Here is a 56270-nt window from a genome sequence, read left to right as displayed (position 1 = left end):
CGAAGGGCGGCTCGAAGGCATCATCAGCCGCCACGACGTGCTCAAGGTCTTCGTCCGGACTGACGACGACATCGCCCGCGAGGTGCGCGACGACATCGTCGAAGGTGCCCTGTGGGCGGACACCTCAGGCGTCCATGTCCGTGCGGCCCGCGGTGTCGTAACGCTGAGCGGCCAGCTGGCCCGCCGCAGCGACGTGCGGATTCTCGTACGGATGACCGAACGGGTCAACGGGGTGATCGAAGTCGTCGACAGGCTGGCGTGGAAGGAGGACGACACTCCCACCTGGGCGACAACGTGATTGAGTCCCCGCCGGCCCTCGCCCTACGGGGACCGCATCAGGGCTTTCCACGAACTCGGAGCGGTTCATGATGCTGCTTGGTCCGGCCCAGCTGTGTTTGCAGGCGCATGACGACATAGCTGAGGGCGGCCATCGCGGATGCGATCGCCAGGCAGCTTGGCGGCAGGGGTTGGGTGCCCAACAGGGCCTGCAACGGCGGCAGGTATACGCCGGCGATTTGCAGCAGCACTGCCGCCCCCACGGCCGCCAGGAGAAACGGGTTGGCAAGGCTGCCCGGGCGTGCCCGGGACCCCAGCGCGACGCCGAACTGTGTCGCTCCGAGGACCAGGAAGACCAGGGACTGCCAGGGGTGGCCGGTGTCGCGCGCCCATACCCCGGCCACCAGGGTGATCAGCGCGATGAATGATCCCATGAAGACGATCCGCCGCCACAAGCCTGCGCCCAGCACCTTCTCCCCCGGCGGCCGTGGGGGACAACGCATCGCGTTGGGTTCGCCGGGCTCGGCGCCGAGCGCCACGCCGGGCACGCCGTGGGTGAGCAGGTTGATCCACAGGATCTGCGAGGGAAGCAAGGGCAGTGGCATTCCCAGGAAGGGCCCGAGAAGCATGACAAGGATCTCCGCGGTGCCCCCGGCAAGACCATAGAGCAGGAACCGGCGAATGTTGGCGTAGATGCGGCGACCCTCGTCGACTGCGGCGACGAGGGTGGCAAGGTCGTCGTCGGCCAAAACCATGTCGGCGGCCTGGCGGGCGACTTCTGTGCCGCGGCGGCCCATGGCGACGCCGATGTCGGCGCGGCGGAGAGCCGGGCCGTCGTTGACGCCGTCCCCCGTCATCGCCACCACGTGTCCGGCCTGGCGCCAAGCCTCGATGATGTCCACTTTCTGCTCGGGAGTGGTCCGGGCGCAGATGCGTATATCGGTCAGCGGCCCAGCGGTGCCCTGCCGGATCCGGTCGCCGGTGGTGACCTGCTGATCGGTGGTGGTGATGCCGAGCCGTTCGGCTATCGCCTGGGCGGTAAGCGGGTGATCCCCGGTGATGACCACGGGCGTGATACCGGCGGCCCGGATGGCCGTGATGGTCGCGTGGGCCTGGCTGCGTGGTGGGTCGAGGATGGCCACCAGGCCGAGGAGCGACAGGCCTTTTTCCCAGTCGTCCGGACAATGAGGCTGTGTCGGCCGGTCGGTCGCGGCGATAGCCAGAACTCGATACCCCGCACCCGCCGATTTCTCGGCCCAGGCCACGGCCCGGGCGAGCACCTGCGCGTCCTCGTCCAGAATGGGAGGTCGGAGCACCAACTCGGGGGCTCCTTTACACACCACGCGCACCCCTCCACCGGGCAAGCGGTGCACGGTCGTCATGCGCTTGCGGCTGCTGTCGAACGGGATCTCCGCGACCCGCGGCAGTTCGCGCTCCAGGGCCGGCCGGTCCAAGCCGAGCTTGGCGCCCGCCGTGAGCAGGGCGGCCTCGGTGGGATCGCCCATCGCCTGCCAAGATGTGCCATCTCCCACCGGCGGTCGCAGCGTCGCGTCGTTGCAAAGCACGCCGGCGCGCAGCAGGGCGGCCAGGTCGGGGGCGTCCCCGGCGGTGATCGGGCTGCCGGCGCGGACGATGTGGCCCTGCGGCGCGTAGCCGATGCCGGTGATCGTCGCTTCACCGTGTGGTGTCCACAGTTTCTCGGCGACCATCCGGCCCTCGGTCAGGGTTCCGGTCTTGTCCGTGGCGATCACCGTGACCGAGCCCAATGTCTCCACCGCGGGCAGGCGCCGGATGACGGCTTGCCGGCCGGCCATTCGCCGGGCTCCCAGCGCCAGTCCCAAAGTCACCACTGCGGGTAGTGATTCGGGCACGGCCGCGACGGCCAAGCTGATCGCGGCCACGATCATCAGTTCCGGCGATTGCCCGCGCAGCAGGCCGAGGGTGAGGACCACCGCGCACAGAGCGACCGTGACGGCGGCCAGGACCCGGCCGAGACCGGCCAGGCGGCACTGCAGCGGGGTCAGGCCGAACCCGGTGTCCATCAGGGACGCGAGACGGCCGATCGTGCTCGCCGTCCCGGTAGCGGTGACCATGACGCGTCCGCGACCGCGCACCACGACAGTGCCCGAGGCCACCGCGCCGTGCTCCGGGCTGTCGCCGGGGGCCTTGTCCACCGGCACGGACTCCCCGGTCAGCGCGGACTCGTCCACCAACAGCCCCGCGGCCTCCACCACGTCCCCGTCCGCCGGCACGACGTCGCCCTCGCCCAGCAACACCAGATCACCCGGCACCACCTCCGCCGACGCGACCTGGCGCTCCTGGCCATCTCGTATCACACGGGCAACCGGAGCGCTCAGGTCCGCGAGGGCGGCGATAGTCTGTTCCGCCCGTACTTCCTGCACCAGGCCGATGGCCGTATTCGCGGTGATCACCAGCAGGATGGCGACGGCGTCGGGGTGATCCCCGGTCACAAGTGTCAGCACGGCGGCTGCCAGGAGGACCAGGATCAGCGGGTCCCGCATCTGGTCCAGCACTCGACGCCATAGGGGTGGCCGAGGCCGCTTCCCGATCGTGTTGGGGCCGTACTCAGCCAGCCGCCGCGCGGCTTCTTCGCGGGGCAAGCCTGCCGCCGTGACCTGCGCCGTCCTATGCCGGTCAGCAGGCATGGCCCCTTCCCCGGTCTGGACCATCAGTCCGGCTGCCGTTCAGAGCCGCGCGGCGGGAGGCGGACGACCGCCGCACGGCCGCGGGTGAGGTGATGGACAGCCGGGCCGCCTGAACCCTGCCGCAAGCCGGTGACACCGCCACGACGGCGCACCCCCATATCGAGGTGTCTCACGGGTCGCGCACCACGCGGACCACCCCGGGCGCTGACCCGGCGATCACCTCGGCGATTCGTGCCGACCTCTCGTCCACCTGGCCGTACAGTCGGACGACTCCGTCGCGTACGGCGACCTGCCAGAGCGCCGCCTCCGGCGATGTCTCCGGGGAATCGCGCAACGCCACCAGCACGTCATCGCGAATCCTCTCGTCCGCGTAGGCCAGCATCCCCATCAGGTCACGCCGGCTGACGACTCCCACCAGGTCGTCGCCGCGCATGACGGGAACGCTCTTGACGCCTGTCGTGATCATCAGGTCCACGAGATCGAGGACGTCCGCGGTCTCCGGGATGGTTTTGACATTCGGTGTCATGACGTCTTGCACGCCCACGGGTGGCCGCGAGCCGGGCAGGGCCGCAGGTCCGAGGTAAGCCTGGGGGTCGGCTTCGAACTCGCCGCGAAGCAGGTCCATCTCGCTGACGATCCCCACCATCCGGCCTTTCTCGTCAACCACCGGCGCGGCCGTGATGTCCTGTTCGTAAAGCAGGTGGACGGCCTGCTTGACCGTCCATGAGCGCGATACGGTCAGTGCCGGCGCAGTCATCACTTCCCGGACGAGCATCACATCACCCCCGTTGCTCCATCTCATACCCCTGACCAGCTCGTCACCCAGAGTCGAAGGTCCCGCACCCGTCAGCGCTCATTTGAGCCGCGCCCGCCCGGCGTACGCCGGGACGTTTCGTCCAGCCTCCGGCGGACCAAGTCCCCTACCCGCCCGGCTACCCGCGGCGAAAGATGATCCGCATCATCCCGCACGACATCACCGGCCGCCGCATCAGCGGTTTCTAGCACTCCGGGAGGGCGTCGGATTTGGACCTGGGACCCATGAGGCGGGGGCTTAGGTCCCTAGCCGCCACGGGGTCTAGGACGCAGCGTGAAAGAAAACCTGGGGAGGTCGTCATGCCGAATCTTGGTGTCGCCATCGTGCGACAGTACCAGCGGGGCGTGGTGTTCCGGCTGGGTAAGGTCCGCGATGTCCGCGAACCATCGCGGAAGGCCGGCGCACGATTCCGGATGCCTTTACACCGCCAATTCAGCACGAGCCACTTGAAGCTACTCGGCACGGATCCGTGGAGTTACCCGTGAAACAGAACCGGAACGGCATGGTAAAGATCTCCTGGCACGGCGGTGACCGCTTCGACGTGCTGATCCGCCATCACATGGTTCGTGTCGACCAGCCCAAAGATTTCGGCGGAAGCGACACCGGCCCCACGCCCGTGGAGTTGTTCATCGGCAGCCTCGCGGCCGGCATCGCCCATTGCGCCGAGCGATACCTCCACCGCTGCCAACTGCCCGCCGGTGTCTCCGTAACCGCCCATTACGGCCTGGGCCTTCACCCGGCGCATGTCAGTCATGTCGACCTGGTCGTCGAGGCTCCCGGCGTCCCCGAAGGATTGCGGGAATCCTTCGCGAACATCGTGGAGCACGGCACCGTGCACAACTCACTGCGGGTGCCGCCGGAAATCACTTTTCAGATCCGCATCGCGGAAGCCGACCCCGCGCTGAAACACGCCCCGCAGTACCCATGAGGCAAACATCACGGAGTTTCGAGCAATGCCTCACTCCGACTCGAATGCGAGGGGGTTCTGCGCGAGTGCCCTACCGAGCTGGCCCGCGTGTGCGCGCTGACTCCGCATTCGCGCGCCGAGCAGGAGTCGGCCTACGGCGATCTGTCCGATCACGAACTCGAGCGCGCCCGCCCCCGTCTGGGTACGGCTGACGCAGGGCCGGACCGGCACCTTGCGCAGGACGGTTGGCGGTTCCACGTCGGCGACGCCGCGCACACCTCGATGCCCCGTCAGGCTCGCTGGCTACTTGGAGCGGATGTACGGCGTCGCCGAGCGCCTGGTCCGCGTGTCGCTGGAGTGCTGCGACGCCCTGGAGGTCATCGCCGCCTACGGCCGCCACCGCAAGAGCCTCTTGTACGTTGACCCGCGCCGACCCTGGGCAGCACCCGCGAGCGGAACTACCGCCACGAGGGGCACCGAGGCCTCGCCGAAGCTCTGCACGCCTGCCGCGCCACCGTCGTCATCTCCGGATACGGCAACCCGCTGCACGACGAGGGCTGTCCCGCGGCCAGCATGATCGGGCACCCGTTACTGAAACGGGCACCGAGCCGGCCGACGTAGCGCCACATCAGTCCAGCCGGTCGCCCCGCGGGCTCACTGCAGAGGCACGCTCCACGTCAGCCGGGTGCCGCCGGACTGGGGGCGTTCCAGGGCGAACGAGCCGCCGAGACCGGCAGCCCGTTCCTCCAGGTTGAGCAGCCCACTCCGGCGGGCGTCCTGCGGGATCCCGACCCCGTTGTCCTCCACCACCAGCGTCAGCAGGCCGTTCGCCGTACGGATCGTCACGGACGCCTGGGACGCCCCGGCATGCCGTACCAGGTTCGAAAGGGCCTCGCGGAGGACGGCGAGCAGTCGTCGGGAGATGTCGGCGGACACCTCGTTGTCCAGATGGCCTTCCAGCATGAGGGCCGGCATAAAGCCGAGATGCCTTCTCGTCCCCTCAACCAGCTTCACGATCTCGGCCCGTAGACCGGTCTCGCCGGGCGCCTGTAACCCGAAGATAGTGGAGCGAATCTGCTTGATCGTGCTGTCCAGCTCATCGATGGCGTTCTGCAGGCGAGAGGACGCCTCCGGCCGCTCGATCAGCCGTACCGCGCCTATCAGCGTCAACGCCACGGCGAACAACCGCTGGATTACGACGTCGTGCAGGTCCTTGGCGATCCGGTCACGATCCTCCAGCAGGCGGAGCCGTTCGGCATCCTTGCGCGTCTCAGCCAACTCCAGCGCGATGGCCGCATGCCCGGCGAACGCGTGCAGCATGCGGAGCTCTGCCTGGTTGAACGGGAAGCGGCCCGAACGCTTACCCAGCGACAGCACGCCGTGTACGGCTCCGGCCGTGCCGAGCGGAACAGCTCCTACCGAGCCCATGGGCAGGCAATCGCGGAAGATCGTGATGAGGTCCGAGTCCTCCATGTCGGTGAGCATGAAGGGCTTGCCGGTCAAGAAGGCTTGCCCGGCGAGGGAGCCTGCCACGGTGACCGCTCTGCCGACAACGGCTTCGGCGCCCTGACCGTCCGCGATCACCACCTGCAGAAGTTCCCCGCTCTCGTCGGGAAGAAGAATGACCACGATGTCGGCTGCGGCCATCTCCCGCGCCTGCCCGGCGATCAGGGAGAGCACCTCTTGCGGTTCGGCACCCGACAGCAGGCTGGCGGTGATCTTCGAGGATGCCTCCAGCCAGGTCTCCCGCCTCCGGGTCTCCTCATACAGCCGGGCGTTCTCGATCGCCACGCCCGCCGCCGTGGCCAGCGCGACGACGATCGCCTGATCGTCCGCGTCGAACTCGCCGCCCCCGCGCTTCTCGGTCAAGTAGAGGTTGCCGAACACCTCCTCACGCAGCCGCACCGGCACCCCCAGAAAGCTGCGCATGGGAGGATGGCCAGGCGGGAAGCCGTATGACTCGGGGTGCAGGGAGATGTCGGCCAGCCGCAACGGCGCCGGCTCCTTGATGAGCAGCCCCAGCAGGCCGAGCCCGTGCGGCCAGTGCTCGATCCTGGCGATCTCCTCCTCGCTGAGTCCCACCGGGACGAACTGGACGAGCGTGTCGTCGTGACCGACCACGCCCAGCGCGCCATAAGTGGCCTCGACCAAAGTCGCGGCAGCTTCCACGATCCGGCGCAGCACCGTCTCCAGATCGAGTTCGCTGCCGACCGAGACCACCGACTCCAGCAGGGCGTGCACGCGGTCGCGCGTGGCCAGCACCGCATCCAGCCTGGCGCGCAGCTCGGCCAGCAACTCATCCAGACGCGTGTGGGGGATCACGGTCCGTCCCCATCTCCGCTACACCTGAAAGCGTCCCACCGGTGACACCGGCCAGGCACTTTCGGCGCATAGAACAGTGTCCGCATGGCATCGGCCATGTGGCGGACCGCGGCTCGGACCGGCGGTGTCATCGGCGCTCCGATCGTGAAATCGTCCCCCTCGATGCCAAGAACGACCAGTTCTCCGGGCAGGCGGCCGAGCGCGCGGCCGAGGTCGATCGCGTCGGCCAGGCCGAAGGAGTGGGAGCTGCCATGCCACGACGCGACCCCAGCGACCCCAGCGACCCCGGCGATATCGGTGTGCCGGTGCACGGTGCCCGGCGCCGCCCCTGAGGAGACCGCGTCGATCACGATGGCCAGGTCGGTGCCGGTCCAGCTGTCGATCAGCTCGGCGGGATCGCCGGCGTTCTCCACGACGGCGACGGACGGCGGAAGCGTATCCCGTAGCAGCCGGACGACTTCGAGGCCCGCGGCGTCGTCGCCCCGGGCGTCGCCGCCGAGGCCGATGACGACTGTTCTACCGGGTGTCTTACCAGGCGTTCTACTGGGCGTCGACATGGAGGTCGAGGAAGTGCGCCGAGCAGGAGATGCACGGGTCGTAGTTACGGATCGCGCGTTCGCAGAGCGCGGTCAGCTCCTCCTTCGGCAGGTGCAGCCGGGGTTCGATGAGATGCAGCAGATCCGTCTCGATCCGGGCCTGGTTCTGCGAGGTGGGCGGCACGATGTCGGCTTCGGCGATCAGGCCGTCGGCGTCGATGCGGTACCGGTGGTAGAGGGTGCCGCGCGGCGCTTCCGAGGCGCCGTGGCCGGTGGCCGCCCGGGGTTCGACCGGGACGGCGGGCGTGTCGGGTTCGGTGTAGTTCTCGATGATCCGCAGCGCCTCGTCGCAGGCGTGGACGATTTCCACTGCCCGCACGACGATGCCGCGGAAGGGGTTGCGGCAGTATTGGCCGAGGCTGACCTCGGCGGCGGCCTGTCTGGCCAGTGCGGACAGCTGCGCCGAGTTGAGGCTGTAGCGGGCCATCGGCCCCACAAGGTAGCCGGCGGCTCCGTCGAGCCGGGCGTGCAGGGCGGTGGAATGGGGCACCTGCTCCTCGGTCACATGCGCGGGCCACTCATGCACGTCGAATCCCTCGCCGTCGCTGGTGGCCACGGAGCCCGACAGGATGGCGTACTCGCCCGGATGGGAGAGCGCGAGGAACCGGTAGTCGTGCTCGATGTCGGGGAAGTCGAACCCGGCCACCCAGGAGACGGTGGCGACGGCGACTTCGCGGGCGCGGCGGAGCCGCTCGGCGGCCGGGGCGAGCTCCCGGCGGGTGGGAACCCGGTAGAAGCCGCCGACTTTCACGTTGACGGGGTGGATCGGCCTGCCTCCGATGGCCGCGACCAGCGCGTTGCCGGCCTTCTTCAGCGACAGCCCGCGTTCGACGAGGTCCCGGTGGTCGGCCGCCATCGCGATACCGCTCTCGTATCCCAGGAAGTCGGGCGCGTGCAGGAGGTAGACGTGCAGCGCGTGCGACTCGATCCACTCGCCGTAATACAGCAGCAGCCTCAGGTCCCGCAGCGGGCCGGACACACGGGCGCCGCATGCCGACTCGATGGCCTGGCAGGCGCTCATCTGGTAGGCCACCGGGCAGATGCCGCAGATGCGGGCGGTGATGTCCGGCGGCTCGGTGTGGGAGCGGCCGCGCAGCAACGCCTCGAAGAAGCGTGGCGGCTCGTAGATCCGCAGCTCCAGTCCGGTGACGCGGCCGTCGCGGGCGCGCACCGTCAGCGCTCCTTCGCCCTCCACCCGCGACAGCCCGCCCACTCGGATCGTCTTGTGCGTCACTCCCGGCCTCCTGCCTCCTCGGCACGCTCGGACGCCTGGCGGAAGGGCTCCTCTGTGGCGTTGAACGTCCGGTAGACGCGCACGAGCTCGGGCGTGCTCATGCCGAGCTCCCGCAGTTGCCTGTTCAGGGCCCCCACGTTCGGCCTTTCCATGGGGCCGAAGCAGCCGTAACAGCCGCGGTTGAACGCCGGGCAGAGGGCTCCGCAGCCGGCCTGGGTGACCGGCCCGAGACAGGGCGTGCCGTGCGCGACCATGACGCAGACGTTGCCCCGGGCCTTACACTCCACGCAGACGCTGTGCGGCGGCACGACGGGGCGGCGCCCGGCCAGGAAGGCCGAGATGACCTCGAGCAACTGCCTCTTGTCGATCGGGCAGCCGCGCAGCTCGAAGTCGACCGGCACGTGGGCGGAGATCGGTGTCGAATGCTCCAGCGTGGCGACGTAGTCGGGCCGGGCGTAGACGACCGAGGCGAACTCTTTCACGTCAGCGAAGTTACGCAGCGCCTGGATCCCGCCCGCGGTGGCGCACGCGCCGATCGTCACCAGGTGCTTCGACACCCGCCGCACGTGCTGGATTCGCTCCAGATCCTCGGGGGTGGTGATCGACCCCTCCACCAGCGACAGGTCGTACGGCCCGCGCCCCACCGCGCTGGACGCCTCCAGGAAGTAGGCGATCTCCACCTTGACCGCCAGCGACAGCAGCTCGTCCTCGCAGTCCAGCAGCGTGAGCTGGCAGCCGTCACATGAGGCGAACTTCCACACGGCCAGCCGCGGGACTCGCCGGGTGTCCTTCGAAGTGCTCATCACAGCTCCCTGACCGCGAGCAGCGGGGCCGCCCGGTCGTAGGTCACCACCGGCCCGTCCACGCAGACGAACAACGGCCCGAGCTGGCAATGGCCGCACCGGCCGACGCCGCACTTCATGTTGCGCTCCAGCAGCACCGCCAGACGCCCGGGCCGCACGCCGCGCCGCACCAGCTCCGCGGCCGTGGCCTTGATCATGGCGTCCGGCCCGCATATGAAGGCGAAGGCGTGGCGGGGGTCGAAGACGATTCGATCGATCAGTCGCGTGACCAGCCCCACCGGCCCCTTCCACGCCCGGTCGGGGTGGTCCACGGTCACCTGGACGTCGATGCCATGATCGTCACGCCAGCGGGCCAGCTCCCGGGGATAGATGACGGTCGCGGGCGTCCGGGCGCCGACGATCACGCTGACGCGCCCGTACCGGGACGCGTGCCTGGCCAGGTCCCGCACGACCGGCCGTAGCGGGGCCAGACCGAGCCCCCCGGCCGCGACGACAACGTCCAGCCCGGCCGCGGCCGACATGTCCCACCCCGTGCCGTACGGCCCGCGGAGCCCCACGATCTCTCCCCGCCGTTTACGGCACAGCGCGCCGCTGACCGCACCGACCGCGCGAATCGTCTGCACGTACCCGCCCGACCGCGCCCGGCCGCTGATCGAGATCGGGATCTCCCCGACTCCCGGGGCGTAGAGCATCGTGAACTGGCCCGGCACGAAAGGAGGGCACACCCCCTGGACCGGCTCCAGCGTCAAGGTAACCGTGTCGGCCCGGTCGGGCCGGCGGGAGCGCACGCGGTACGGCTCGGGCGTCATCGGATGCGGCTCCGGCCTCATCTCCGGCCTCATCGCAGATTCGCCAGCTCCTCGGTCACATCGATGCCGACCGGGCACCACGTGATGCACCGTCCGCAGCCCACGCAGCCGGACGTGCCGAACTGGTCGAACCATGTCGCGAACTTGTGCGTCAGCCACTGCCGGTAACGTCCGGCCCCCGAACCGCGCACGGGAGAGCCGTTGAGCTCGGAGAACTCCAATGTGAAGCAGGAGTCCCAGCGCTCGATCCGCTCCGCCGTACCGCTGCCGAGGTCGGTGGTGTCCTCCATGGTGGTGCAGAAGCACGTGGGACACACCATGGTGCAGTTGGTGCAGGCGAGACAGCGCGACGCGACCTCGTTCCAGCGGGGCGAGTCGTGCGCCTCCGGCAGCCACTCCTGGATGCCTTCCGTCTCCACCTGACGGCCCATATGCTCGGCCGCCGTACGGGACACCGCCTCGGCGGCCACCAGATCGTGCTGCACGGCCGGGACATGTGGCAGAGCCTCGATGACCTCCGCGCCTCGCTCGCTTCCCGCCTCGATCAAGAACCGGTGCGGGGCGGCGAGCTCGGTGAGAGCAAGATCGAACCCGGTGCTCGCCCTCGGCCCGGTGCCCATCGAGACGCAGAAACAGGTGCCACCGGGCACCGCGCAGTTCACCGTCACCAGGAACAACGCCTCGCGCCGCCTGCGATAGGCGGGATCGGGATGCCTCCCCCCGAGGAACACCCGGTCCTGTACGGCCAGCGCGGCCAGGTCGCACGGACGCACCCCCAGCAGGGCGACGAGAGGCGCCTCCGGCTCAACCTCCTCAACCGTCTCCTCCCGCATGCGCACGAGGGTCTGCCGGGGCGGCTGGGTGTAACGCTTGGCGGAGTCGGGGCTGGCGGCGAAGTCGAAGATCATATCGTCGTCTCGCTCGGTCAGCCGATAGCGCCCGGGCTCCTGCTGATCTCCCTTTCCCCGCGGCAACTCGGCCGCCGAGGAGACCTCGTCCATCCGGATCGCGCCGTTACGCGCCACCGGCCCGACGACAGTGAACCCACGCGACCGCAGCTCCGTGACCAGCGGTTCCAGTGAATCCATCACGACAGCGTCCATGGGATACCCCCTCCCGCCGCTGCACCTGCGCGACGGAAATCCCCTTCGTTCACACACTACGGCGCGTCCAGCCGGCGAGGAGAGGTGAGGCGCGCCGGCGTCGGCGAGACGCTCGGTGTAGCGGATCGACAGGTTGAATCCGCCCTGACACCCCCGGTCGGAGTGGTGTACCAGGCCGTTCACTGTTCCGCCGCGTCGCCAGATCGCCATCTCCAACGCGTCCAAGGGCAGATCAGTGCGCAGGTGGCCGGCCAACCGCCATCCAACGATCATCCGCGAGTACACGTCGATGACGAACGCAGCGTAGACGAACCCCGACCAGGTGTGGATGTAGGTCAGGTCGGCAACCCATAGCTGGTTGGGCGCCGAGGCGGGGAAGTCGCGCTCGACCAGATCGCCAGGCCGCGGCATCTGCGGCTCGACGGGATCGCGCGGGTCGCCGAGTGCTGCCGGATCTCAAACACCATCCGCACCGCGCGCTCGCGAAGCTCCCTCCAGGCCCGCGAGAACACAGGATGAGTGAGTCATCCCACAGGTCATGTGGTCTTGCGCAGGAGGAGTGTGCCGCCGGGGAAGCGCTGGCCCGGGTTGGGCTGGCGAATCAGCCTGGCCAACTCGGTGAAGCCTGCCTGCCGGCTGAGTTCGGCGAGCAGGTCGATCGGCCAGCGGTATGCGAGGACGACCTTGTGGTCGAAGGGTTCAAGCTCGGGCCCTTCGAAGAAACCGAGGAGCAGGTGCCCACCGGGGGCGAGGATCCGGTGCATCTCCGCGAGGATTCCCGGAAGCTGCTGGGGCAGGGTGTGGATGATCGAATACCAGCTCAGCACTCCGCTGACGGAGGCGTCGGCGAGATCGAGGACTGCCATGTCGCCGACCTTGAAGCGCATCCGGGGGTGGGCCTGCCGGGCGATCTCGATCAGGCGCGGGGACAGGTCGATGCCGAACGCGTCGACGCCGAGGCTGTGGAGGTGGGCGGCCATGCGGCCGGGGCCGCAGCCGAGCTCGACGACCGGGCCCTGCACGAGCTCGGCGAACAGGCCGAGGAGCGCGCGATCGAGCGGGTCCTCCTCAAGCTTGCCGCGGACGAAGTCGGTGTAGACGCTGGCGAAGGCGTCATAGGCATCGCGGACCTGGGAGGGCATGGCTGGGGATGATAGCCCACGGCGGCGATCGTCCCAACCCGTACGGCGCAAGACATCGCGGCCGCCGCGAGCACATGAGTGACACCGTTCGGGCCATCGCCGGCCTGCTCTCCCATCAGCAGACCGCAGACCTGATCCCAGCCCGGCAGATGTGACACCAGTCCCGCCGAAGCGCGGCCACGTCACCTGGCGCCCCGTACGACCCCCGCCGCGTCCCGCGGCTTCTTCGCGGCACGCGGTCGCGCTGAAGTCCGCGGCCGAGGTGTGGGTGCAGCCCGTGGGCAGCCGAAGGGCCAAGTCGCTGGCCCAGCTTTGACCAGCCGCCGGCGGCTCCCCCTGCCGGCGGCGAGAAAGCGAACCAGCACCACGAACACCCCCGACACCTGAGGGGGTAGCTCACCAGGAGCACCAGCAGGCATCTCCTCCTACACGGCTATGGCCCTGGTCGGCGGCGGCAGCTCTCCCGAGCCGCGGACGACGAGCTCGACCGGCACGGTCACGCGCTGCCTCGGACGCGCCGGATCCCGCATTCGGGCGAGCAGGAGTTCCACCGCCGCGCTGCCGAGGCGCCCGATGTCGTAGCGCACCACCGTGACGCCGGGTCCACGGCGACCCCGGCGGCACGCAGCGCCGTACGGTGCCCCTCGGCCCTGGCGTGCACCGAGCTCAACGGGTCGCTGTCCGAGATGAGCGCGATACGCCGGTGGCCGTACGCGACCAGGTGCTCGGTGGCGATCCGGCCGCCCGAGTCGGCGTCGAGCAGCACGGGTTCGTAGGCGTAGACGACGGCTTGGCCAGGCCGAGTTTGGTGAGCGCGCGGCTGACGTGGGTTTTGGCAGTGCCCTCGGACAGGAAGAGGAAGTCGGCGATCTCGGCCATCTTCCTATCCGCCGATCCCACCCAGCGACCAGAGCTGTGGCCCGAGATTCACGCGCTGGAACTACGCCGGGACTCCCCCGCCCTCACAACGCAAGCCGCCCGCCAACGACAAGAATCACAACGATGGCTCGAATGGCTCTCCACCCGCCCTGCCGTCGCCGATGCCGCTTTGGACCTGCCCGACCGAGGAGATACGACCTCTGCCCAGGCCGCTACACGCTCTACATCGGCCGTTTATGAGCAACGAACTCCAAGCCCGCAAGCCCTGATAACCCGCTGTGCGGCTATAGACCCACTCGACCGGAGTGCGTGAGTGTGGCCTGCAACACATCGGCGACGTCTTCGCTGGACACCATTCCGGCGGCGATCGCCTCATGCGCCGAGAGAGCGACGATGAGTGTGACCGCATCCACCTGCGTACCGACGCCACCGATGACCTTCGATACCGCCCGGTCCCTAATAACGCGGCGTATAGCCTGATCGGCGATCACCAGACCGCACAGCAATAGACTGCCGATCGACACCACGACACCCGCGTGGCCGCCGGTGAACAGCGCGGTACATGCGCCGGACGCGGTCGGCAGAGCGGCCAGGGCCCACGCCCGCGTCGCCGCACCCTGCCAAGCCCGCTGCCCTGTACGACGCCGACTCATGCAATCACCCACTTCGATTCCGCCGACGGACCTTCGACCATCACCCAGAACTTGTAACTTGGGCGCATATTGTCCGCTGGGTACGTCCGGATCCCTCCAGCTCAGCCGCGTTGAACCGCGGACGATCACGGACGATCCACCCTCAAGTGACTGCTGTGAAGGGGCCGAAGCCGTGCCAGCCAAACCGGGCAACCGCTGGGCGCCGTTGCGTGGCGAACATCGTGAACCCCGCGCATTGGCAGAGCTGCTGCGCAGCATCCTCGATAGCCGAGACGTCCGGATACGTCGGCTGGAAGAGGTCATGCCGTACGGGAGGACCGCGATCTCACTGAACCTCAACGGCTCGCGGCGTCCTGAGTGGTCGTTCGTGGTCCGCCTGATCGAGGCCTGTGCGAAGCGAGACGACCGTGCCAAGCAGGCTCTGCTGGGGAGAGTCCGGCCGGTGTGGGAGGCGGCGGATCCGTCGGGCCCGCTGACGCCGGTCGCGAAGCCGCCGCAGCACGATCATGCCGCTGTGTCACGGGAAGTGCAGCGCCTCCTGTCGGCGGTCGACACGGTGACCCGCCGGCAGGATCTCGTAGCCCGTGCCCAGCTGTCCGTGGAGCGAAACCGTGGCCGCATCGAGGAGATGCTCACCCTGCTCGGACGGCTCGGAGAGGCCGTGCGGCGCCTGACAGAGGAACGCGATTGCCTTCGTGCCGACCTCCGGCTCGCGATGGCATCTGATGCCGAAGCCGCGCGCGAGCAGGTTCTCCTTACCGCTCTGCGCGACGCCCAGCAGCGGCTGGGGGAAGCCGAACGGATCCACCAGCAGATGGCGGAACGGTTGGCTGAAGCGGTGCGTCAGCGTGACCATGCCGAACAGCTGAAGCAGCACGCTGTCGAACAACTCCGCCTGTTGGATGAGCGACTTGCGTCGCTTGTAGCCGACCCGGCAACCCCGGATGATCGCATCAGGTGGGAGGCAGCGGCAGCGCACAAGCTCCGCTCTCCGGTAACCAGTGTGAAGGGCTTCACGGCGACTCTGCTCGCGAAGTGGGACCGGTTCAGCGACGAGCAGAAGCGGATCATGCTGAAGGTCGTGGACGCGGATGCCGACAAGCTCACTCAGCTGATCAGCGATATTTTCCAATTTCCCCCGGCAGCGCAGCCACCTGGGGAGATCGCGCTACTGGCCGCCGACCTTCCGTCCAGTGATCTGATGGGAGAGGCAGACCAGGCAGCGGCTGCCACCATCCTGGACGCGGTTGACGCGGCGCTCGCCCAGGAGACCGCGTATCTTGGGCAGCTCTGCACCGATCTGACGCTGTCGGCTCCCTCCGAGTTGTCCGCGGACAAAGTGCCGCCCCCGTTCCTGGCCAGGACCTTCACTCCCAAGACGTCACCCTATGACGGACCAATGAGCCCAGAGCCGTGAAGGCACCTAACGGTGTTGCCCGCCGTTGGTCGTGAGCATGGAACCTCACTACCAGTGAACATGCACGCTGCGATATGTCCCGACCAAAAGTCTCTGGTCGCGCCGACGCTGACGCCATGATGAGAGGAGCGCGCTTCGAGGCAGGTGAGTGCGCTTGGACGAAAGGCCCCGGGAGATCGTGCTGCGCGAGCCGAATCGTCATCTGTCGCGATCAGGTCACTACGGGGTCAGGACGATCCTCCCGAAGACCTCGCCGGCGTCCATCTTCTGGTGTGCCAGCACGGCGTGCTCCAGCGGCAGCACCTCGTGCACCACCGTCTGGAGCTCGCCACGATCCGCGGCAGCGAACTGCTCCATCCTCACGGCACGTCGAGCCGACTCCGCTACCGTCGCGGCGCTGAAGGTGGCGAAGGACATCGACTTCTGGAATGCGGCCATCACCCTCGTGCCGAAGTCTGCCGGCGGCTGGCCCCCGACTGCGCCGACAACCACGAGCCGACCGTTGGGGTTGAGCCTGTCGAAGAACGAAGGCATGTCTTCACCTGCTACGACGTCGATGATGACGTCGTAGCCCGGGGGATCGTCCGGACCTCCTGCTCCCGAGCGGTCCAGCACGTGGGTCGCACCGAGGTCGCGCAGTCGACGGCCACGCTCAGGGGAGGAGGTGGTGACTGCCACGGCGCTGGCACCACCGCGAGCCGCGAGCTGGACCGTCATGATTCCGATGCTGCCGGCCGCGCCGCGTACCAGCACGGTCTCGCCCGGAGACAAGTGAGCATGGGCGAGACCGAAGTGGGCCACGACCCCGGAGCTCCCGAGCGTCACGGCGTCGACAGCGGAAAGGCTCGCCGGGAGGGTCAGGACCTCTCCGATCGGCGCGATCGCCTGCTCGACGTAGCCGCCGCCCGTACCGGTGAACGCCCACACGCGCTGCCCGACCCATGCGGGGTCGACGCCATCGCCCACCGCGGTCACCGTCCCCGCCACCTCGCCGCCTGGGACATGACCCTTCCGGAAGCCGTAGGCGGCGAGAGCACCGCTTCGGATCATGACGTCGACGCCTCCGACGCCGATCGCCTCGTTGACGATCAACACTTGTCCCCGAGCGGGAGACGGTGCAGGGATGTCGGTGACTGCCAGTCCATCGGGACCCCCGAACTCCTCGATCGCAACTGCCTTCACTGTTGTCCCTTTTCGTGAGCCCAATCAAAGCCGCCGTTAAGCGACCCCTGGTTGCTTGGGACGCTAACGGACGCCGGCGCCCGTCTAGCTAAAGTGAGACAGTGGTCAACCGTTTGCCTCAGACGCTGCGTTGGGACGCGCTGGACAACCGCGAGCGCATCCTCGACGCGGCTCGGGCACTGTTCGCCGCCGAAGGCATGGACGTGCCGATGCGCGAGATAGCCCGGCGCGCCGGGGTCGGCCCCGCCACCCTGTACCGCCGCTTCCCCACCAAGCAGGCACTGGCCACCGAGGCTTTCACAGAGCAGATGTATGCGTGCCATGCCATCGTCGAGGAGGGGCTCGCCGATCCGGATCCGTGGCACGGCCTGCGCCTCGTGATCGAGAAGCTTTGTGAGCTGCACGCACGAAACCGGGGCTTCACCACGGCGTTCACCTCGGCCTTCCCCCACGCCATGGATCTCGCCGCGGTGCGCGAACAGGCGCTCACCTCGCTCGCCGAGCTCGCGCGCCGTGCCAAGGACAGCGGCCGCCTGCGGCCCGACTTCGTCCTGGACGACCTCATCCTCATGCTGATGGCCAACGGCGGCCTCCACGCCACATCGGCAAACGCCCGCCTTGCCGCCTCCCGACGTTTCGCCGCGCTCGCGATTCGGGCGTTCGAAGCTTGACCGGCCTCACCCCTGCCCGACGGCTCCAGAATCCGCCTGCTGCTCAACGCATCGGCTCGGCTCGTCGCCTGCACCCAGGCCACCGACGCCGGCAGCGTCGTATCGCCGTTCCGCCCGGTGCCACGAGCCGATCTCTTTGGACTTGCCGGTCTGCGTGTCGCCGAGCCCCAGGAACTGGAGCAACCGGTCACACCTGAACAGGCTTCCGCACTGACAGCGGCCGAGAAACGCGACATCGCCTACCACCGCCCGCCCCGCGGCGCCGGGTCCGGTTCCGGCAAACCGCTCTCAGGCCTTCGGGCGCCGAAGGGTGGGCGGGCGTCAGGCGGCCGCGGCGATTCGCTCGGAGAACTCGACGAGGCGGTTGGAGAATCCCCACTCGTTGTCGTACCAGCCGAGTACTTTGACTTGGTTGCCGACGGCCTCGGTCAACGGCGCGTCGAAGATTGACGAGTAGGGGTTGCCGACGATGTCCGCCGAGACCAGCGGCGCCTCGGAGTACTTCAGGTAGTGCCGAAGCCGCTGGGAGGCCGCCGCCTCGCGGAACGCCGCGTTGACGTCCTCTACGCTGACGCTGTGCCGGAGGACCACGGTGAGGTCGGTGATCGAACCCACCGGGACGGGGACGCGCAGCGCCGCGCCGGTGAGACGCCCTTCGAGCTCGGGGATCACTTTGCCGATCGCCTTCGCCGCGCCGGAAGACGTCGGGATGATCGAGACGGCGGCCGCGCGGGCCCGGCGCAGGTCCGAATGCGGGGCATCGTGCAACCGCTGGTCGCCCGTGTAGGCGTGGACCGTCGTCATCAGGCCGGACTCGATGCCGAACGAGTCGTTCAGCACCTTCGCCAGCGGTGCGAGCGAATTCGTGGTGCACGAGCCGTTGGAGAAGACGTCGTGGCTGTCCGGGTCGAGCCTGTCGTCGTTCACCCCGAGGACGAACGTGGGGACGTCCCCCTTGGCCGGCGCCGAGATGATGACCTTCCGCGCGCCGCCCTTGAGATGGGCCGCCGCCGCGACGCCGTCCGTGAAGTGGCCGGTGGACTCGATGACGACGTCGACGCCGACTTCACCCCAGGGGATGGCGGCCGGGTCCGGTTGCGCGAAGACCGTGATGCGCTTGCCCCGGATCGTGATCGCGTCGCCTTCGAAGGCGACGCCGTCGAGGTGGCCGGAGATCGAGTCCCTCTCGAGCAGGGTGGCCAGCGTGCGGGCGTCGGTGAGGTCGTTGACCGCGACCACCTCGACGTCGGCGTCGTTCGCCAGGGCGGCGCGCAGGTAGCTGCGCCCGATCCGCCCGAACCCATTGATGCCTATGCGTACCGTCATGACGTTCCCTTCCTCTTCTTGTTCTCGTCGTTCGGCTTCTTGTTCTCGTCGTTCGGCGTGAGTGGTGCCGCCGCCCGGAGCAAGTCGAGGGCGCCGGTGCGGGCGTCGTCGAACGGACCCGGGTCCTGCTGCGCGATCGCGAGCACGTAGCCGCCCTGCAGGACGGCCATCAGGGTGTGGGCGAGGCGCTCTGGGTCGAGGTCGTGGCGCAGCTCGCCTGCAGCGACCGCCTCGCTTAGCACCTTCACCCAGCTGAGGTGGACCTGGGCGAACGCACGGGCCACCGGCGCAAGCAGCACCGGGTCCTCGCGGACCTGGGGGTCCTGGGTCATCCGGCCGACCTTGCAACCCTTGAGGGCGTCGCGGGAGCGCATCAGGTAGGCCTCGATCCGGGCCATAGGGTCGCCCGGACCGTCTAGCTCGGATGCGGCCGGCAGCAGGTCGGCGACGTTGCGCTCAAGGGCGGCGACCGCCAGGTCCCGCTTGGTCGGGAAGTGGTGGTACATGCTGCCCTGGCCCACACCGGACCGTTCGCGCACGTCACGCGGGCTCGTGTCGGCGTAGCCGCGCTCCCACATGAGCTCGCTCATCGTCTCGACCAGCAGTTGACGCGTCTCCATGCCGCCATTCTGTACATACCAGTAGGTACAGCACAACCTCTTGCTGCAAGCCGTTGCCGTTGCCCATCAATGCCGGCCGCCTCGACCGGACGCAGCAATACAGCCTGCAGCCGCGTGCTGGCGGTCGCACTCATCTCGGCAGAGCCGGATGTGTCCCGCACTTGAGCGTCGCATATAGCGAATTCCCGGCAACTCATGCCGATCAGGCCGGCATCCTTGACAGGGAAGGCGGACCACAGACATCGCCGCCGCCGCAGCCGAAGGCCGCTACCGCGGCCGACCGCCTGCACTGACCGGCGCCGACCTGGAGGAGGTGCGGTCGACGTACACCGAGCAAGGCGCCTCGATCGCCGCGCTCGCACGCACCCACGGAGTCAGCCGCGCCGCCGTCCGGACCGCGCTCGCCGCCCTGCTCCCCGACCAGCCAGGCCCGATCGCCTGACGTGCGTCTCAGCCTTTAGCGCTGTTACGCGTCAGTAGAGTCCCGCACCCCCTACGCAGAGGGCTGTGAAGCACCGGATTGGCCAGAGTCCTCTGCGCTACCGTGCGTCTTGTTCCGTACTCGCGTGCGCGGCAGTGAGGTCCCGGCATGGACGGCGGACAGGTGCAGATCATCGAGCGGGGTGCTGACCGCTCCGAATGAGGCATGGACCGTAGCGGTACGCCAGGCGGAGGTGATCGGCCGACTGGCCGCCGAGCCACGGCTGGGGTTGGCCGCTGCGGACGCGGCGGCGGACAGGCTGGGGATCTCGCGGCGTCAGGTGTAGGTGTTGTTGCGCCGGTGGCGCGCGGGCGAGGGCGTTGGGTCGGACCTGCTTCCCCGGCGCTCCAGCGGCGGGCGGGGTCCGTCGAGGCGGTACTGCGAGAGATCATCGGCTCGCGGTATCTGACCCGTCAGCGGCCATCGGTGGCGGCAGTCTACCGGGAGGTCGTGCGCCGGTGCCGAGCTGGCGGGCTGCCGGCGCCGGCGCGCAACACGCTGGCGCGGCGGATCGAGGCGCTGGATCCGGCGGCGGTCGCCGCGGCGCGGGAGGGCGCCGACGATCGAGGAACCAGCCTCTGCGTGGTCGGTCTGGTGGCCACGTTGGAGGCGCCCTCGGCGCTGTCGGTCGGGCTGTGCCTGGCGCACACGGTGTGCGACAAGCGGCCGTGGCTGGAGTGGCTCGGAGTGGAGGCGACCTGGCCGATGAGCGGCAAGCCGCACGAGATTCACCTGGACAACGCCACCGAGTTCCGCAGCGAGGCGCTGCGCCGGGGCTGTGACCAGCACGGCATCACGCTGGCGTACCGGCCGAAGGGGATGCCGCACTTCGGCGGCATCATCGAGCGGCTGACCGGCACGATGATACAGATGGTGCACGAACTGCCCGGCACCACCACTTGCCGTGATGTCACAGCAACCTTGGATTTGATGGTGCGTGCCGAATGTAGACCTTCGACCGAACTGTCACTTCGGTGGCCCGCTACCGAGCCGCGGGGCTGCCGGAAGCAGCCCGCGCGCTCGGATGGGCGGGTCAGCCGAGCTTGAGCAGCAGTTCGGTGAGCTCGGCCGGCATGGTGATCATGCAGTCGTGGCCCGTCTCCAGTTCCCAGACCTGTGCCGGGCTGCCGTTGGGCTGTATCGCTGGGACGGGCCTCCGCTTGATGCCCTCCGGTACGCCGGCGACGCAGTGAATGTGCGTCCGCGGAATCGTGCGCACGACCGGGTTGTCCAGCCGGACCGGTTGCCGGAAGCAGAGCACCGGCTGATCCGACAACATCCCCCGCAGCCATGCCACGTCCGCCGGGTCGGTGACCCCGAACAGGCCCAGGGGCGGCGGCAACTCGGGCATCGGCGGGATCCGCCAGCCGATCTCGGACTCCGCGGCGCGGTCGATGAGGGCCTGGGTCACGGGATGCACATCCACCGCGCTCTCACCGTCCTCCGGGACCATCGCGTCGAGATAGACCAGATGGGCGATCCGATCCGGGATTCGGTTGGCGGCGGACGAGATGACCAGCCCGGCGTAGCTGTGGCCCACCAGGATCACGTCGGTGAGGTCCTCCTCGGTGATCAGCCTGACGATGTCGTCGACGTGCGTGTCCAGCCCTACCTCGGGGCCGAGCAGATGCGCCTTGTCGCCGACGCCGGTCAGCGACGGCGCGACCACCCGATGCCCGGCCGATGCCAGCAACGGGACCACCCGTTCCCAGCATTGCCCGCTGTGCCAGGCCCCGTGTACCAGCAAATATGTTGACATGGTGTAGCTCCTTGCTCGCGGAAGGGACCACCGGCCGATTTCCGGTGTTCGTCCCGGAAGTGAGGCTTCCGCTCACCCGCTGACGGAGCCAGAGCCCCCGCGCTCCTGGGGGTGACAGGACCAGGCAGGCATGTAGGTGCGCGAATTACAGTGTGGACATGAGCGACGAATTCAACCTTCTGGGCGATTACGTACGCGCCCGCCGGGAGCTCGTCACTCCTGAACAGGCCGGCATCCCGTCCCTGGGCGTACGGCGCGTGCCGGGCCTGCGCCGGGAGGAGGTCGCGATGCTCGCCGGCATCAGCGCCGACTACTACCTGCGCCTGGAGCAGGGCCGCGACCGCAACCCCTCCGCGCAGGTCCTCGAGTCCCTCGCCCGCGTGCTGCAGCTCGACGACGACGCAACGGCCTACCTGCTACGCCTCAGGGCGGAGAAACCCCGGCGGCGACGGTGGCGGCCCCGGAAGGAGACCGTCCCTCCGGGCGTCGCCAAGCTCGTCGTCACGCTTCCGCTCCCCGCGTACGTGGAGGGCCGCTACTTCGACGTCCTCGCCGCCAACGCGCTGGCGACCGCTCTGTCGCCGCGACTAGTGGCGGGGGGCAACCGCCTGCGGGACGTGTTCCTCGACCCCGCCGAGCAGGCCCTCTACCCGGACTGGGAGGACGCCGCGGAGGGCATGGTCGCCGGCTTCCGCGAGTCAGTCGGCACCGACACGGACGACCCCCGGTTCATCGAACTCGTCGGCGAGCTCTCCCTCGCCAGCCCTCGCTTCAGCAGGCTCTGGGCCCGCCACGACGTGAACACGTGCGAAGGCACACCCAAGCACATCGACCACCCCCAGGTCGGTGGCCTCTGGCTGAACCGGGAGAGACTGGGCGTCAGCGGCGCGACAGGGCAGACGCTCGTCGTCCTCCACCCGGACCCCGGCACCGACAGTGCCGACAAGCTGGCGCTCCTCGCGTCCGTCATGCGGACATGACCCGCCCATGCTCACCCACTCGGCCGGGTGGCCCAGCCCGAGGAGATCGCCGAGGTGCTCTGCTTCCTCACCTGGCCGCGCTCCGGGTTTGATCACGGGCAACCGTAGTCGCGGCGGACGGCAGGTTTATCGCGATCTAAGCGTTTGGATCATGACCCATCCCGACAACCTGGATGGCGACGACCAGATCGCGCTGGAGAACGCGCTGGCCGACTGCCCTCAGCTCGATGCTCTCGCCGGCCACGTACGGGGCTTCACCGAGATGCGGCTCGGACGCCGGGTCCGGGGAGAACTTCAGAAGGAGATGGGCCGGACGGGACGATTCCCAGTCGCTCTCCGTCGACGTCATGGCCAACCGGGTGACCGCCGGGGTGTTCGTGGCCACGGAGGCAATGCGGCAGGCGCTCGACGAGCGGTACGGGAAAGGCGTCGTAGTCCTGGACAGCTACCTGAAACCGGTTAACCCCTGAACCTGCTCATTCAGTCGCAGGGCGCCGGCGATGGTGAACCCGGCCGCAGCACGTGTCCCGGTCAGGGGATCCGGCTGACCCCGCCGAGGATCCTGAGATCGATCCGGCGCTCAAACCTGTCGTCGGGCCGCCACTGGTGTACGTCGACCAACCCCGGGTCCAGCAGGTCGGAGCCCGTGAACAGGTCCTTGATCTGCTCGGTGGTCCGCAGGATCAGCGGAACGGGGGCGTTGCCGTACACCTGGTCGATGCGGTCGACAGTGGCCTTGCTGACGCCGTCCTTGGTGACGTGGGAGATGACGAGAAGGCTTCCGGGCGTGAGCGCCTTCCGGAACGCCGCCAGAATCCGGTGCGGATCGTCCTCGTCGGACACGAAGTGCAGCACCGCCACGAATACCAGCGCGACAGGACGGGACCAGTCGACGATCCCGCTCAGGTCGGAGATGATCCGCTCCGGCTCCCGCACGTCGCCGGGAACGATGCGCACGCCTTCGCCGTCAACCAGTGCCCGCCCATGCGCCAGCACAACCGGATCGTTGTCCACGCCGACGACGACCGCTTCGGGGTTCACCTCGCGGGCCACCTGGGCGACGTTGGGAGAGGTGGGCATCCCTGTCCCGATGTCCACGATCTGGCCGACGTGCCCTATCTGGCCCAGGCAGAAGCGGACGGCGCGGGCCATGAACCGCCTGTTCGCCCAGGCCAGTTCTCGTCCCTCCGGGAAGACCTGCAGGACCTGGTCGGCCGCGGCGCGATCAGCGGCGAAATTGTCCTTACCGCCCAGAACATAGTCATACACCCTGGCCGGAGATGGCTTGGTCGGGTCGAACTGAATCTGCTTCGGGCCGGCCGCGCCATAAGGCGCCGGATTTCCGTCGAACTCCCAGGTCACCGTCAACTCCTGTTAGAGATCGCGTTGAGCGAGCGCGCAAGGCACGGCGGATACCGGAGTGAAGCGGTCGAGCCCCGTGAATGCCCTCCCGGAGAATAATTGTGGATCTGGAAATTGGCGAGATTCGGAAATGCGCCGCGGCTGCCGACGACCGGTTTCCTTATGCGGTCTCGGGCACGTCACGCTGGACCGAGCAGGTCCCACCGGTTGCCCGGCGATGTCCAGGAACACAGCGACGCGCCCCGGACAAACCCGAGTATCTCTACCGGGAATAGGGACATAGTGATACTGTGGAGAGGTCAGGCCCGCCGTCGGATGACGCTGGAGGAACAGACATGGCAACCCCTGCCGCCGTAGACATCGGGACGACCGGCTTCGACCCGTTCATCCAGGAATGGCAAGACTGGCACCGCCGCCACGAGGCTGCGGTGGGCTCCCCCCATGGCTTCCTCGCGGTCACGAACCTGCACTGGCTCACCCCCGAACCGCAGCGCCTGCCGGACGCGCCCGGAGAATGGTCGACCGGTGAGGAAGGCGTCGTGGTGACCCTCGGCGAGGGCGAGGAACTACTCCTGGACGGAAAGCCGGTGCGCGGCCGGCATGTGTTCGGCCACATCCCCGAACGCAGCGAGATCAGCGCCGTCTGGGGCGATGCCGTGATAGAAGTCGCCAAGCGGGGCGGGCACGACATCGTCCGGCCCCGGCATCCGGACCATCCGCTGCGAGCCGGGTACACCGGCACGCCCACGTTTCCGCCTGACCCGCGCTGGCGGGTCACCGGCCGGTATGTCCCGTTCGACGACCCCAGGCCGACCACCGTAGGGGCGGCCGTGGAGGGCCTGCAGCACGTTTACGACGCACCCGGCCAGGTCGTGTTCGAGCTTGACGGACGCACGCTGACCCTGACGGCGTTCGACGGCGGCGCCTCGGGTGGCCTCGTCATCCTGTTCACCGACGAGACCTCCGGGGTGACCACGTACGCCGCCAACCGTGGACTCAAGCTGGACGGCCCCGACGCCGTTGGCAACGTGACCCTGGACTTCAACCGCGCCACCAACCTGCCGTGCGCCTACACCGATTTCGCCACCTGCCCGCTGCCGCCGGCGGAGAACAGGTTGCCGCTCGCAGTCGAGGCAGGCGAAAAGATCCCCTACGAACGCGCCTGACCGGCTCGTCCAGATCGCAGGGTGTTGCGGAAATCCCGCCCGCCATCCGGCCTGAGCGCCGGCTCCAGCTCGGCCGGATGCCGCCACCCCGCCACAATGTGCGGGTTGACGTGCTCGTTAGCTCGGCCATACGGGTAGTACAGCAAGCCCGCGACGCGCCGCCCGCGCATGGCCTTTCCGATCATCGGATCACCTTCCGGATGGCTTCCGCGATTCCGTCCAGCCGCTGCACGGCTCGCAAGCACGCGGCGCGTACGGAACGAGGTTCCCAGGGTCGGCGCCGGTCGTATTCAGCGCCGCGATCGCCTGATTGAGGTTGACCCCGATGCGGCGCACCTGGCCGGAGGCGTGCATGAGTTCAATCAGCGCCTCCCGGAGCGGATCCGGCATCGGCGGGTCCGCCATCCGCGCCGCCGCCAACGCGGCCTCGGCCGCGTACGCTCCATGCGCACGCCCCAGCCGCTGCGCGGCCCGGCGAAAGTCGGCGTACTCCTCCTCGGCGGTGAGCACGAACTTCACCACATGCGGCCTCGGCACGGTCTGCCGCTCCCGCCGCCGCTGCCGCACCTTCCTAGACCCCGCCTCTTCTCCCCCATCAGACATGCCCGTGGCCGCTCCCCCGACGACCGAGCCCGGTCCCCCTTTGATCAGAGCCCACTGCGGCCGCACCTGCAGAAGTTGGCGGTTCTGATCATAAATGTCCCCCTCTGTAACCCGCCGGATGCAGAGGTAATGGGACATTGCGAACATCTTGCTCTGCAGCGGGTTCACGGCCACTGAAAGTGCCTGGGGGAACTCACGGCTGGTCGGCGGCTCGGAGTCGAGACCGCGTCCCGCTCCAGCCGACTCCCACGGGTAACTGAGGTCGGCGTCAGCTGCCGGGGTGGGACGGTGCGAAAGTCTCGCGAGAGGCCACGGTGGTTTGGATGGGCCGTTCGAGCAGGGTCCGGCGATGTCGGCGTAGGCGATCGCGGTCCCCGAGCTGAGGTTGAACGCCGCCGCAAGGTGCAGTGGATCGGCCCCGACCGCGAGCGCTTCCTGCAGGATGCGGTCGCCGCGGATCTGCTTAAGCTGAAACGCCGTGCGGCAGCAGGTGGCGGCCGGCGTCCTCGATCGCCTCCTGCAACCGGCTCTGCTCCGCACGCAGCGCCATCACACACGGTGATCATCGCCACAGCGCCATCCCGGGCGGCGGCGCAGAGGACCCGCGAGCGCGGGATGGTCTTCGGGATCCGCAAGGAGAACGGCAGCGCTCCGGACGCGATCGCGGGGATGGCCGGGCGTCAAACGTACTGGGCTGTGACGGGTCCTTCGGCGGTGCGAACCTCGGTGCTATCACCGCACCAGTGCACCTTGGGCGCGGACGGGGTGAAGTCGCGCTGCAGGTGGTCCTCGGCCCGCCACCGCCCCTGCCCGGCCGCGTGGTGCTCTTACGCTTGCTTCGGCCGGGCCGACAAGCTCTTCTCCCGCATGATGGCCGCCACCGTGTTGTCGGAGACCCGCCACTTGGACAGCCAGGCTGGCGATACTCCCAACGCCCGGCAGGAGACACCTCCACGTTACGAGGGGAGACTCAGACTGCGACCAGGACAAGGGTGAGGGGATGGCACCTTGCTTCGTCATAGTGGCGCCTCGCAACCCGCGCATCTGGCTGGCCTCGGCGCAAGCGGGCGGCGACTCGCCTGACGTCACTGGTTCATGTGACAGGAACCCAGCGGCCACCCGGTGATCACCCACCGCGGAAAGTGTGGGCGCATGATCCTCATGTCTCGGGTGCGCCGCTCTGCCGCCGTCTCAGCGATCGCCCTTGCCGCCTCTGTCGCCGTACTCACACCCGCCACGCCGGCGCACGCTGCCGCCAACGCCGTCCCGACGTACGAGGTGAAGATCAACCTTACTGCCGCAGCGCTCGACGTATCGCACAACCCGACCTCGGCGGTGAAGGCCGCCTTCGGGATCACAGGTTCCGCCTCGGCGCGTTCGTACTCCTACTACGACACCGACGCCCTGCAGCTCGACGACGAGGGCTGGAACGTCCGCCTCCGGCACAAGTCGGGCTCGTCGTTCGAGGAGACCTACAAAATGCGGTTCGCCATTGTCGGCGGAGACATCGACGCTGCCCTTGACGAGGCGAACGCGGCCGGCTTCGACAGCAGCGATACAAACTACGACGCCCAGGTCGACTGGGGCTACGCGAAGCAGACTCTCAGCTTCAGCAACGAGAAGAGCCACAGTGCCAGCGGCTACTCCGGTACGGCGATGCCGACCAGCGGCACCGGCCGCACCTGGCTGGTCAACGACATCCCCGGCAAGCTCCAGGACTGGGGTTCCAACAACTGGGGCAAGGACATCCTCAAGGTCTCCCGCGCCCACGGCCCGGTGACCGCGAAGGTTTACAAGGGTGCCTGGGGAACCTCCGACGACGCGAGCATCGAGGTGCTCCCGGTTGCCGGTGCAGGCGGGATCGGAACGGAGTACGTCGTCGAACTGTCGTTCAAGACCGACAAATACTCCGACGCGGCCGCCCTGCATAACAACGCCATCGCAGTCGCCGAGTCGAACGGCTGGCTCTACCACGGCGACATCCTGAAGACACAACTGGTCCTCGACCGGTATTAGAACAACCTCGCCCGGCAGGCTGCAACGGGCTCAACCTGAACCGCGCCGAGTTTGATGGAGGGCCGGGTTAGTTGGCTCCGGCGAGGATAGCCGGGTTGATCCCTGTTCGGTGGAGGGCTTCGAATTCGGCGAGTGGAAGGTCCTGGCAAGCGCTGTGAAGCCGCTGGTTGTTGTACCAATCCACCCATTCCATGGTGGCGATCTCGACATCGTCTGGGCCCTTCCAGGAGCCTCGTCGGTGGATCAGCTCCGTCTTGTACAGCCCGATGGTGCTCTCGGCGAGAGCGTTGTCGTAGCTGTCGCCGCGTGAGCCGACCGAGCAGACCGCGCTGGCGTCGGCGAGACGCTCGGTGTAGCGGATCGACAGGTACTGACACCCCCGGTCGGAGTGGTGTACCAGGCCGTTCACTGTTCCGCCGCGTCGCCAGATCGCCATCTCCAACGCGTCCAAGGGCAGATCAGTGCGCAGGTGGCCGGCCAACCGCCATCCAACGATCATCCGCGAGTACACGTCGATGACGAACGCAGCGTAGACGAACCCCGACCAGGTATGGATATAGGTCAGGCCGGCAACCCACAGCTGGTTGGGCGCCGCGGCGGTGAAGTCACGCTCGACCAGATCACCAGGCCGCGGCATCTGCGGCTCGACGGTCGTAGTCCGCTTCTTGTGATCGCCGCGGATCGCACCGGTCAGCCCGAGTTGTCCCATCAGCCGCGCGACCGTGCAACGGGCCGCGATGATGCCCTGGCGGGTGAGTTCCTTCCACCTTAGATTCAAAGAGTCAAGGCAACGCATTGGGCTGGGGTTCGGTAGCCGAGGCACTTTCGGGGGCGGTTGTTCAGTCGGGCGGCCAAGGCGTCGAGGTCGGCTTGGCTGTACAGGCTCAGATCGATGCCTTTCGGTAAGTATTGCCGGATCAGCTTGTTCGTGTTCTCGTTTGTGCCCCGCTGCCATGGGCTGCGCGGTGCCGCGAAGAAGACTTCGACGCCGGTCGCTTCGGTCAGCAAGTGGTGGCCGGCGAGTTCCATACCGCGGTCCCAGGTGAGAGTGGTGAGCAGGCGAGCATCCATCCGTGAGAACGCCTGCTGCAGGGCGGGGATGACCGTCGTGGTGTGACGGCTGGGTAGCGCGACCATGGTCAGGTAGCGGGACTTGCGGTCGACCAGCGTCGCGACCTGGCTGTTCTTGGCTCCGACGATGAGATCGCCTTCGAGGTGCCCGAGCTCGGTTCGGGCGTTGGCTGCGTCAGGCCGTTCCTCGATCGGCCGTGCCCCGGTGATCTGGGAACGCCACTGGCCCTTGACCGTGTTCTTCTTGTTTTTGCGGATGGGACGGCGCGTGCGCAGCTTGGTGCACAGCTCACGCGGGATCACTTTCCAGCGGGTTGTGTAGATGGCGCGGTAGATGCTTTCGTGGCTGATCCGCATGAGCGGGTTGCCGGCGTGCATCAGCCGCAGATGCCCCACGATCTGCTCCGGGGACCACTCGTTGTCGAGCAGTTCGATCACCAGCTGGCGCAGCACCGGGTTGTCCTGCAGGGCCGACGGTTTTGGGCGACGTGCCTGCTCTTGAGCGCGTTGCTCGGCGGCGACCGCACGGTACTTCACTCGGCCGCCGTTGCGGGCGACCTCCCGGCTCACCGTGGATGCCGGGCCGCCGATCGACACGGCGATCGAACGTAGTGAGGCTCCAGCCTCGAGGCCGCGAGAGATCGATTCCCGGTCCTCGGCGCTCAAATGGTCGGCCCGGCGCACCCGCTCGGCCGGCGCGATGCCGCCATGGTGCTTCAGCACCGTGAAAACCGACCCCGGGGGCTTGCCCAGTGCCCGGGAGATCACGCTGATGGAGTCACCGGCGCGCCACCGCCGCCACAAGTCTTCTTTCATCGCGTCCGACATTCCCGGCCGACCCATCCGAGCCACGATCCACCCATCCACTAGCAGCGTTGCGTTGATCGTCTGAATCTAAGGCAGCGGCCTTGAGGATCTCGTTGGCCCGCCGCAGCTCACGGACCTCCCGCTCCAGCTCAGCGATCCGCTGCGCGTCCGCGCTCGAGGTACCGGGCCGCTGCTTGTCGTCAATCTCGGCCTGGCGGACCCATCCACGTAGCGCCTCGCGGTGGACCCCCAGCTGGTCGGCGACCCGCGCGATCGCGCCGGGAGCCTGCCCAGTCCGCTGCCGGATCTCAAACACCATCCGCACCGCGCGCTCGCGGAGCTCTTGGGGGTACTTCCTCCGGGGCTGGCATCGTGCCGAGACGCCTGGCCCGGCGGTCGTCACCGAGCGGACGGTGTGCGGCTGCGCCGTACCCGCCGCGGGGTAGGCGTAGGTGCGGACGCCAGACTGGAGCCCCACCTCCCAGGTGGCCGACGGCGACAAGCGCCCTGGATCACACTCGAGACATGACCAACCGTGGCAATGCAGCAGAGGCTTACATCACGCTCACTCGATGACGGCGAATGGTGCGCTTTTAGGCCCGAGGACTTACGCTCTGTCCGGAGGCGGGGCGCTGCGGCCCGTGGCCTCCGGACGCGAGCCCGCGGCGGCGAGTACGGCGGGCAGCATGCCGGCGTGACCGGCCTCGAAGGAGGGGGAGCCGGAGACGGCGACCGGGAAGACGATCGTGGAGCGGCCTTCGCCGCCCAGCTCCAGCAGGGTCTGCAAGTAGCGCAGCTGGATGGCGGCCGGGCTGGTGGACAGGATCTCCGCCGCGTCCCGCAGATTCTCCGCGGCCTGCACCTCTCCCTCGGAGTTGATGATTTTGGCGCGGCGTTCGCGTTCGGCCTCGGCCTGGCGGGCGATGGCGCGCTGCATGGCCTCCGGGATCTCGACGTCCTTGATCTCGACGAGGGTGACCTTCACGCCCCATGGCTCGGTGTGCTCGTCGAGGACCTTCTGCAGGCTCTCGCCCAGGCGGTCGCGCTCGGCCAGCAGGGCGTCCAGGTCGTGGCGGCCGAGCACGGACCGCAGGCTCGTCTGGGCAAGCTGGGAGGTCGCGACCGCGTGGTTCTCGACCTCGGTCACCGACCGGACCGGGTCCACCACGCGGAAATAGGCGACCGCGTTGACCCGGACCGGCACGTTGTCTCTGGTGATCGCCTCCTGTGGGGGGATGGTGAGGGCGATGGTCCGCAGATCGACGCGGGCCATCCGGTCCACCAGCGGCACCAGGAACACGGGGCCGGGCCCGTGCGGGGGGAGCAGGCGGCCGAGCCGGAAGACGACCGCGCGCTCGTACTCCCGCAAAACGCGCAGCCCGGTCAAGGCGGCCAGGCCGAGTAGGACCGCCGCGGCGACTGTCCAGATCATGAGTCCGACCTCCAGACGGTGGTGTACCGGTCCGGCGCCGCCGTGCCGGAGTCAGGTTGCGCCGCAGTGCCGTACGGAGCCGGGAAGTCGGCGGGGGTGGCTCGGAGGTGCCCGGTCAGCCACCATCCGGTCAGGGCGGTGAGCGCGAGAGTGGCGGCGCTGAGGGCGAGGTCGGGCCAGGTGGGATGGCGTGCCGCCTCGACCGGCGTCAACGTCGCGGCGAGGGTGACCAGCACGAGGGCGATCCCGCGGTGGAATCGCCCGGCTTCCGAGTGCGGCCAGGGGCGCGGCGCCCGCACGATCTCGCGGCCTCGCTGCGACGGGGCGCAGTCGGCCTCGCGCGGGCAGGCGTTGCACACCGAGGGTCTGGCCCGGTAGAGCGTCAGGCGCCGGTCGTGCCGCACCGGCCAGAGCATCTGGTCCGTGGGGCAGATCCAGGCGTCGTGTTCGGGGCGGTAGGTGAAGCCGCCGGTGCGGTGGCGCTCGGTGCGCTCGGCGACGTGGCGGGCCAGGCGGTCGAGGCCGCAGGCGGTGGCCAGCAGCCCGGCCGCGTAGCCGTCGGCCAGGACAACCTCGGCGGCGAACGGGCCGATCATCCCGTGTCCACCGGCTCGCGGATCTCCGACAGCCACGGCGCGGGTGTCTCGCCCGTGACGGGGTCGGTGGGGGCCTGACGGCCCCGGTGGCGGACGCCGAGCCAGGCGATCCAGCAGAACGGCAGGACCCCGCCGATGATGAAGACCAGGTCACCGGGCAGTCGCAGCCATTCGAGCACCGTGTTGGTGCGCACCCCCGCGACGAAAGCCAGCGAGCGCGCCTCGAAGTAGCCGGAGGCGACCGACTCATACAGCTGCAGCAGGCCGAGCGGCAGGAGGGTGGCGAAGCACATCCAGGCCAGGCCGATGTTGAGGCACCAGAAGGAGACCTTGGCCCATTTCTCGGGCCACCGGTGGGCGGGGATCAGGTAGCGCAGCGCGAACAGGCCCAGGGCGACGGCCAGCATGCCGTACACGCCCATCATCGAGCCGTGCGCGTGGTTGGCGGTGAGGCCGGTGCCGATCTCATAGTAGGAGACGATGGGGAGATTGATCAGGAAGCCGAAGACCCCCGCGCCGAGGAAGTTCCAGAAACCCACGGCGACCAGGAACATCACCGCCCAGCGGTGTGGGAACGGGGTCCGGGACTCCAGGTGCTGGCGCGCGCCCAACTGGAGGAAGGACCAGGCCTCCACGGTCAGGAAGGTCAGCGGCACGACCTCCAGCGCGGAGAAGAACGCGCCCAGTGCCAGGTGTTCCGCGGGCTCGCCGCTGAAGTAGAGGTGGTGCATCGTGCCGATGACGCCGCCCGCCGAGTACAGGATGATGTCCAGATAGATGACCACCAGGGCGACCTTCTCCCGCACCACGCCGAGCTGGACGAACATGTAGGCGACCATGACGGTGGTGAACAGTTCGAGGAAGTCCTCGACCCACAGGTGCACCACCCAGAACCGCCAGAAGTCGGTCACGGTGAAGGTGTCGCCGGGGGTCGCGAGCAGGCCCACCGCGTACATGACGGGGATCGCGAGGCCGGCCAGGAAGAACAGCCAGGGCATGTTGCCGCGGCTCTCCCCGGAAAGGCTTCCGCGCAGCACCCGCCACATCATCAGGATCCACAGCAAGAGGCCGGCTACGAGCAGGATCTGCCAGAGGCGGGGCAGGTCGAGCCATTCGAACTGCTGGCTTCCCCAAAAGTTGCCGGGCCGGATGAACCCGTGGATGCTCAACCCTTCGGCGGTGAGGGAGCCGGCCGCCACGACGGACAGGGCCGACAACAACGTCCAGGCCAGCGCCTTCTGCCCGCGTGGCTCACGCCCGGCGATGAGGGGGGCCAGGAAGATCCCGGCCGCCAGGAATGCGGCCACCACCCAGAACAGCGACAGCTGCAGATGCCAGGTGCGGGCCAGGTTGAACGGCAGCACGCGGGCGATGTCGATGCCGAAGAATCCCGAGAGGTCGGCCCGGTAGTGCTCGGTCGCGCCGCCCAGCAGCACCTGGGCGAGGAAGAGCAGGGCGACGACGAGGAAGAAGAACGCGGTGACGCGCTGCGCCGGGGTGAGCCTCACCTGGTCGGGGGAGCGGAACGAGATGGCCTCCGACTGGCGGCCCTTCCAGCCCAGATAGGTGCCCCATCGGCCGACCGCCCCGAACAGCGCTCCGATGCCGACGAGCAGCGCGATCAGCGAGACCACGCTCCACACCACGTTGCCGGCGGTGGGCCCGTTGCCGACCAGTGGCTCGGCCGGCCAGTTGTTGGTGTAGGAGTAATCCTTGCCGGGGCGTTCGGCTGAGGCGATCCAGGCGGTCCAGGAGAAGAACGCGGTGAGCTGGTGGACCAGCCGGGGATCGGTGATCGCCCGTGGCCGCAGTCCCTTGTCGGTGCGCGGGTCGCCGAAGTAGACGCGGTAGTGCTCGGTGAGCGCGGCGAAGGCGTCCGCCTGCGCGCCGGTGAAGCGCAGCACCCCCGAGCGGGGGTCGTAGCGGTTCGCGCGGAACTCCCGCCGGATCCGCTGGCGCGCCTGGTCGCTGCTGCCGTACGCCCGCAGGGCAGCCGTGGCGGCCCGGCGCAGATAATCGGCCGTGTAGTCCGGCCCCAGATAGCCGCCGTGTCCCAGCACCGAGCCGTACTGCATCAGCCCGTTGGCCAGGAAGATCTTCTGCCCTTGTGCGACGTCGCTCCCGGTGTACAGCTCCCGCCCGGAGTCGCTCACCACGAGCCGTGGCACCGGTGGATGCGAGGTATAGGTGCGGAAGGCCAGCAGCCCCATCACGAAGAACCCGAACACCGCCACCAGCAGCGCCGCCTGGATCCAGTGTCTGGAGACGAGCAGGCTCCTGCGCGTCTTCGTCCGCCGGACCATCCGCCACCACTCTCGCCTTCATCGAAGCGCCTTCATCAAAAGGGGAGAGCGCCTCTCTTCTACTGGCCGGCGGGCTCGCCGGTCGAGCGGACACGCCTGCCCTTGGGCGGCGGGCGGGCAGATGCTGAAGCGCCGATCACGTACGGCGGGGCTGTGGATAATCGATGCGTGAATCGACCCTCCAGGCGGTCATTTCTTCAGCTCGGCGGCGTCGCCGCAGCCGGAGCGCTTGGATGCTGTTCCCCGCCGCCTGCCGCTCCACTGGAGCCCAGGTCCCGGAGCAGGCCAGGGACATCCCGGACGGCGCCAAGCGCCCGGCCGCCAGTCGGCATACGTACGCGCGGATGCGGCCAACTCCCCGAAGCCGTGAAGCTCGCCCAGGAGGACTTCCCACGCTCGATCAACGAGGTCGTACAGACGAGTCGCACCAGCACAGCAGCGGCAGCCGCACCTGCGAGCAAGCCGACGCAGCACCTGCACGAAATCGCAATCGGTAATTGGTCAACTGCGGAAAGATGTGAGCGTGGAGGCGCTGGCGAACAGCTACATCTTCTGGATCGCACTGATCCTGCTGCTCCTGGTCGTTTACCTCCTGCCCACCCTTATCGGACTCTTACGCGGGGTCGAGAACTTCGCCCTGCTCTCGCGCTCAACTGCCTCGGCGGAGTTACCTACATCGGCTGGCCGGCCGCCCTGATCGCGGCCTTCCTGCTGCCCAAGCGGCGCGCTCGCTGATGATCTCGCCTTACCCGGCATCGCTAAGCCCTCTGATGGCAGCACCCTCCCGCCACGGGAACTCCGCATCCCGGAGGTTTCCAGGCCACCGTTCCGAGTGGTCAGCCGGGAACCCAGAGGTCGGTCATTCAAACAGTTGTGGTGAGGGCGGTGTCACGAGCCGTTTGGGGGCGTGGAACAGCCATTCCTCATCGATTTCGACCCCGGTGAGCAATGTCCCGAGTGCCAGCCCCCGGGCCAGCCTGGTCGGCGACCCCTGCGATCTGTCGTAGAAGCGGCACAGCCACTCCTCCGGCAGCGAGTCCTCCTCGGGTTCGTGCAGCGACTGGAAGTACCGGACGCTTACACCGTCACGCCAGACCTCGATGACGTCGTCCGCGACCATGTTCGTCGCGACACTGGTGACCAGGCCGGGCGAGCTGAGCGGACACCACAGATGCTCGCTGCCAGGATCAAAGCTGATGACGCTGAACAGCGCGACCCCCGTGCCGCCTGGCGGCTGCCCAAGCCACAGCGCCTCCCCCGGGCCGGAGAGCCCGACATCAAGGTAGTCGTCCTCGTCCACGACTGGACAGGCGGCCGGGTCAAGGCCGAGTCGCCGGATGGCCATGTCCTCGTCGACATCGGCGACAAACGCGAAGCCCTCACCATCGCCGCAGTAGTCCCAGCTGTCATAGCGGGCGACCAGAGCGTCCGTTTCCGCCTGCCGTCGCAACCAATCTGCCTCCACCACGGGAGCACCAGGCAGGCCACGGAACAGGTCGCCGAGCGGCCCGGTCAACGCGATCCATCCCGGGGACCTGTTGGCCACCACCGGCCGCCACGGATCAGCCCCCGCCCGCAGCAGAGCGGCGACGGCGTCCCGATGGCCGCGCCGTACCGCCACCCATAACGGCGTCTCGTCCAGCTCGACCGACTCCACGTCCGCGCCATACTCAACGAGCACCTCGATGGCCTCGGCCACACCCTCACAGGCGGCCTCATGCAGGTCCTCGTTGAGGGTGCGCGGGTAAGCGGGGTCACCGCCAGCCGTCAGCCGCCGCCTGATCCCCTCCGGGTCGAGACCGCGCAAGGCGAGATATTCCGGGCCTTTGCTCACCGCGCCCCCTTCGGCTTGTAACGGAGATCCAACCATCGGCACCGGCTGAAGATCAAACTCCCTGGCGCCGCTCCCAGTGGCTTTTGTGAAAGATCGGGTCGCGGCCGTAGATGTCGAACTCGTTGCCGCCCGGCACGCCGCCGCCGTCGCGGATCACGTAAGTGAGCGTGGTCAGCGCCGCCTCGCCGTACCGGTGGATGTCACGATCGGATGCGATGAGCTCACCCGCGTCGGTGAGCATCCCGGCCAGATGCCGCAGGGACCACGCCGGTGCCGCGACCACCAAGGTGTTCGCGTATGTGGTCAGGCACAGCAGCCGCTCGTGGCTCCACTCCCATTGCTCGGGCTCCCCGGTGGTGACGGCAGGAGCGGTGGTCATGGTCCTGATCTCCGCGGTTTGACGCCGGCATCGCATTCTCACCGCCTTCCAGGCTGACGGCGGCAGACCGACATCGTGCCGGACGATCACCAGATCCATCGGGGGCTGGTGGTTGAACCACCACATCGGGTGAGGCACGCTATTGGCGCCGCAGGGGATGAAGACCGCGCTGTGCGGGCTGTCGGCGGCCAGCCGTACCAGGGCGCCCAGCCGCAGGAAGTCGGCGCGTGAGGAGGTCAGCATCCCGTAACCATCCTGGTCGGGCGACCGCACCCACGTGTTGCGCAGAGAGAAGTCCGGGAGCAGCACACGACGAAGCCGGCCCGGCCCAGCCATCCGGTGCACCCTCATGCGCAACCGCACGCTTCCTCCAACAGCCGGACGGACCCGATCAGTATCGGCAGCTTCCCCCACACCCCGCGAACCGTTTTCTACCGGCGCCTGAAACACAGCGCGGCTCGGAGCAATGGCACCTATACAGGGCATGACTGCGCCCAAGCTGCCTGCAGGTCCTCACCGCGCTGTCCGCGAACCGCTCGTGAGGCGCTGGAGCAAGGATGGCGATCTCCAGCCAAGGCAGTCCCACTCGCCGGTCTACGACGTTCCTCGTCAAGCCGTTGCGGTGAGGGCCGCCAACCGCGCCGCGGCCTTCGACTTGCTACATGTAGAAAGCCGGCGTCCGGTCCACGCCGGTGCCGACCTCCCCTCCAAGGGTGCTGATCACGGCGCTGTCGTGGACCTTGCAGGTGATGCCGTACGACCACGCGTCGAGAAACGCACCAAGGATGAGGTCCTCCATGCCGCCCTCGATGATCCGGTGCAGCCGCTCCGCCGCCGCGCCAGGCGAGGCGACCACGAACAGCCACGGCAGGCCCTCGGGAACTCCGGAACCGGTCCGCTGCCCCGTCCGCCTGATGATCTCCACCTCCAGTTCGGTCACCACGTCCTGCAGCGTAGCCACCACCAGCCCAGGGATCTAACACCCGTCACCTCCTCTCCGAACAGGCGGACCGCGCCCTCCTGCGGCATGAGCACGCGGGTCGCGATGTCCTGTCCAGTCAGCAACTCCAGGACCATGGCACGAGCCACATCGTCGGCGCCGGGACCAGTGAGCCCCATCCCATGCAGCGCGGACAACGCGAGCACATAGCTGAGGTTCGACGCCTCCTGCTCCGGCTCCTGCTTGAGCGGGGCGTCCGGCACCTGGGCGACGGCCTGCTGCTCTTGCGCGGCGCCCTCACCTTGCTCGATGAACGGCAGCACGTCCGTTGAGCCGATCGCCTTCCCGGGTCAGGCGCGTGCGGCGCCACCACACCGTCGCATCGGCCACCAGCAGACGTCTCCTGCGATAGGTGACAGCGAGCAGAACCGCGGCGGCCGAGACGCTCGCGCTGGCCACCGCGTAATCCAGCGACGGCCACGTCTTCACGCTGGCCGTCGAGGAGACCCTCGCATCGGTGACCGAGGCCATCGAGAAGGCCTCGCCGACACTCGACGACCGAATCATGGCTGGCATCGGGCAGTACATCCGCTTCGTCACCAGGGACAATGCCAGCGGCGGGCTGCACGTGTTCTGCGCCGTGCCGGCTTGGTCAAGAGTCCGGTTTGTCCGCTTCGCCGACAACGAGCGCGCCGCCACCACACTGGCACTGCCAGCCGAGTGCTTCGACGTTCCGCTGCTTGTCCTGGTCGCCTCCTCGTCGGCGCTTTCACCGTGTACTTCGACGTGGCTCACCGTCGCTGTCCAGGCACAGAGTGAACATGAAACCATGGGCCAGTTCGCCGTCTCCGGAGCCCTTATTGTCTACGACGCCTATGATGCGGACGCGAAATCGGACAGCCTACGCGTCATCGAAGACGGCGAAGAGATTACCCGCATCCCTTTGTACCGTGGCATCACGAACGTTCGTAGCCTTTCCCTTTACTCGAATGGTCGCATCATTCTGGGGGCCGACAAGGATACCGATCCTCGGCCATGCTCCTGCTAAATTTCGCACAAGAGAATAAGGCATATGGAATGCCACGTGAAGATCGAATCCCGGCGCAGAAGTAATTCGAAGCCTTTCGGGATAGATCCCAGGGCTGACGGAGTTCCCGAATCGTGCGATCGACAGCAATCAACGGGTTGCCGAAGTCATCGCGGGCCCCCGCGGGTTCCCCCGGCGATGTTGGTGAAGTTGACCAGCCGCAGCGTCCGCAGGCGAGAAGATTTCCTTGGACGCTCCGCACGGCGCGCTGGAAAGCCTTCACCGGGGTCGCCATCTGGTAGGGCTTGAGCCTCGCCTCGAAGGATCTGGCCTGCGGTTCGGTCCGAGGTGAACTCCGCGCCCCTCTCGCTCCCAGCCGCGATGACAGACACCGGCTCATCGACGGGACTGTGGACTGAGTCAATGTCTGTGGAATATGTGAGTTGACGCAAATTGTGAGGCCTTCCGCGGTATAGGTTCGGCTGCGTGATCGATGCCAGTGCCGATGCGGTCGGTGGCCGGTACCGTCTGGTCGAGGTTGTGGGGCGCGGTGGCATGGGGGTCGTGTGGCGCGCCCACGATTCGGTTCTCAACCGCACCGTGGCCCTTAAGCAGGTCGTCTTGGACCACTTACCGCCGGGGCCCTCCAGGACCGACGCGCTGGCCAGGGTGCTCAATGAGGCGCGTACGGCGGCTCGGCTCCGGCATCCGTCCGTGGTGACGATCTACGACGTCATCGAGGAGAACGGGACGCCCTGGATCGTCATGGAGTTCCTCGTCGGGCGGTCGCTGGAGGAAGAACTCGCCGAGGTGAGGCATGTCAGTGAAGCGCGAGCGGCTGAGATCGGACTGGCGGTCCTGGGGGCGCTGAACGCTGCGCACCGGGCGGGTATCACGCATCGGGATGTCAAACCGGCCAATATCCTGCTGCTGGCCAACGGGTTGGTTGTGCTCACAGACTTCGGCATCGCGCAGGCCGAGGGCGATCCGACGCTGACCGCGACAGGGACCTTGATCGGCTCGCCCGCGTTCATGGCGCCGGAGCGGCTCAATGGGGAGCGAGCGGTCGCGGCGTCCGATCTGTGGTCGCTCGGGGTCGTGCTTTACGCGGCGGTCGAGGGCCGTCCGCCGTTCCGGCGTGGTGACACCATGGCCGCATTGTTCGCCGCGATCCTCACGCGCGACCCCGAGCCCATGCGTACGGCCGACCGGTTGCGGCCGCTCATCGCCGGTCTGCTGACCAAGGATCCGCGGAAGCGGATGACCGCGCCGGGAGCCGCGGAGCATCTCACCCGGGCGGCGAGCCGGCCCGGTCGCCAGCGCCGCCGACCCGTGCGCTCCGTGGCGGCCGCGTTGGCCATGGCAGTTGTCGTCATCGTGGTGGTCGTCGCCCTACCCCTGCTGAATCAGGAGCGCATAAGCACCGTGAGCATCGTCCTGTGCGTGAAACGGACCACTGACTGCCGCGGTGCGATTACCGCGGAGCGGCAGACCGCTCTGCTGACCGAACTTCAGGCGCTCCCTCAGGTCAAATGGGTCAGCTACCAGGACAACCGAGACGCGCCATCCTTCACGGTGAAGCTGCAGGCTCGCGCCGACGCGCAGACCGTCATGGATTTCGCCAGGACTCTGACGGGAGTTGCGTCCGTCACCCCTGTCATGCCGTAGCAGACAAGCACTGGCAGCGCGCTCGCGATCTTCTTGGGCTTCCCATCAGACAGTGCGGAAACGTTCACAGGTTCGCGCGCGGAGCATGCCCCGGCAGCCGTATGGATGGACCGATCAGGTATCGCCCATTGTCGATCGTTCATCTGGCACATGCTCGCCGCGCCCAGGTTCGCGCACGCTGATTCGGTGCGACGCCCGACCACGTCACGACGAGACAACGATTAATCGCTTGGTTGCCGGGGAGCATTAGAACGGACACAGCCGTCGCTTTCGCTCCCTTCGCGAAAAGGCAGAATCAGGCAACAGTGCGCCAGCATTGAACAACTGCGGCGAGCCGGATCGGCAAGCCGGTGACCATGGACGCATCCGCCAGCGCCAGCCCGATATCGCACGGTGCCACCGGCCCGGTCAAGGAAGAGCGAAGCTCGCGGGCCTTCGTCTCCGCAGCGTCCGGCTTGAACGCGGCGAGCCCGGAGTGTCGGCGAGCTCGGCCACCGGATCTGTGTGGCGAACCTCACACTCGCGCCGCTCAACCTGTGGCGCACCCAAACCGCCCGACCCGATTGTCGCTATATCGCGGAAAAGCTACACGGACCTGGCCTTATGTATGGCCCGGAGATGGATGAAGAACGGAGCGTCCACCACAATCTAGAATTTATCTAGAGAATATTAAAGAATTTAGCCCGCTAACTTTTAGGAAGAGCTTGTAAGGGGCCGGAGATCCCTGATAGAGATCGCCTGACATTTCGCTTATTTCCCAACGGGGTAAATGTGAGAAAGTTAGGCACCTTCCTCCCCGCCTCAGCGGTCGGCGGCCGAAGATCGGGACCAAAGACGGGGCTGGTCACGGCCATCGTGGCCATGTCACTGCTGGCGGGTGGGGCTGTCCCCGCCGTTGCGGATGACGGGCAGCCGAGTCCAGGTAGCGCTCCGGGATCATCCACTCCGCCAATCACGACTTTCCCCAAGCCCGCCGATCCCGATGCCGCGCTGCGAGCCGCCGTCGCTGAGGCGAAGAAGCAGGACAAGCCCGTCCAGGTGACCGCGGCGGACACCGAGTCAAGCTGGACCTGGGCCTACCCGGACGGTCATCTGACCACTCAGTCGTGGGCGGGCCCGGCCCGGGTCAAGCAGCCGGACGGAACGTTCCGGTGGATCGACACCACCCTGGAAGAACGCGACGGGGCGCTCCAGCCGAAGGTGGCAAGGGCTGACGTTCGGATCAGCTCGGGCGGGGACGCGCATCTCGTCGCCTTGGAGCGCGACGATCAGTCGTTCGCGGTCGAGTGGCCGACCGCGCTGCCGAAGCCGCGGATCGAGGGCAACAAGGCGATCTACGACATCTCCCGGCCTGGGATGAAGGCGGATCTGGTGGTGACCGCCCTCGCGTCCGGATTTCGCCATGACGTGATCCTGCGCGAGCGCCCGACGGTGCCGGTGGAGTTCCGGCTTCCGGTTCGTACGGCAGGGCTTACTTTGGCCGAGAGCAAGTCGGGCGGGTTGAAGCTGACCGACGCCAAGGGCAGGACCGTGGCCGCGGCTGCCGAGCCGTACATGACCGAGGCGCCGAGCGCGGATGTGAAGACCAGCCCGAACATGCGCGGCGACGTGGACGCGCGGGTGGTCGGCAAGGCTGGCAACCAGACGCTGGTCATCACTCCGGACCCGAAGTTCCTCGCGGACAAGGACACCAGCTATCCCCTGACGGTGGATCCCACCGTATCGCTGGCCGCGGGCAGCGACGCGTGGGTCCAGGCGCGGACCGGGGCCGCCGACAGCACCGGGTCGGTGCTGAACGCCGGCACCGGCACCTACTGGCAGTCCGAACGCAGATGCTCGGGAAGCGTCTGCACCTACACCAACAAGATCTATCCGAACTTTCTGCGCGGCTACGTGAAGTTCGAGGACAGCACCGCCTACCTCAACAAGTACATCGACTCCGCCCATCTCGACTTGGTGGGCTACTACACCGGGCCTTGCGCGGGCGCGACGATCACGACCTCGGCGATCACGTCAACCTGGAGCACAAGTGGGCTCTCGTGGAGTTCCCGCCCCCCGGTCACCTCAAGTGGAGCCGTGACGACGCAGCCTTCCTGCGACTCTGGGATCATCACCAACTCGATCGATGTCACCCAGATGGCCAAGGCATGGTCTGCCGGAACCCCCAACTACGGGGTTGAGCTGAAGTCGAACGAGGATCCGCGTACGAGCTGGCCCGACGATCCAGACCCGGTGACCGCGAAGTACTGGTCCTTCGATTCGGTCGAGTCTGGTCAGAGCCCGCCCCGGCTGAGCGTGACCTATCTCCTCCCGCCGGAGATTCCGACCGTGACCGGCGAATCGATCGACTCGATCGTCGGCAACGACGCGATCTCCCGCACCAGCGACGTCAAGATCAACTACTCGTCCACCTCGATCGACGGCAAGAAGCTCGACTACCTGGTGTCCATCTCCGATCCGACGACGCCCATTCCGGTCCCGACCGCGACACCGTCGCCGAGTCCCAGCCCAACGCCCACTCCGTCACCGTCTCCGACGGGCGTTCCGGGTCTGGTCGCCGCGTACGGGATGGACGAGGGCACCGGAACCACGGTGGCGGACAAGTCCGGCACCGGCAACGTGGGCACGGCGAGTGGCACGGCCTGGGCGGCGGGCAAGTACGGCCAGGCACTGTCGTTCAACGGCACATCCAGCATGGTCACCGTCCCGGATGCCGCCTCCCTACGGATGACCGGCAAGCTGACCATGGAAGCCTGGGTCAAACCCACGACCCTGGGGGCGACTCGTCCGGCGCTGGTCAAGGAAGCCACGTCCGGGCCCCCTTATGCCTTGCACGCCGCGGTGAAGACCTGCACCGCGGCTCCCTTCCTGTGCGCGATCATGCCGACCTATAGCTATCTACCCAGTTCGCAGGTGAAGATCGGCGGCAGCGCTTACTCCGCGACGGGGAGCACCGCTCTGCCGACCGGGTCGTGGAGCCACATCGCCGGCGTCTACGACGGCACGACGGTGAAGACCTACGTCAACGGCGCCCCGGTCACCACCACCAACGTCAGCGGCACCAACGACACCAGCACCTCGCCCCTGCGGATCGGCGCCGACACCGTGGCGGGCACCTACTTCAGCGGACTGATCGACGATGTCCGGGTCTACAACATCGCCCTCACCCAGGCCCAGATCCAGGCCGACATGAACACGGCCGTCGGCGCGCCACCTCCTGTGGACAATCCGCCCACCGCGCCCGGCACACTGACCGCCGTCGCCGGACCCGACACCGTCGACCTGTCCTGGGGAGCGGCGACCGACGACCACGGCGCGGTCAGCTACGAGGTGCACCGCTCGAAGACGGCGAACTTCACCCCGACCCCCGCCACACGAATCGCCACACTCAGCTCTCTGACCTACAGCAACAGCGGCATGGCCCAGGGCCAGTACTACTACCGCGTCGTGGCTATCGACAACGCCGGGCAGGCCGGCCCCTCCTCCAACGAGGTCGCGGCCATGACCTCCGCGCAGCTCTTCCCGCCGATCTCCAGCGCCCTGTCTGGACAGGTGATCAGGAGCGAGTTCAAGCTCGGCAGCCCAGACAGCTTCAAGTTCAAGATCAAGGTCTGCCTGACCGGGGTCACGCCGCGGATCTGTAACGAGACGCCCTTCTATCGGATCACTTCCGATGCCCCTCATCTTCCGACCGACCTGGCTACTGGCACGGAGGAACCGCTCAACCCGACCTTGTCCGGCATCGTCTCCCGTCCGTCGGGTGGTCCAGTCAAGGGCCGTTTCTATCTGTACCAGGCGGACGGCACACCGCTCGGCCCCGTCCCTCTGGCGGAGGGCGAGGTCTCCGGCGGTGAGCGGCTGACCGCTCGGGTGCCGGGTGGCTTGATCGCCGAGGACGGCTCCTACTACTGGCGGATGGACGCGTGCCTGGCGGAGATCTGCACGCCGAAGACCGCGCCCGTACCCTTCGGCGCACCGGTCCCCGAACCGGAATCACCGCCGACCCAGCAGGTCACCCTGTCCGGTAACGCGTTGACCATCCGCTCGGCCTCGGCCTCGGCCACGGCCTGCGGGGGCGCGCCCTGCCCGCTCACTCCGTCCACCGCCCAGGTGGGCGGCGCGGGAGCGGCCCGCAAGGTGTCGCTGATCAAGGCAGACATGAGCTCCCTTCCGCCGGGAGCCTTGATCACCTCCGCGCTGCTGGACCTCGGCGGCGCGACCTGCGATGGACCATGCCCCAACAGCCAGGTGATCGCGGCCCACTTCGAAAAGAACGAGCTCGAGGAGAACCCGACCGGGTCCGCGCTGGTGGCGGGTCTGGTCCAGCAGTCACAGCAGCAGGTGCAGGTCGGCACACCGGAGATCGACGTAACCGCGAACGCGGATGGCTGGCGGCACGAGGTGCCGGACAAGACCTTCATCGACCCTGGTGTGGTAGTGCTCTCCGACGAGACCGTTCCGCCGGTCGAGCTCGGCGGGAGCGGGGCGAGCCGCCCCACCTCACTGCGGGTGACCTACCGCCCGGCCGGGCCACCCGGGATCATCCCCAGGATCGACGTCCGGCAGGGCGACGGCGGAGCGCTGCTCCGGTGGGCGCGCCCGGACGACCTCGGCGCGGACACCGAGATCCAGAGCTTCGACCTGCAAGTGTTGGACACCGGGAACACGGTCGTCCGATCCCTGACTGCCAACGAGGCCACGGTCATCGTCGGCGGGCTCACCAACGGCGCCACCTACCGATTCCAGGTCCGCACCCGCACGCCGTTCGGCGTCGGCCCGTGGAAGGTGTCGGCGGAGACCGTCCCGCAGGCCGTTCCCGGCGGCCCGACCGCCTACCAAGACGCGGTCGACGAGTACGCCGAGGCCCGGCAGAGCCTGCTCGACAAGCGGACGGAGAACACCGGGGAGGCCGTCGAGGACGCCAGCCAAGCGGCCAAGATCGAGCCCATGCTGTACGCGCGACAGCAGGACTTGATCACCACGGGAGTTGAGGACCGTGCCACCGCCGGCGTCGGGCTCGCTGACACCCTGGTGTCGAAGCTGGACGACGGCACCGTCGTGGTGCGCTCGGCCGTGACCGGGACCACCGTGTACAACGGCCCGGTCGATCCGGTCGAGAACGAGTGGACCGCCACGGAGGACTTCGTCTTCGCCGCCGACGCGAATGGCAACGGCCAGCTCAAGCTCAGCGGCGAGAAGAGCGCGTCCGCTGTGGACGCCATGCCGGCGGGCAACTCGTCACAGGTAAACGCCTGGGCCGGTGGCGTGGCGCCGGATCCGGTCACCGTGCTGCCGCCGGTGAACGACAGCACCGCGGATCCCCCGGCCTTCGCCCGGACTCTGGCCGCGACGGCGCTGACCCGGCGGGAGAAAGCCGCCATCTGGGCCGAGGTGAACGTCGGCCCAGCCACCAGCAAGGGCTGGGAGTATCCCAACGACTGCGCCGACTTCGTGTCCAAGGCGCTGGCTCGGGGCGGCAAGTTCCGCCAGATCCACGTCTGGGAATGGTTGTCCTTCGTCGACCGGCGAAGCAGAGGCACCTGGTGGGAACGCGGCTGGGGAGATGACTCCTTCACGTTCGCAGCGGCGAACAAAAATTACGAGCACTTCATGACCTACCCCTTCGGGCAGTCCGATGAGACTCGGGCCACCGTCTCCGCCACGTGGACGCCAACCGACTCGCGGCTTTCCAACGTCAAGATCGGTGACACGATCTACTTCCTGAACAGAAAGACTGGCGAGTACACCCATATGGGGATCGTCACCAACGTGAAGGGGAGCCCACCGATCAACATCAAGCAGGTGTACTTCGCGCAGCACGGCGGGCATGCGGGCACGGGTTCCGGTCCCTTCATGAATCTCGGGGAGCGGTTCGACGTCAAGGAGTTCAGCGGGCTGGTGTTCGGCCGTGTTGCGTGGTAGTGGCATTCGCCGAGCGCTGCTGGTCCTCGTCCTGATTCCGGTGCTGACCAGCTGCTGGTGCGGGCAGGTCGTCAGGCGGGACGTGCCGGTGCCGCCCGCCTCGGCCAGCCCGGAGGAGGTGGTGCGCGCCTACATCGATGCCCTGCTCGGCAAAGACGCGGAGACCGTTCGTGCCGTCATGGTGCCGGAAACGGATTTCGACAACGAGTTCAACAATTCAATCAATCCGTTCCGGAACTGGATCTCGGCGAATGACATCACGATCGGCGAGTCGTACACATCGGACCTGTGCCCGGCCGGGGAGAAGTGCCGGAGGATGAATGTCACCATGGAGCTGTGCGAGGTCAACGACGGGTCATACCCCGACGGCGACTTCGCTCAGAGCTTCGGGGTGCGGTACGTGAAGGACCGGTGGCTCGTGACCGGGTTCGGGAGCGGCTGACCGAGACCGATGGCCGTGATCCCTTCAGGGATCACGGCCATTCGAATGTGTCGTGCGCCGCCTTTTCTTGCCATCGATCGTGCTGCGGCGGCGACGGTGTGTCTCAGGCCAGGTCCAGGTCGAGGGGCGAGCAGGGCTGGCCGTCCTGGGAGTCCGCTGCGAGAGGATCACCCAGGACCTGCCCCGGCAAATCGCCGCCGGCAGGCTCGCCGATGGTGGCGTGCGGCAACGCGTTGCGGATCGCCGGACGAAACATTTGGCACATGTCGATCGCCACATGGGGGTAATGGCGTCTTTCCACTCGGCGGACTGGGCGGCTAGCCAATGCGGCGACCACGGTGGAGACGCGGCCCTCGACCTGGCCGAGCAGCCCCTGATTGCCCGAAAGATCGGTGTACCCGACGTGCTAGCGGTCCGCGACCACACGATATTTGCCGGTGACCGGGTCGAGTTTCCAGCGGGGACGGCTCCGGCGGATCCCATCGATCCCGACGGCCGTGGTCGGTTGCGGCTGCTCAGGCAGGACAAAACCGTACGAGCGCTGAACAGGTTGAGTCAGACATTGCGGCTTGGAGATCGTTGCTCCTGTACGACTGGTGTGGGCCGTGTTGCGGCTGCCGGTGAGGTGGAATCCCCGCGGACGGGCAGGTCCAGAGGAGTGTCGGCTACGGCGGGACGGGTGGAGAGCCATTCGAGCCATCGTTGTGATCCGTGCCGTTGGCGGCCGGCTTGCGTTGTGAGGGCGGGGGAGTCTCGGCGTAGTTCTAGAGCGTGAATCTCGGGCCACAGCGCTGGTCGCTGGGCGGGGTCGGCGGATAGGAAGATGGCTTCGCTGATCGCCCATGAGGTCCGGAGCTTGGGCCTGGTGAGTTCTTCGTATGACCTCTGCCAATGCGAGGTCATCACAACGGGCGACGGGCTGCAGACCGAACACTTCGGATTGCGACAAGTCAGCGGTCGGTGGTTGATCACTGGGCATGGCCAAGGCTGAGCCGCTCGGTTCGGCCAGACGATTGAGGCCGTGAGTCACTGCTCTCGCACGACTCGCGAGAGCGGACGGGCCTCATCCCATCCGATCGTCTGCGTGGAATCCGCGCAGACGATCGGACCGGCCTTTGCGCCGGATCACCAGGTCACGGGCAGCTCGTATACGCCGTAGACCACCCCGTCGTGCTTGAACGGTACCTGGTTCGAGATCAATGGCCCGCCGCAGGGTGGGGATGCGCCGGAAGCGCCGAGGACGACCCATCCATCGGAGACGGAGGCCGAGTGCTGGCCAGATGGTTGCAACTACCGCAACAGCCCTGAACGCGGCAAAGTAGTGCGCTGCACCTGAGTGGTCGAAGCGACGCCTGGTTGCCTGCCGCGAGTGACATTTTCATGCGTTGTCGATCCGGGGGCGGGTCGTTCGTGTAGCTGGTGACGGGCCGGCGATGGGTTGGCCCTGCACGCAGGGAGAGCGCGATGGGCAAGCTCGTTGTGGTTGAGAACGTGACGCTCGACGGGGTCATGCAGGCACCGGGCGGGGCCGACGAGGACACGCGGGGAGGCTTCCCGCATGGCGGCTGGGCCCACCCGTATGCCGACCACGTCATGGCCGGAACGATGGGCAAGGGCATGAGCGGGGACGGCGGGATGCTCTTCGGCCGCCGCACCTACGAACAGTTCTACCGTTTCTGGTCGCGGCAGACCGATGGCAACCCGTACACCGAGGTCCTCAACCGCAAGCACAAGTACGTCGCCTCGCGGAGCATGGCCGAGCCCCTCCCTTGGGAGAACTCGTCCCTGCTGAAGGGCGATGTGGCCGACGCCGTGGTGGCGCTGAAGCGCGACGTCGAGGGCGACCTGGTCGTGCTCGGCAGCGGCGAGCTGGTGCGGTCGCTGACCAGGGCCGGCCTGGTCGACGTCTACACGCTGTCGATCCACCCGCTCACGCTCGGTACGGGGACGAAGCTGTTCGCCGAGGGGGAGCACGCGTACGGCACGTGGGAGCTGGTCGAGGCGGTGCCGACGACGAAAGGTGTGATCATCGCGACCTATCGCCCGACTGCCTGAGAGGATCACGTGACATGAGGCAGTACCTGCTCAGCGTCTACCAGCCCGACGGCGACCCGCCGTCGCCAGAGGTCCTCGCCCCGATCATGGCCGACCTCGGCGCCCTGGCCGAGGAGATGCGGGCCGCCGGCGCCTGGGTCTTCTCCGTCGGCCTCCACCCGGCCGGCACCGCGACGGTCGTCCGTGACCGCGACGGCGAAGCGCTGCTCACCGACGGCCCGTTCACCGAGGGCAAAGAGCACCTCGGCGGCTTCACGATCATCAACGCGCCGGACCTTGACGCCGCCTTGGCGTGGGGCGCCAGGATGGCCCGCGCCTCCACGCTGCCGGTCGAGGTGCGGCCCGTCGCATGAGCGGCGACATCGAGCGGATCTTCCGCAAGGAGTACGGCCGCGCTGTCGCGGTCCTGGTCCGCGTCTTCGGCGACATCGACGTCGCCGAAGACGCGGTACAGGACGCGTTCGCCACGGCCGTGCAGCGCTGGCCGGTCGACGGGGTGCCGCCCAGCCCGGCCGGTTGGATCATCACGACCGCCCGTAACCGGGCGATCGACCGCCTGCGCCGCGAGTCGACGCGGGCCGACCGGCACGCCGAGGCGCTGTTGCTGCGGGCGTCCGACGATGCACCCGACCCTGGACAGGAAGGTCCCGTGCGCGACGACCGGCTCCGCCTGATCTTCACCTGCTGCCACCCCGCGCTCGCGCCCGCCACCCGCGTCGCGCTCACGCTCCGGCTGCTTGGCGGGCTGACCACCGCCGAGATCGCGCGCGCGTTCCTCGTGCCTGAGCCGACCATGGCCCAGCGGCTCGTCCGCGCCAAGGGCAAGATCCGTGACGCCGGCATCCCGTACCGCCTGCCCCGCGACGCCGACCTTCCCGACCGCCTCCGCGCGGTCCTCGCCGTCGTCTACCTCATCTTCAACGAGGGCTACACCGCGAGCTCAGGTGAGAGCCTCGCCCGCGACGACCTGAGCGCTGAGGCCGTACGGCTCGGCCGCCTGCTCGCGGCACTGATGCCCGACGAGCCAGAGGTGCTCGGCCTGCTCGCGCTGATGTTGCTGATCGAGTCGCGACGGCCGGCGCGCACCGACCCCGGCGGCGGCCTCGTGCGCCTCGCCGACCAGGACCGCACGCTCTGGGACCACACCCTGATCACAGAGGGTCAGGATCTGCTCAGGCAGTGTCTGCGCCGCGACCAGCCCGGCCCCTACCAACTGCAAGCGGGCATCAACGCCGTGCACAGCGACGCCGCCACGGCCGCCGACACCGACTGGCGACAAATCCTTGCCCTGTACGACCACCTGGCCGCCCTGATACCAACTCCGGTCGTCGCGCTGCACCGCGCGGTCGCACTGGCCGAGGTGTACGGCCCGGCAGCCGCCTTGCCGCTCGTGGACGCCCTCGATGGCCTCGACCGCCATCACGTGCTCCACGCGGTACGCGGCGACCTGCTCGGCCGCCTCGGCCGTGCCGACGACGCCGCTGCGGCCTACGAGCGCGCCGCCGTGCTCACCGGCAACGCCACCGAGCGCCGCTTCCTCCACTCCCGCGCCGCCCTCCGCGCTTGAGCAACGCCGCACTCAAGTCGGCACGAGCGCGCACAGCGGCATGAGAGTGCACGCATCCGGCGTGGTCTCCGCGTGTCGACCGCAGCACACGCGCAGGTCGTTAGATGGGGTGCGTGCAGGCGTACAGGTCCGTACGGCCGAAAACCGCTTGCCTCGCGTGGCGGGCTCAGGGAACGTGGTGTCCATGATGCTCTGACGGACCGCACCCCGCTACTCCGAGATGCCACTGCGCCGACTCGCGCCGTAATGCCGTCGCCCCATACCCCTGTTCAGCGAAAAGAGCGTTTTGTCTCAGCAACACTCTCGGCAGGAGTCCCTGCTGCCGTCCACCCCGGCCATGGGTTCGGCCACCGTCACCGTGTTCGCCTCCCCCACAAGCTGGATCGAGTCCGATGCCCTCGCTCAGTGCCACCAGGTGGCCGCCCTCGACGGCATGATCCATGTTGCCGGCATGCCGGACCTGCGCCCCGGCAAGGGCGCCCCCATCGGGGCCGCCATGGCGTCGGCCGTGTTGTACCCGTTCCTGGTGGGCTCCGACATCGGGTGCGGCATCGCCGTGTTACCCCTCAAGCTCAAGCGGGCCGTACCCGAGAAGCTTGCCGCGCGGTTCCCCGACCTCGATCGCGCGCTGGACCCTGAGCAGGATGCCGACGACCCGGCCTGGGCCGTTGTGAAGGGCGATATTCCCGCCGGTCACCTCGAGGGCCTCGGGACGGTCGGCCGGGGCAACCACTTCGTCGAGCTGGCGCGGATCGGGACCGTCTTCGAGCCGGGCCACGCGAGCCGTCTCGGACTCGCCGCCGGCGACCTGGTTCTCATCGTCCACAGCGGTTCCCGAGGGCTGGGCGAACGGATCCTGCGGGCGCACACCGAGGTTCACGGCGCGGGCCCGGCCCCTGATCCCGGCGCCTACCTGGCGCTGCATGACGACGCCGTACGCTGGGGATCACTCAACCGGCGGCTGATGGCCGCCCGGGTCGCCCATGCCCTGGGGACCGAGCCCACCGAGCCGCTCGTCGACACCACGGTCCCTCTGGTCACCTACAAGACGCCCGACCTCGGGTCCACGCCCCAAATGGACCACCGGGACCACCGGGATCACCGCCGCAAGCGAGGCCGGCCGTGAGCGTCCACCTGCTCCTATCCGCCGGGCGTGGCCCGCAGGAGTGTGCCTGGGCGCTGGCCCGGCTGCTGCGCCGCCTGGAAGCCGACGCCACCCGGCAGAATCTCAAGACCCATCGAGCCCAAACCGTTCCAGGTGACCGGCCCGGCACCTACCGATCGGTCCTCATCCAGATCGCAGGAACCGGCGCCGAGGCGTTCGCCGCCTCGTGGACCGGAACTCTATGTTGGCAGGCCCCCAGCCCCTACCGGGCCTGCACCGGCCGGAAGAACTGGTACGTCACCGCCCAACCGTGCCAGGTCGATACCCCGCGCACGACGTTCGCGGAAGCAGACGTCGACATCGTCGCCTGCCGCACCGGCGGCCCCGGCGGTCAACATCGAAACAAGGCCAGCACGGCGGTACGGGCGACCCACCGGCCCTCGGGGATCGTCGTCGTGGTCGACGCCGAGCGGCAGTTCAGCCTCAATCGCCGCATCGCCATGCAACTGCTGCGACAGCGCATCGAGCGCGGCGAGGAGGCGGCAGGGCGCGCCGTCACCACCGCCCGCTGGCGCATCCACGATGAGCTCGTACGCGGCGACCCCACCCGTATCGAGCGTCCGGAAATGTCGAAGCAGGACCTGGCCCCGCAGAAGCAGACGCGCCAGCGACGGCGGCACGCCACCCGACCAACGCGCACCGCGGAAGGAGAATCGCGCTGATCGAGTCGACCCCGAGAAAGTACGCGCTGTTGAGAGCCGCCGCATGCGGTCGGCGTCTGTCGCGATGGCCGCCATCCGGGTGCGTGCGGTAATTAGTGACGGTCAGCGGCCAAGGGAGCATCGGTGACGGGCATCTGGCATGACGAAGGGAATGGGCTGGTACCTCTTCCAGCGCAGCCGTATGCGAACGAGCAGGCGCTTCACGGCAGTATCGAACTCACTCCCGCGATGTTGCCGCTTCCTGGTCAGCCAAGACTGGTGATCCTGGGTCGGGAGGTGCAGCTCGGCAACGGCTATGCCGATCTCGTGGCCGTGGATGCCGATAGCGGGCGACCAACGGTCATCGAGGTGAAACTCGCCGCTAATTCGGATCGGAGAACCATCTTCGCGCAGGTTCTCGGATACACGTCCTGTATTTTCGGCTATCGGCGACCGCATTCGAAGAGCTGATGCAGCCTTATGTCGCCGCACGCGGACACGCGACTGTCGCCGACGTGGTGGCTGCCGAGATCGGTGATGGATCATTCGACATCGAGACCTTTCGCAACGGCATGGCCGGCGAATTCGAGAAAGGGAATGCCCGCTGTGTCGTGGTCCTCGATGCCGCGCCGACCGACTTGATCGAGCTTGCCGGGTATCTGCAGACCGTCACCAACGATCGTCTGGATATCGATCTGGTGACGGTGATGGCCTACGACGTGCGTGGGAGCCAGGTGCTCGTCCCGCAACTGGTCGAGCCGGAGCGCGCTGTGGCGGCCTCGGTTTCGCCGTCGAGGATTCAACGGGAAGCCAAGCCGACTCCAGGATCGGCTTCCTTCCGCGACAGCATCGACAGCGCTGATCCCTCCCTTCGCGAATTGCGCCGCCGGCTGTGCGACTGGGCAGAGCGATTGCAGTCAGATGGTCTGGCCACCCTCTTCACCACTGTGGGCAAGGGCCGCTGGGTCCTCAATCCGCGTCTTCCCGGCCAGAGCCGTGGGATGTTCACGATCTGGAATGACCAAGGCCCCTATGTCAGGGATCCGGATCTGTTGCGATCCATGGTTAAGACCATGGCCGAGACATTGATGTCGACGGAGGCCAACGCGTTGTGCGGTGCCGGACCCTCGGGTGAGACCCGACGGCCCGGCCAGCGGCAAAAGAGTGCACCCGGGGTCCGGCCGCGTTTCACGCGGTGTTGGCCGGGGTGCTCCGCCCATCCGCCGGCAACGACACCGGTGGCCAGTAGGTGCGCGCTGGTGGCGATCAGTGCCTGTTCGCTGCCGTAGACGCGGCGAGGTTGATCTCTTGGGTGCGCAGGTCCAGGCTCGGTCCGGTGCACATGGCGAGCCTTCCGGAGCAGACTGCAAGGCACTGACTGTTTCCGCCGTTACGGCGACTAGCGATTGACCTCCGCGTAGGACGGTAGATCGGTTCTCACAACAAGGCCGTCGCGGACGGCCAGGGCGGTGTCGGCGGACGCGGCCAGTGCGGCGCGGAAGAGCAGCGAGCCGGTGCTGATCCGCCGCACGCCCAGATCCGTCAGGGAGGCGACGGTGTGCTGGTCAGGCAGGAACAGGACGTTGAGCGGCACGTCGACCGCCGCGACCACAGCGGCGATGTCGGCGGGTTCGGCCAGTCCGGGGACGAACACCCCGTCCGCGCCGGCGTCGGCATAAAGTCGCACCCGGCGTAGTGTCTCGGCGAGGTCGCCTGGGCGCTGCCAGTGGGTATCGGTCCGGGCGTTGACGAACAGCTTCGGCGCCTCTCGCTTCACTGACCGGATCAGCGCCGCGTGCGTCGCGGCGGGCCCCATGGCGTCCTCCATGTTGACGCCGACGGCGCCGGCCGCGGCCACGGCGACCGCGGTGGCGAGCGAGCCTGTCTCGATGTCGACGGTCAGATGGACAGGTAGTTGTGCCAGGCGGTGGGTGAGGCGGAGCGTTTCGGCGTCGGTGGCGCCGGCGCCATCGGGCAGGCCGTTGGCGGCCGCGACGCCGAGGCTGGTGGTGCCGAGCGCGGGGAAGCCCGCCTGTATGAGATAGCGGGCCGAGGCGACGTCCCACACGTTCGGCAGGATCAGCGGGTCGCCGGTGCGGTGCAGTGCAGCGAAGTCGGCCATGCGAGGACTCCTTCCACGAGCGCGAGGGCGTGCGCCCGGCCGGGGCAGCAGCGGGGTCCGGCGCCGAACGCCAGGCCGCCGGCCAGGCCGATTTGCACCACCTCGCCGACCCTGACCGTCACGTCGCCGACCGTGGTCGCGACGAGGGCCTGGCGCCTGGTCGCCGGGACCGGCGGGTCGTCGCATAGCACGTCGTCAACGGGGCGGTGCCGGGCTCGTTCGATCAGGACCGTGGTCGCGTTGCAGGCCTGCACGAGCACCCCGATACGGGCCGCGGTCAGCTCGTCGGCGACGCCGCCGAATACCGCGACGAGCCGGTCAACGGCCACATCGGCCCGGGATTCGTCGCCGGTGTCCGGCTGGTACGCCTGTGCGACGTCGCACACCAAGTCAACGACGCCCTCGTTGGCACCGATCGCGCGGGCCAGGGTCGCGACCGGGTGCGCCGGACCGGAGGTCCGCAAGGACTCCAGCGGGATCGCATCCAGGATCGCTACGGACAGGGCGCGTCGGCGCTCGTGGACCTCTCCGGTGCTGAACCGGCCGACCGTAGCTCGTAGCCAGGCAATTCCAGAGGACGCGGGCGGCACCGGCGGCACCACGAAGGCGGGGTCGTGCAGGACGGCCAGCGCGGCATCGTGACCGCTGATCTGCTGCATGGTGCCAACGCTATGGCCGCGACCGTTCGGTACCCGCCGAAATGAGATGGCGGAGAATAGGAGGGTGAACTCGGCGTCGGACCTGGCGGCGCTCGCGGCTCTTCTGGCGGACGAGACGCGGGCGGCCATGTGTCTTGCGCTCCTCGACGGCCGCGCGTGGACCGCGGGTGAACTGGCGATCCAGACCGGCGTCGCGCGCTCCACCGCGACCGAGCACCTGCACCGTCTCATCGACGGCGGCCTGCTCGTCGAGCGGCGTCAGGGCCGTCACCGGTATGTGCAGCTCGCCGGTCCTTCGGTCGCGAACCTCCTCGAGGACCTGTCGGCCCGGCTCGAGCCTCGGCAGGCGCCGGCGCGAGGGTTGCGGGCGGCGGCCGTGAGCGCGGCCCTGCGACGCGGCCGCACGTGCTACGACCACCTCGCCGGGCGGCTCGGTGTCGCGGTGACCGACGCGATGACCGGGGCGGGGCTTCTGGACCAGACGGGCGGGTTCGCGCTCACCGCGGCTGGTCTGGCGTGGCTGACCGGCCCGGTCGGGCTGGACCCCGACGTGCTGCGATTCGGAAAGCGGCCCCTCGCCCGCGGGTGTCTGGATTGGACGGAGCGACGGCAGCATCTCGCCGGAGTGGCCGGGGCGAGGCTATGCGAGAAGTTCTTCGACAACAGCTGGGTCGTGCGGATCGGGTCGGGTCGGGCGGTGCGGCTGACCCTGAACGGAAAGGCCGCGCTGCGGGACCTGCTGGGCGTCCCCGACATCGATTAACCGTTGCCTCCGATTCCCGGCGGATCGCAGGCGGACGACGCCGCGCCGCCCACGGACTGGCGACCGTGATGACCGTGCCCTGCTCGGACCCGGCTATGAAGACCTCAAGCACCCGCTCACCGGCATGACCGCCCGACGGCGGGGACGTACTGCTCAAGGTCTACGCCAAGTGCATCGACGGCGGCGCGGATACCGCCAACCAACGGATTGAAAGCGCCCTGACAGCCTGACTTGAAGAATTGTGTGAGAGGTTCTCGGACGTCCGGGACCCTCTTCCTAGTGCAACATCATCCGGTCTCTCGTTCACGCGGACGCTGACGACGCGCTATCCCACGGGGCTTCCGGCATGAGTGCGAGCGCTTCACCTGCGGCCCGGCGGACGTGCTCCCAAAGCGGGTAAGTAGCGATCGCCTCATCGCTCCACGCGGTGGAGTCAGCGCTGAGCCGATCAAGTAGGGCATCGATCTCGTTGAGTCGATTGCTCAACTCTGGGGAGATCCAGCCCATCTCCTTCGACTGCCATGAGGCGGGATAGGCAGGATCCCAATCAAAACACTCGTCAACAAAGGGCTCTGTGACCTGCTGTTGCGCGGCCAGGCAAAGGAGAGCAACAGTTTCTCGAAGCATGATCCAATTCCCACGCGTTCGTTGCGCGAGATCTGCCGTCTGCCACTCATCCATTGACGCCCCCGCCCGGCTACTCCTTGCCGTCATGCAGCGATTGTGATCCGCTATGCGGCGGGATGCACCTGAAAGGGTTCGCCGACCTTTCGTTGGACGCCCTTCCCTGAACCTCCCAGCAGCCTTCGTTGCCAGCTGGCCTGGGCGAACACCGGAAGATCCATCCCACAGATATCCCACAACCAGCGGCCATGCGGCCGCTCACAATGGCGTGCCACTGCGCATGACTGAAACGATCAACGACGTCCGAGCCGAGCGAAACCGCTGGTCAGACGCCGTTTTGGCTGATTGAGCGGAGGGCGTGGTGTTCTGGTTCAGGACATAGGAAACGGGTGTCTCGAGATATGGGAAACCCCGGTGGAGCATGTCTCCAGAGATAGGAAACACCGCGAGTTAGGAGCGTGGGATT

58 protein-coding genes and 2 pseudogenes (1 of these 60 running past the window's edge) are annotated in these 56270 nt (G+C 68.0%); 23 read left to right on the top strand and 37 right to left on the bottom strand.

Annotation, left to right across the window (positions count from 1 at the left end; all coding sequences use genetic code 11):
* Positions 1–298, top strand: partial view of a CBS domain-containing protein gene (locus N5079_RS26320; protein WP_261586774.1) — the final stretch only. Its footprint begins 380 nt before the window's first position; 298 of the gene's 678 nt are visible here — the last part of the coding sequence; its start codon lies beyond the left edge, outside the window; the stop codon is at positions 296–298.
* A 37-nt stretch (positions 299–335) separates the two neighbouring features.
* Here N5079_RS26320 and N5079_RS26315 read toward each other — a convergent pair whose 3' ends face one another.
* Both N5079_RS26315 and N5079_RS26310 read right to left on the bottom strand, forming a co-directional pair.
* Complete coding sequence (locus tag N5079_RS26315) at positions 336–2942, bottom strand: cation-translocating P-type ATPase (RefSeq protein ID WP_261586773.1); 2607 nt, start codon at positions 2940–2942, stop codon at positions 336–338.
* A gap of 169 nt (positions 2943–3111) precedes the next feature.
* Positions 3112–3699 carry a CBS domain-containing protein gene (locus N5079_RS26310; RefSeq protein WP_261586772.1) on the bottom strand — a complete coding sequence of 196 codons (588 nt, stop codon included), beginning with the start codon at positions 3697–3699 and terminating at the stop codon, positions 3112–3114.
* 538 nt (positions 3700–4237) lie between these two features.
* Here N5079_RS26310 and N5079_RS26305 point away from each other — a divergent pair.
* Positions 4238–4684, top strand: coding sequence for an OsmC family protein (locus N5079_RS26305; RefSeq protein WP_261586770.1), 447 nt, complete (start codon positions 4238–4240; stop codon positions 4682–4684).
* Between the two features lie 30 nt (positions 4685–4714).
* Here N5079_RS26305 and N5079_RS26300 read toward each other — a convergent pair whose 3' ends face one another.
* From N5079_RS26300 to N5079_RS26245, 13 genes and pseudogenes are all read right to left on the bottom strand, one after another.
* Entirely contained in the window at positions 4715–4921 is a 207-nt protein-coding gene (locus tag N5079_RS26300) for a hypothetical protein (RefSeq protein WP_261586769.1), read from the bottom strand.
* 396 nt (positions 4922–5317) lie between these two features.
* A complete protein-coding gene (locus N5079_RS26295) occupies positions 5318–6985 on the bottom strand; it encodes a GAF domain-containing sensor histidine kinase (RefSeq protein ID WP_261586768.1) in 1668 nt (555 codons plus the stop codon).
* Entirely contained in the window at positions 6982–7542 is a 561-nt protein-coding gene (locus N5079_RS26290) for a hydrogenase maturation protease (RefSeq protein ID WP_261586767.1), read from the bottom strand. The genes N5079_RS26295 and N5079_RS26290 overlap by 4 nt, the downstream gene beginning before the upstream one ends.
* Positions 7526–8815, bottom strand: a complete 1290-nt coding sequence (locus tag N5079_RS26285; protein WP_261586766.1) for a Ni/Fe hydrogenase subunit alpha — start codon at positions 8813–8815, stop codon at positions 7526–7528. The genes N5079_RS26290 and N5079_RS26285 overlap by 17 nt, the downstream gene beginning before the upstream one ends.
* Positions 8812–9618: an oxidoreductase gene (locus N5079_RS26280; RefSeq protein ID WP_261586765.1), complete on the bottom strand. Its 807-nt coding sequence runs from the start codon at positions 9616–9618 to the stop codon at positions 8812–8814. The genes N5079_RS26285 and N5079_RS26280 overlap by 4 nt, the downstream gene beginning before the upstream one ends.
* Positions 9618–10460, bottom strand: coding sequence for an FAD/NAD(P)-binding protein (locus N5079_RS26275; protein WP_261586764.1), 843 nt, complete (start codon positions 10458–10460; stop codon positions 9618–9620). Before N5079_RS26275 ends, N5079_RS26280 begins: the two co-directional genes overlap by 1 nt.
* Entirely contained in the window at positions 10457–11530 is a 1074-nt protein-coding gene (locus N5079_RS26270) for a 4Fe-4S dicluster domain-containing protein (protein WP_261586859.1), read from the bottom strand. Before N5079_RS26270 ends, N5079_RS26275 begins: the two co-directional genes overlap by 4 nt.
* A gap of 75 nt (positions 11531–11605) precedes the next feature.
* A pseudogene (locus tag N5079_RS26265) lies at positions 11606–11938 on the bottom strand (DDE-type integrase/transposase/recombinase); the annotation flags it as partial.
* Between the two features lie 128 nt (positions 11939–12066).
* On the bottom strand, positions 12067–12672 hold the full coding sequence (locus N5079_RS26260; protein ID WP_261586763.1) for a class I SAM-dependent methyltransferase: 606 nt from the start codon (positions 12670–12672) through the stop codon (positions 12067–12069).
* Between the two features lie 425 nt (positions 12673–13097).
* On the bottom strand, positions 13098–13223 hold the full coding sequence (locus N5079_RS35625) for a hypothetical protein (protein WP_410007830.1): 126 nt from the start codon (positions 13221–13223) through the stop codon (positions 13098–13100).
* A complete protein-coding gene (locus tag N5079_RS26255) occupies positions 13169–13438 on the bottom strand; it encodes a substrate-binding domain-containing protein (RefSeq protein ID WP_261586762.1) in 270 nt (89 codons plus the stop codon). The genes N5079_RS35625 and N5079_RS26255 overlap by 55 nt, the downstream gene beginning before the upstream one ends.
* Complete coding sequence (locus tag N5079_RS26250) at positions 13339–13551, bottom strand: LuxR C-terminal-related transcriptional regulator (protein WP_261586761.1); 213 nt, start codon at positions 13549–13551, stop codon at positions 13339–13341. Before N5079_RS26250 ends, N5079_RS26255 begins: the two co-directional genes overlap by 100 nt.
* A 284-nt stretch (positions 13552–13835) precedes the next feature.
* Entirely contained in the window at positions 13836–14204 is a 369-nt protein-coding gene (locus N5079_RS26245) for a hypothetical protein (protein ID WP_261586760.1), read from the bottom strand.
* A 172-nt stretch (positions 14205–14376) separates the two neighbouring features.
* Here N5079_RS26245 and N5079_RS26240 point away from each other — a divergent pair, with 172 nt between their 5' ends.
* Complete coding sequence (locus tag N5079_RS26240; RefSeq protein WP_261586759.1) at positions 14377–15621, top strand: histidine kinase dimerization/phospho-acceptor domain-containing protein; 1245 nt, start codon at positions 14377–14379, stop codon at positions 15619–15621.
* Positions 15622–15840: 219 nt separating this feature from the next.
* Here the strand turns inward: N5079_RS26240 and N5079_RS26235 are convergent, their stop codons facing one another.
* Complete coding sequence (locus N5079_RS26235; RefSeq protein ID WP_261586758.1) at positions 15841–16716, bottom strand: zinc-binding dehydrogenase; 876 nt, start codon at positions 16714–16716, stop codon at positions 15841–15843.
* Positions 16717–16904: 188 nt separating this feature from the next.
* On the opposite strand from N5079_RS26235, the gene N5079_RS26230 reads away from it, so the two are divergent.
* Complete coding sequence (locus tag N5079_RS26230; RefSeq protein WP_261586756.1) at positions 16905–17474, top strand: TetR/AcrR family transcriptional regulator; 570 nt, start codon at positions 16905–16907, stop codon at positions 17472–17474.
* A 6-nt stretch (positions 17475–17480) separates the two neighbouring features.
* Here N5079_RS26230 and N5079_RS26225 read toward each other — a convergent pair whose 3' ends face one another.
* From N5079_RS26225 to N5079_RS26215, 3 genes are all read right to left on the bottom strand, one after another.
* On the bottom strand, positions 17481–17657 hold the full coding sequence (locus tag N5079_RS26225; protein ID WP_261586754.1) for a hypothetical protein: 177 nt from the start codon (positions 17655–17657) through the stop codon (positions 17481–17483).
* 138 nt (positions 17658–17795) lie between these two features.
* Positions 17796–18800, bottom strand: coding sequence for a type I glyceraldehyde-3-phosphate dehydrogenase (gap, locus tag N5079_RS26220; RefSeq protein ID WP_261586753.1), 1005 nt, complete (start codon positions 18798–18800; stop codon positions 17796–17798).
* Positions 18797–19420 (bottom strand): TetR/AcrR family transcriptional regulator, encoded by a 624-nt coding sequence (locus tag N5079_RS26215; protein WP_261586752.1) that lies wholly within the window; start codon positions 19418–19420, stop codon positions 18797–18799. Before N5079_RS26215 ends, gap begins: the two co-directional genes overlap by 4 nt.
* A gap of 313 nt (positions 19421–19733) precedes the next feature.
* Here N5079_RS26215 and N5079_RS26210 point away from each other — a divergent pair, with 313 nt between their 5' ends.
* Entirely contained in the window at positions 19734–19862 is a 129-nt protein-coding gene (locus N5079_RS26210; protein WP_261586750.1) for a hypothetical protein, read from the top strand.
* Between the two features lie 465 nt (positions 19863–20327).
* Entirely contained in the window at positions 20328–20948 is a 621-nt protein-coding gene (locus N5079_RS26205) for a transposase family protein (protein ID WP_261586748.1), read from the top strand.
* Here the strand turns inward: N5079_RS26205 and N5079_RS26200 are convergent.
* A complete protein-coding gene (locus N5079_RS26200) occupies positions 20935–21660 on the bottom strand; it encodes an alpha/beta fold hydrolase (RefSeq protein WP_261586747.1) in 726 nt (241 codons plus the stop codon). The two genes, N5079_RS26205 and N5079_RS26200, sit on opposite strands and share 14 nt — an antisense overlap.
* A 158-nt stretch (positions 21661–21818) precedes the next feature.
* Between N5079_RS26200 and N5079_RS26195 the strand changes: the two genes are divergently transcribed.
* Positions 21819–22640: a helix-turn-helix domain-containing protein gene (locus tag N5079_RS26195; protein WP_261586746.1), complete on the top strand. Its 822-nt coding sequence runs from the start codon at positions 21819–21821 to the stop codon at positions 22638–22640.
* A 227-nt stretch (positions 22641–22867) separates the two neighbouring features.
* The gene (locus N5079_RS26190) at positions 22868–23110 is read left to right on the top strand and encodes a hypothetical protein (protein ID WP_261586744.1); all 243 of its coding nucleotides are present in this window, start codon (positions 22868–22870) and stop codon (positions 23108–23110) included.
* A gap of 61 nt (positions 23111–23171) precedes the next feature.
* On the opposite strand, the gene N5079_RS26185 is transcribed toward N5079_RS26190, so the two are convergent.
* Entirely contained in the window at positions 23172–24002 is an 831-nt protein-coding gene (locus N5079_RS26185; protein WP_261586743.1) for an SAM-dependent methyltransferase, read from the bottom strand.
* Positions 24003–24337: 335 nt separating this feature from the next.
* Between N5079_RS26185 and N5079_RS26180 the strand changes: the two genes are divergently transcribed.
* Entirely contained in the window at positions 24338–25168 is an 831-nt protein-coding gene (locus N5079_RS26180) for a DUF1684 domain-containing protein (RefSeq protein WP_261586742.1), read from the top strand.
* Positions 25169–25357: 189 nt separating this feature from the next.
* Here N5079_RS26180 and N5079_RS26175 read toward each other — a convergent pair whose 3' ends face one another.
* Positions 25358–25939 carry a MobC family plasmid mobilization relaxosome protein gene (locus N5079_RS26175; protein WP_261586741.1) on the bottom strand — a complete coding sequence of 194 codons (582 nt, stop codon included), beginning with the start codon at positions 25937–25939 and terminating at the stop codon, positions 25358–25360.
* Between the two features lie 984 nt (positions 25940–26923).
* On the opposite strand from N5079_RS26175, the gene N5079_RS26170 reads away from it, so the two are divergent.
* Positions 26924–27787 (top strand): hypothetical protein, encoded by an 864-nt coding sequence (locus N5079_RS26170; RefSeq protein WP_261586740.1) that lies wholly within the window; start codon positions 26924–26926, stop codon positions 27785–27787.
* Between the two features lie 67 nt (positions 27788–27854).
* Here N5079_RS26170 and N5079_RS26165 read toward each other — a convergent pair.
* The 6 genes and pseudogenes from N5079_RS26165 to N5079_RS26140 all read right to left on the bottom strand — a co-directional run.
* Positions 27855–28553, bottom strand: a pseudogene (locus N5079_RS26165) (IS3 family transposase); the annotation flags it as partial.
* Between the two features lie 8 nt (positions 28554–28561).
* Positions 28562–29674, bottom strand: a complete 1113-nt coding sequence (locus tag N5079_RS26160) for an IS30 family transposase (RefSeq protein ID WP_261586739.1) — start codon at positions 29672–29674, stop codon at positions 28562–28564.
* Positions 29637–30143 carry a transposase gene (locus N5079_RS26155; protein WP_261586738.1) on the bottom strand — a complete coding sequence of 169 codons (507 nt, stop codon included), beginning with the start codon at positions 30141–30143 and terminating at the stop codon, positions 29637–29639. Before N5079_RS26155 ends, N5079_RS26160 begins: the two co-directional genes overlap by 38 nt.
* A gap of 129 nt (positions 30144–30272) precedes the next feature.
* A complete protein-coding gene (locus tag N5079_RS26150; protein ID WP_261586737.1) occupies positions 30273–31097 on the bottom strand; it encodes a slipin family protein in 825 nt (274 codons plus the stop codon).
* On the bottom strand, positions 31094–31693 hold the full coding sequence (locus N5079_RS26145) for a hypothetical protein (protein ID WP_261586736.1): 600 nt from the start codon (positions 31691–31693) through the stop codon (positions 31094–31096). Before N5079_RS26145 ends, N5079_RS26150 begins: the two co-directional genes overlap by 4 nt.
* A complete protein-coding gene (locus N5079_RS26140; protein ID WP_261586735.1) occupies positions 31690–33996 on the bottom strand; it encodes a nitric-oxide reductase large subunit in 2307 nt (768 codons plus the stop codon). The genes N5079_RS26145 and N5079_RS26140 overlap by 4 nt, the downstream gene beginning before the upstream one ends.
* A 523-nt stretch (positions 33997–34519) precedes the next feature.
* On the opposite strand from N5079_RS26140, the gene N5079_RS26135 reads away from it, so the two are divergent.
* Positions 34520–34693, top strand: a complete 174-nt coding sequence (locus N5079_RS26135; RefSeq protein ID WP_261586734.1) for a hypothetical protein — start codon at positions 34520–34522, stop codon at positions 34691–34693.
* 162 nt (positions 34694–34855) lie between these two features.
* Here N5079_RS26135 and N5079_RS26130 read toward each other — a convergent pair whose 3' ends face one another.
* The 5 genes from N5079_RS26130 to N5079_RS26110 form a co-directional block, all read right to left on the bottom strand.
* The gene (locus tag N5079_RS26130; protein WP_261586733.1) at positions 34856–35830 is read right to left on the bottom strand and encodes an ankyrin repeat domain-containing protein; all 975 of its coding nucleotides are present in this window, start codon (positions 35828–35830) and stop codon (positions 34856–34858) included.
* A gap of 52 nt (positions 35831–35882) precedes the next feature.
* Positions 35883–36545, bottom strand: coding sequence for a hypothetical protein (locus tag N5079_RS26125; RefSeq protein WP_261586732.1), 663 nt, complete (start codon positions 36543–36545; stop codon positions 35883–35885).
* Positions 36546–36867: 322 nt separating this feature from the next.
* Positions 36868–37152 carry a hypothetical protein gene (locus N5079_RS26120; RefSeq protein ID WP_261586731.1) on the bottom strand — a complete coding sequence of 95 codons (285 nt, stop codon included), beginning with the start codon at positions 37150–37152 and terminating at the stop codon, positions 36868–36870.
* The gene (locus N5079_RS26115; RefSeq protein ID WP_261586730.1) at positions 37146–37472 is read right to left on the bottom strand and encodes a hypothetical protein; all 327 of its coding nucleotides are present in this window, start codon (positions 37470–37472) and stop codon (positions 37146–37148) included. Before N5079_RS26115 ends, N5079_RS26120 begins: the two co-directional genes overlap by 7 nt.
* Positions 37447–37680: a hypothetical protein gene (locus tag N5079_RS26110; RefSeq protein WP_261586729.1), complete on the bottom strand. Its 234-nt coding sequence runs from the start codon at positions 37678–37680 to the stop codon at positions 37447–37449. The genes N5079_RS26115 and N5079_RS26110 overlap by 26 nt, the downstream gene beginning before the upstream one ends.
* On the opposite strand from N5079_RS26110, the gene N5079_RS26105 reads away from it, so the two are divergent.
* From N5079_RS26105 to N5079_RS26090, 4 genes are all read left to right on the top strand, one after another.
* Positions 37667–38197 carry a hypothetical protein gene (locus tag N5079_RS26105; protein WP_261586863.1) on the top strand — a complete coding sequence of 177 codons (531 nt, stop codon included), beginning with the start codon at positions 37667–37669 and terminating at the stop codon, positions 38195–38197. The genes N5079_RS26110 and N5079_RS26105 overlap by 14 nt on opposite strands.
* 465 nt (positions 38198–38662) lie before the next feature.
* On the top strand, positions 38663–39844 hold the full coding sequence (locus N5079_RS26100) for a serine/threonine-protein kinase (protein WP_261586728.1): 1182 nt from the start codon (positions 38663–38665) through the stop codon (positions 39842–39844).
* A gap of 771 nt (positions 39845–40615) precedes the next feature.
* Positions 40616–45766: a LamG-like jellyroll fold domain-containing protein gene (locus N5079_RS26095; RefSeq protein ID WP_261586727.1), complete on the top strand. Its 5151-nt coding sequence runs from the start codon at positions 40616–40618 to the stop codon at positions 45764–45766.
* Complete coding sequence (locus N5079_RS26090; RefSeq protein WP_261586726.1) at positions 45753–46208, top strand: hypothetical protein; 456 nt, start codon at positions 45753–45755, stop codon at positions 46206–46208. Before N5079_RS26095 ends, N5079_RS26090 begins: the two co-directional genes overlap by 14 nt.
* A gap of 103 nt (positions 46209–46311) precedes the next feature.
* Here N5079_RS26090 and N5079_RS26085 read toward each other — a convergent pair whose 3' ends face one another.
* On the bottom strand, positions 46312–46464 hold the full coding sequence (locus tag N5079_RS26085; protein ID WP_261586725.1) for a hypothetical protein: 153 nt from the start codon (positions 46462–46464) through the stop codon (positions 46312–46314).
* Between the two features lie 1208 nt (positions 46465–47672).
* Between N5079_RS26085 and N5079_RS26080 the strand changes: the two genes are divergently transcribed.
* The 7 genes from N5079_RS26080 (at position 47673) to N5079_RS26050 (ending at position 52925) form a co-directional block, all read left to right on the top strand.
* Positions 47673–48263, top strand: coding sequence for a dihydrofolate reductase family protein (locus tag N5079_RS26080; RefSeq protein WP_261586724.1), 591 nt, complete (start codon positions 47673–47675; stop codon positions 48261–48263).
* Positions 48264–48277: 14 nt separating this feature from the next.
* Complete coding sequence (locus N5079_RS26075) at positions 48278–48616, top strand: YciI family protein (protein WP_261586723.1); 339 nt, start codon at positions 48278–48280, stop codon at positions 48614–48616.
* Positions 48613–49830, top strand: a complete 1218-nt coding sequence (locus tag N5079_RS26070) for an RNA polymerase sigma factor (protein ID WP_261586722.1) — start codon at positions 48613–48615, stop codon at positions 49828–49830. Before N5079_RS26075 ends, N5079_RS26070 begins: the two co-directional genes overlap by 4 nt.
* Positions 49831–50116: 286 nt before the next feature.
* The gene (locus tag N5079_RS26065) at positions 50117–50956 is read left to right on the top strand and encodes an RtcB family protein (protein WP_261586721.1); all 840 of its coding nucleotides are present in this window, start codon (positions 50117–50119) and stop codon (positions 50954–50956) included.
* Entirely contained in the window at positions 50953–51657 is a 705-nt protein-coding gene (gene prfH / locus N5079_RS26060; protein WP_261586719.1) for a peptide chain release factor H, read from the top strand. The genes N5079_RS26065 and prfH overlap by 4 nt, the downstream gene beginning before the upstream one ends.
* Positions 51658–51780: 123 nt before the next feature.
* A complete protein-coding gene (locus tag N5079_RS26055; protein WP_261586718.1) occupies positions 51781–52107 on the top strand; it encodes a hypothetical protein in 327 nt (108 codons plus the stop codon).
* Positions 52107–52925, top strand: a complete 819-nt coding sequence (locus N5079_RS26050; protein ID WP_261586717.1) for a hypothetical protein — start codon at positions 52107–52109, stop codon at positions 52923–52925. The genes N5079_RS26055 and N5079_RS26050 overlap by 1 nt, the downstream gene beginning before the upstream one ends.
* Before the next feature lie 110 nt (positions 52926–53035).
* On the opposite strand, the gene N5079_RS26045 is transcribed toward N5079_RS26050, so the two are convergent.
* Positions 53036–53758, bottom strand: coding sequence for an isocitrate lyase/phosphoenolpyruvate mutase family protein (locus N5079_RS26045; protein WP_261586716.1), 723 nt, complete (start codon positions 53756–53758; stop codon positions 53036–53038).
* Complete coding sequence (locus N5079_RS26040) at positions 53716–54417, bottom strand: cytochrome P450 (RefSeq protein WP_261586714.1); 702 nt, start codon at positions 54415–54417, stop codon at positions 53716–53718. The genes N5079_RS26045 and N5079_RS26040 overlap by 43 nt, the downstream gene beginning before the upstream one ends.
* A 46-nt stretch (positions 54418–54463) precedes the next feature.
* On the opposite strand from N5079_RS26040, the gene N5079_RS26035 reads away from it, so the two are divergent.
* The gene (locus N5079_RS26035) at positions 54464–55180 is read left to right on the top strand and encodes an ArsR/SmtB family transcription factor (protein ID WP_410007829.1); all 717 of its coding nucleotides are present in this window, start codon (positions 54464–54466) and stop codon (positions 55178–55180) included.
* 303 nt (positions 55181–55483) lie between these two features.
* On the opposite strand, the gene N5079_RS26030 is transcribed toward N5079_RS26035, so the two are convergent.
* Positions 55484–55861: a hypothetical protein gene (locus N5079_RS26030; protein WP_261586711.1), complete on the bottom strand. Its 378-nt coding sequence runs from the start codon at positions 55859–55861 to the stop codon at positions 55484–55486.
* Between the last annotated feature and the right edge of the window lie 409 nt (positions 55862–56270).

It is taken from the genome of Planotetraspora sp. A-T 1434 (assembly GCF_025420585.1).
Lineage (GTDB): Bacteria > Actinomycetota > Actinomycetes > Streptosporangiales > Streptosporangiaceae > JAOEGB01.
Note: the sequence above shows the minus strand (reverse complement) of the source record. Positions and strands in the feature narration are given on the sequence as shown.

Bases quoted from the DNA above. Each gene is read 5' to 3' on its own strand.
- N5079_RS26315 (WP_261586773.1), bottom strand. From the start codon at position 2,942: ATGCCTGCTGACCGGCATAGGACGGCGCAGGTCACGGCGGCAGGCTTG.
- N5079_RS26310 (WP_261586772.1), bottom strand. From the start codon at position 3,699: ATGACTGCGCCGGCACTGACCGTATCGCGCTCATGGACGGTCAAGCAG.
- N5079_RS26290 (WP_261586767.1), bottom strand. From the start codon at position 7,542: ATGTCGACGCCCAGTAGAACGCCTGGTAAGACACCCGGTAGAACAGTC.
- N5079_RS26280 (WP_261586765.1), bottom strand. From the start codon at position 9,618: ATGAGCACTTCGAAGGACACCCGGCGAGTCCCGCGGCTGGCCGTGTGG.
- N5079_RS26275 (WP_261586764.1), bottom strand. From the start codon at position 10,460: ATGAGGCCGGAGATGAGGCCGGAGCCGCATCCGATGACGCCCGAGCCG.
- N5079_RS26270 (WP_261586859.1), bottom strand. From the start codon at position 11,530: ATGGACGCTGTCGTGATGGATTCACTGGAACCGCTGGTCACGGAGCTG.
- N5079_RS26260 (WP_261586763.1), bottom strand. From the start codon at position 12,672: ATGCCCTCCCAGGTCCGCGATGCCTATGACGCCTTCGCCAGCGTCTAC.
- N5079_RS26250 (WP_261586761.1), bottom strand. From the start codon at position 13,551: ATGGCCGAGATCGCCGACTTCCTCTTCCTGTCCGAGGGCACTGCCAAA.
- N5079_RS26245 (WP_261586760.1), bottom strand. From the start codon at position 14,204: ATGAGTCGGCGTCGTACAGGGCAGCGGGCTTGGCAGGGTGCGGCGACG.
- gap (WP_261586753.1), bottom strand. From the start codon at position 18,800: ATGACGGTACGCATAGGCATCAATGGGTTCGGGCGGATCGGGCGCAGC.
- N5079_RS26215 (WP_261586752.1), bottom strand. From the start codon at position 19,420: ATGGAGACGCGTCAACTGCTGGTCGAGACGATGAGCGAGCTCATGTGG.
- N5079_RS26200 (WP_261586747.1), bottom strand. From the start codon at position 21,660: ATGTCAACATATTTGCTGGTACACGGGGCCTGGCACAGCGGGCAATGC.
- N5079_RS26195 (WP_261586746.1), top strand. From the start codon at position 21,819: ATGAGCGACGAATTCAACCTTCTGGGCGATTACGTACGCGCCCGCCGG.
- N5079_RS26190 (WP_261586744.1), top strand. From the start codon at position 22,868: ATGCTCTCGCCGGCCACGTACGGGGCTTCACCGAGATGCGGCTCGGAC.
- N5079_RS26180 (WP_261586742.1), top strand. From the start codon at position 24,338: ATGGCAACCCCTGCCGCCGTAGACATCGGGACGACCGGCTTCGACCCG.
- N5079_RS26170 (WP_261586740.1), top strand. From the start codon at position 26,924: ATGATCCTCATGTCTCGGGTGCGCCGCTCTGCCGCCGTCTCAGCGATC.
- N5079_RS26160 (WP_261586739.1), bottom strand. From the start codon at position 29,674: ATGAAAGAAGACTTGTGGCGGCGGTGGCGCGCCGGTGACTCCATCAGC.
- N5079_RS26150 (WP_261586737.1), bottom strand. From the start codon at position 31,097: ATGATCTGGACAGTCGCCGCGGCGGTCCTACTCGGCCTGGCCGCCTTG.
- N5079_RS26145 (WP_261586736.1), bottom strand. From the start codon at position 31,693: ATGATCGGCCCGTTCGCCGCCGAGGTTGTCCTGGCCGACGGCTACGCG.
- N5079_RS26140 (WP_261586735.1), bottom strand. From the start codon at position 33,996: ATGGTCCGGCGGACGAAGACGCGCAGGAGCCTGCTCGTCTCCAGACAC.
- N5079_RS26125 (WP_261586732.1), bottom strand. From the start codon at position 36,545: ATGGCTGGGCCGGGCCGGCTTCGTCGTGTGCTGCTCCCGGACTTCTCT.
- N5079_RS26110 (WP_261586729.1), bottom strand. From the start codon at position 37,680: ATGGCCTCGGTCACCGATGCGAGGGTCTCCTCGACGGCCAGCGTGAAG.
- N5079_RS26085 (WP_261586725.1), bottom strand. From the start codon at position 46,464: ATGTTTCGTCCGGCGATCCGCAACGCGTTGCCGCACGCCACCATCGGC.
- N5079_RS26080 (WP_261586724.1), top strand. From the start codon at position 47,673: ATGGGCAAGCTCGTTGTGGTTGAGAACGTGACGCTCGACGGGGTCATG.
- N5079_RS26075 (WP_261586723.1), top strand. From the start codon at position 48,278: ATGAGGCAGTACCTGCTCAGCGTCTACCAGCCCGACGGCGACCCGCCG.
- N5079_RS26070 (WP_261586722.1), top strand. From the start codon at position 48,613: ATGAGCGGCGACATCGAGCGGATCTTCCGCAAGGAGTACGGCCGCGCT.
- N5079_RS26050 (WP_261586717.1), top strand. From the start codon at position 52,107: ATGCAGCCTTATGTCGCCGCACGCGGACACGCGACTGTCGCCGACGTG.
- N5079_RS26045 (WP_261586716.1), bottom strand. From the start codon at position 53,758: ATGGCCGACTTCGCTGCACTGCACCGCACCGGCGACCCGCTGATCCTG.
- N5079_RS26040 (WP_261586714.1), bottom strand. From the start codon at position 54,417: ATGCAGCAGATCAGCGGTCACGATGCCGCGCTGGCCGTCCTGCACGAC.
- N5079_RS26035 (WP_410007829.1), top strand. From the start codon at position 54,464: ATGGCGGAGAATAGGAGGGTGAACTCGGCGTCGGACCTGGCGGCGCTC.
- N5079_RS26030 (WP_261586711.1), bottom strand. From the start codon at position 55,861: ATGGATGAGTGGCAGACGGCAGATCTCGCGCAACGAACGCGTGGGAAT.